Origin of the sequence: Saccharothrix sp. S26, assembly GCF_021390395.1 — a bacterium.
Taxonomy (GTDB): Bacteria; Actinomycetota; Actinomycetes; order Mycobacteriales; family Pseudonocardiaceae; genus Actinosynnema.
This window is the reverse complement of record NZ_JAJUWT010000003.1, coordinates 1-55888: the sequence shown is the minus strand read 5'-3', so window position 1 is coordinate 55888 and position 55888 is coordinate 1. Positions and strand designations below refer to the sequence as shown.

The 55888-nt window shown below is 72.3% G+C and carries 59 protein-coding genes (1 of these 59 cut by a window edge); 22 read left to right on the top strand and 37 right to left on the bottom strand.

Annotated features, from left to right (window positions below):
- Nucleotides 1-269, bottom strand: partial view of a MarR family winged helix-turn-helix transcriptional regulator gene (locus tag LZG04_RS05085; protein WP_233813655.1) — the 5' portion only. It extends 196 nt beyond the left edge of the window; only the first 269 of its 465 coding nucleotides appear in the window; its start codon is at nt 267-269; its stop codon lies beyond the left edge, outside the window.
- A gap of 105 nt (nt 270-374) precedes the next feature.
- Here LZG04_RS05085 and moaA point away from each other — a divergent pair, with 105 nt between their 5' ends.
- From moaA to LZG04_RS05070, 3 genes are all read left to right on the top strand, one after another.
- Nucleotides 375-1433 carry a GTP 3',8-cyclase MoaA gene (moaA, locus tag LZG04_RS05080; RefSeq protein ID WP_233813653.1) on the top strand — a complete coding sequence of 353 codons (1059 nt, stop codon included), beginning with the start codon at nt 375-377 and terminating at the stop codon, nt 1431-1433.
- Between the two features lies 1 nt (nt 1434).
- Complete coding sequence (locus LZG04_RS05075; RefSeq protein ID WP_233813651.1) at nt 1435-1689, top strand: MoaD/ThiS family protein; 255 nt, start codon at nt 1435-1437, stop codon at nt 1687-1689.
- A gap of 380 nt (nt 1690-2069) precedes the next feature.
- Nucleotides 2070-2732, top strand: a complete 663-nt coding sequence (locus LZG04_RS05070) for a transglycosylase family protein (protein WP_233813649.1) — start codon at nt 2070-2072, stop codon at nt 2730-2732.
- A 110-nt stretch (nt 2733-2842) separates the two neighbouring features.
- Here LZG04_RS05070 and LZG04_RS05065 read toward each other — a convergent pair whose 3' ends face one another.
- The 5 genes from LZG04_RS05065 to LZG04_RS05045 all read right to left on the bottom strand — a co-directional run bounded on the left by LZG04_RS05065 (nt 2843) and on the right by LZG04_RS05045 (nt 5892).
- Nucleotides 2843-3268, bottom strand: coding sequence for a molybdenum cofactor biosynthesis protein MoaE (locus LZG04_RS05065; RefSeq protein WP_233813647.1), 426 nt, complete (start codon nt 3266-3268; stop codon nt 2843-2845).
- On the bottom strand, nt 3265-3738 hold the full coding sequence (locus tag LZG04_RS05060) for a molybdenum cofactor biosynthesis protein B (RefSeq protein ID WP_233813645.1): 474 nt from the start codon (nt 3736-3738) through the stop codon (nt 3265-3267). The genes LZG04_RS05065 and LZG04_RS05060 overlap by 4 nt, the downstream gene beginning before the upstream one ends.
- A complete protein-coding gene (moaC, locus tag LZG04_RS05055) occupies nt 3735-4208 on the bottom strand; it encodes a cyclic pyranopterin monophosphate synthase MoaC (protein WP_233813643.1) in 474 nt (157 codons plus the stop codon). The genes LZG04_RS05060 and moaC overlap by 4 nt, the downstream gene beginning before the upstream one ends.
- Before the next feature lie 9 nt (nt 4209-4217).
- Nucleotides 4218-5612 (bottom strand): NAD-dependent malic enzyme, encoded by a 1395-nt coding sequence (locus tag LZG04_RS05050; protein ID WP_233813640.1) that lies wholly within the window; start codon nt 5610-5612, stop codon nt 4218-4220.
- Between the two features lie 94 nt (nt 5613-5706).
- Nucleotides 5707-5892, bottom strand: coding sequence for a hypothetical protein (locus LZG04_RS05045; RefSeq protein WP_233813637.1), 186 nt, complete (start codon nt 5890-5892; stop codon nt 5707-5709).
- Between the two features lie 124 nt (nt 5893-6016).
- On the opposite strand from LZG04_RS05045, the gene LZG04_RS05040 reads away from it, so the two are divergent.
- Complete coding sequence (locus LZG04_RS05040; RefSeq protein ID WP_233813635.1) at nt 6017-6604, top strand: 3'-5' exonuclease; 588 nt, start codon at nt 6017-6019, stop codon at nt 6602-6604.
- A gap of 80 nt (nt 6605-6684) precedes the next feature.
- Nucleotides 6685-8931, top strand: coding sequence for a helicase-associated domain-containing protein (locus LZG04_RS05035; RefSeq protein ID WP_233813633.1), 2247 nt, complete (start codon nt 6685-6687; stop codon nt 8929-8931).
- A 202-nt stretch (nt 8932-9133) separates the two neighbouring features.
- Here the strand turns inward: LZG04_RS05035 and LZG04_RS05030 are convergent, their stop codons facing one another.
- The 4 genes from LZG04_RS05030 to LZG04_RS05015 are packed head-to-tail and all read right to left on the bottom strand — an operon-like array spanning nt 9134 to nt 14194.
- Nucleotides 9134-9739 carry an ATP/GTP-binding protein gene (locus LZG04_RS05030; protein WP_106617122.1) on the bottom strand — a complete coding sequence of 202 codons (606 nt, stop codon included), beginning with the start codon at nt 9737-9739 and terminating at the stop codon, nt 9134-9136.
- Nucleotides 9720-10478 (bottom strand): DUF742 domain-containing protein, encoded by a 759-nt coding sequence (locus tag LZG04_RS05025; RefSeq protein WP_233813631.1) that lies wholly within the window; start codon nt 10476-10478, stop codon nt 9720-9722. Before LZG04_RS05025 ends, LZG04_RS05030 begins: the two co-directional genes overlap by 20 nt.
- Before the next feature lie 30 nt (nt 10479-10508).
- Nucleotides 10509-10928, bottom strand: coding sequence for a roadblock/LC7 domain-containing protein (locus LZG04_RS05020; protein ID WP_033442969.1), 420 nt, complete (start codon nt 10926-10928; stop codon nt 10509-10511).
- Entirely contained in the window at nt 10925-14194 is a 3270-nt protein-coding gene (locus LZG04_RS05015) for a nitrate- and nitrite sensing domain-containing protein (RefSeq protein WP_233813629.1), read from the bottom strand. Before LZG04_RS05015 ends, LZG04_RS05020 begins: the two co-directional genes overlap by 4 nt.
- A gap of 485 nt (nt 14195-14679) precedes the next feature.
- On the opposite strand from LZG04_RS05015, the gene LZG04_RS05010 reads away from it, so the two are divergent.
- Nucleotides 14680-15618 carry an ABC transporter substrate-binding protein gene (locus LZG04_RS05010; RefSeq protein WP_233813627.1) on the top strand — a complete coding sequence of 313 codons (939 nt, stop codon included), beginning with the start codon at nt 14680-14682 and terminating at the stop codon, nt 15616-15618.
- A gap of 133 nt (nt 15619-15751) precedes the next feature.
- Here LZG04_RS05010 and LZG04_RS05005 read toward each other — a convergent pair whose 3' ends face one another.
- The 4 genes from LZG04_RS05005 to LZG04_RS04990 form a co-directional block, all read right to left on the bottom strand.
- The gene (locus tag LZG04_RS05005; RefSeq protein ID WP_233813625.1) at nt 15752-16666 is read right to left on the bottom strand and encodes a hypothetical protein; all 915 of its coding nucleotides are present in this window, start codon (nt 16664-16666) and stop codon (nt 15752-15754) included.
- A gap of 66 nt (nt 16667-16732) precedes the next feature.
- Complete coding sequence (locus LZG04_RS05000; protein ID WP_233813623.1) at nt 16733-17200, bottom strand: hypothetical protein; 468 nt, start codon at nt 17198-17200, stop codon at nt 16733-16735.
- A 76-nt stretch (nt 17201-17276) separates the two neighbouring features.
- Complete coding sequence (locus LZG04_RS04995) at nt 17277-18104, bottom strand: hypothetical protein (protein WP_233813621.1); 828 nt, start codon at nt 18102-18104, stop codon at nt 17277-17279.
- Between the two features lie 100 nt (nt 18105-18204).
- Nucleotides 18205-18852 carry a hypothetical protein gene (locus LZG04_RS04990; RefSeq protein ID WP_233813619.1) on the bottom strand — a complete coding sequence of 216 codons (648 nt, stop codon included), beginning with the start codon at nt 18850-18852 and terminating at the stop codon, nt 18205-18207.
- A gap of 213 nt (nt 18853-19065) precedes the next feature.
- Here LZG04_RS04990 and LZG04_RS04985 point away from each other — a divergent pair, with 213 nt between their 5' ends.
- Entirely contained in the window at nt 19066-20727 is a 1662-nt protein-coding gene (locus LZG04_RS04985; protein WP_233813617.1) for a DNA repair helicase XPB, read from the top strand.
- Here the strand turns inward: LZG04_RS04985 and LZG04_RS04980 are convergent.
- Nucleotides 20695-20925, bottom strand: coding sequence for a hypothetical protein (locus tag LZG04_RS04980; RefSeq protein WP_233813615.1), 231 nt, complete (start codon nt 20923-20925; stop codon nt 20695-20697). The genes LZG04_RS04985 and LZG04_RS04980 overlap by 33 nt on opposite strands.
- A 125-nt stretch (nt 20926-21050) precedes the next feature.
- Between LZG04_RS04980 and LZG04_RS04975 the strand changes: the two genes are divergently transcribed.
- From LZG04_RS04975 to LZG04_RS04960, 4 genes are read left to right on the top strand one after another with little or no spacing between them, the layout of a single operon-like run.
- Nucleotides 21051-21920, top strand: coding sequence for a helix-turn-helix transcriptional regulator (locus tag LZG04_RS04975; RefSeq protein ID WP_233813614.1), 870 nt, complete (start codon nt 21051-21053; stop codon nt 21918-21920).
- Between the two features lie 5 nt (nt 21921-21925).
- On the top strand, nt 21926-22144 hold the full coding sequence (locus LZG04_RS04970) for a DUF397 domain-containing protein (protein ID WP_233813612.1): 219 nt from the start codon (nt 21926-21928) through the stop codon (nt 22142-22144).
- 1 nt (nt 22145) lies between these two features.
- The gene (locus LZG04_RS04965; RefSeq protein ID WP_233813610.1) at nt 22146-22643 is read left to right on the top strand and encodes a hypothetical protein; all 498 of its coding nucleotides are present in this window, start codon (nt 22146-22148) and stop codon (nt 22641-22643) included.
- A gap of 9 nt (nt 22644-22652) precedes the next feature.
- The gene (locus LZG04_RS04960; RefSeq protein ID WP_233813608.1) at nt 22653-23594 is read left to right on the top strand and encodes an o-succinylbenzoate synthase; all 942 of its coding nucleotides are present in this window, start codon (nt 22653-22655) and stop codon (nt 23592-23594) included.
- Nucleotides 23595-23601: 7 nt separating this feature from the next.
- Here the strand turns inward: LZG04_RS04960 and LZG04_RS04955 are convergent, their stop codons facing one another.
- From LZG04_RS04955 to LZG04_RS04910, 10 genes are all read right to left on the bottom strand, one after another.
- Nucleotides 23602-23991 carry a hypothetical protein gene (locus LZG04_RS04955; protein ID WP_233813606.1) on the bottom strand — a complete coding sequence of 130 codons (390 nt, stop codon included), beginning with the start codon at nt 23989-23991 and terminating at the stop codon, nt 23602-23604.
- Nucleotides 23978-24634: a DUF433 domain-containing protein gene (locus tag LZG04_RS42330; protein WP_233813603.1), complete on the bottom strand. Its 657-nt coding sequence runs from the start codon at nt 24632-24634 to the stop codon at nt 23978-23980. The genes LZG04_RS04955 and LZG04_RS42330 overlap by 14 nt, the downstream gene beginning before the upstream one ends.
- Before the next feature lie 262 nt (nt 24635-24896).
- The gene (locus LZG04_RS04945; RefSeq protein WP_233813601.1) at nt 24897-25916 is read right to left on the bottom strand and encodes a serine hydrolase; all 1020 of its coding nucleotides are present in this window, start codon (nt 25914-25916) and stop codon (nt 24897-24899) included.
- Nucleotides 25913-26818, bottom strand: a complete 906-nt coding sequence (locus tag LZG04_RS04940) for a hypothetical protein (RefSeq protein ID WP_233813599.1) — start codon at nt 26816-26818, stop codon at nt 25913-25915. The genes LZG04_RS04945 and LZG04_RS04940 overlap by 4 nt, the downstream gene beginning before the upstream one ends.
- On the bottom strand, nt 26815-27507 hold the full coding sequence (locus LZG04_RS04935; RefSeq protein WP_233813597.1) for a hypothetical protein: 693 nt from the start codon (nt 27505-27507) through the stop codon (nt 26815-26817). Before LZG04_RS04935 ends, LZG04_RS04940 begins: the two co-directional genes overlap by 4 nt.
- 47 nt (nt 27508-27554) lie before the next feature.
- The gene (locus LZG04_RS04930; protein WP_233813595.1) at nt 27555-27737 is read right to left on the bottom strand and encodes a hypothetical protein; all 183 of its coding nucleotides are present in this window, start codon (nt 27735-27737) and stop codon (nt 27555-27557) included.
- Nucleotides 27738-27957: 220 nt separating this feature from the next.
- Nucleotides 27958-29007: a CapA family protein gene (locus LZG04_RS04925; protein WP_233813593.1), complete on the bottom strand. Its 1050-nt coding sequence runs from the start codon at nt 29005-29007 to the stop codon at nt 27958-27960.
- Between the two features lie 47 nt (nt 29008-29054).
- On the bottom strand, nt 29055-29225 hold the full coding sequence (locus tag LZG04_RS04920) for a hypothetical protein (RefSeq protein ID WP_233813591.1): 171 nt from the start codon (nt 29223-29225) through the stop codon (nt 29055-29057).
- Between the two features lie 94 nt (nt 29226-29319).
- Entirely contained in the window at nt 29320-30426 is a 1107-nt protein-coding gene (locus tag LZG04_RS04915) for an XdhC/CoxI family protein (RefSeq protein ID WP_233813589.1), read from the bottom strand.
- 80 nt (nt 30427-30506) lie between these two features.
- Entirely contained in the window at nt 30507-31400 is an 894-nt protein-coding gene (locus LZG04_RS04910) for an AraC family transcriptional regulator (protein ID WP_233813587.1), read from the bottom strand.
- A gap of 72 nt (nt 31401-31472) precedes the next feature.
- On the opposite strand from LZG04_RS04910, the gene LZG04_RS04905 reads away from it, so the two are divergent.
- Both LZG04_RS04905 and LZG04_RS04900 read left to right on the top strand, forming a co-directional pair.
- Nucleotides 31473-32279 carry an NADP-dependent oxidoreductase gene (locus LZG04_RS04905; protein ID WP_233813585.1) on the top strand — a complete coding sequence of 269 codons (807 nt, stop codon included), beginning with the start codon at nt 31473-31475 and terminating at the stop codon, nt 32277-32279.
- Nucleotides 32280-32350: 71 nt separating this feature from the next.
- On the top strand, nt 32351-32572 hold the full coding sequence (locus LZG04_RS04900) for a PspC domain-containing protein (RefSeq protein ID WP_233813583.1): 222 nt from the start codon (nt 32351-32353) through the stop codon (nt 32570-32572).
- On the opposite strand, the gene LZG04_RS04895 is transcribed toward LZG04_RS04900, so the two are convergent.
- From LZG04_RS04895 to LZG04_RS04875, 5 genes are all read right to left on the bottom strand, one after another.
- Nucleotides 32573-33922, bottom strand: a complete 1350-nt coding sequence (locus LZG04_RS04895; RefSeq protein WP_374202790.1) for a beta-N-acetylhexosaminidase — start codon at nt 33920-33922, stop codon at nt 32573-32575.
- The gene (locus LZG04_RS04890) at nt 33919-34764 is read right to left on the bottom strand and encodes a carbohydrate ABC transporter permease (protein ID WP_233813581.1); all 846 of its coding nucleotides are present in this window, start codon (nt 34762-34764) and stop codon (nt 33919-33921) included. Before LZG04_RS04890 ends, LZG04_RS04895 begins: the two co-directional genes overlap by 4 nt.
- A complete protein-coding gene (locus LZG04_RS04885; RefSeq protein WP_233813579.1) occupies nt 34761-35654 on the bottom strand; it encodes a carbohydrate ABC transporter permease in 894 nt (297 codons plus the stop codon). Before LZG04_RS04885 ends, LZG04_RS04890 begins: the two co-directional genes overlap by 4 nt.
- On the bottom strand, nt 35651-36931 hold the full coding sequence (locus LZG04_RS04880; RefSeq protein WP_233813577.1) for an extracellular solute-binding protein: 1281 nt from the start codon (nt 36929-36931) through the stop codon (nt 35651-35653). The genes LZG04_RS04885 and LZG04_RS04880 overlap by 4 nt, the downstream gene beginning before the upstream one ends.
- A 91-nt stretch (nt 36932-37022) precedes the next feature.
- Nucleotides 37023-37676, bottom strand: coding sequence for a copper homeostasis protein CutC (locus tag LZG04_RS04875; protein WP_233813574.1), 654 nt, complete (start codon nt 37674-37676; stop codon nt 37023-37025).
- A gap of 130 nt (nt 37677-37806) precedes the next feature.
- On the opposite strand from LZG04_RS04875, the gene LZG04_RS04870 reads away from it, so the two are divergent.
- From LZG04_RS04870 to LZG04_RS04855, 4 genes are all read left to right on the top strand, one after another.
- The gene (locus LZG04_RS04870) at nt 37807-38004 is read left to right on the top strand and encodes a hypothetical protein (RefSeq protein ID WP_233813572.1); all 198 of its coding nucleotides are present in this window, start codon (nt 37807-37809) and stop codon (nt 38002-38004) included.
- A gap of 185 nt (nt 38005-38189) precedes the next feature.
- Nucleotides 38190-38795, top strand: a complete 606-nt coding sequence (locus tag LZG04_RS04865) for an RNA polymerase sigma factor (RefSeq protein ID WP_233813569.1) — start codon at nt 38190-38192, stop codon at nt 38793-38795.
- 59 nt (nt 38796-38854) lie between these two features.
- Complete coding sequence (locus LZG04_RS04860; protein ID WP_267935248.1) at nt 38855-39277, top strand: carboxypeptidase regulatory-like domain-containing protein; 423 nt, start codon at nt 38855-38857, stop codon at nt 39275-39277.
- A gap of 112 nt (nt 39278-39389) precedes the next feature.
- Nucleotides 39390-42323, top strand: coding sequence for a CHAT domain-containing tetratricopeptide repeat protein (locus LZG04_RS04855; protein ID WP_233813565.1), 2934 nt, complete (start codon nt 39390-39392; stop codon nt 42321-42323).
- A 46-nt stretch (nt 42324-42369) separates the two neighbouring features.
- On the opposite strand, the gene LZG04_RS04850 is transcribed toward LZG04_RS04855, so the two are convergent.
- From LZG04_RS04850 to LZG04_RS04825, 5 genes are all read right to left on the bottom strand, one after another.
- The gene (locus LZG04_RS04850; protein ID WP_233813563.1) at nt 42370-43149 is read right to left on the bottom strand and encodes a phosphodiesterase; all 780 of its coding nucleotides are present in this window, start codon (nt 43147-43149) and stop codon (nt 42370-42372) included.
- Nucleotides 43150-43870: 721 nt separating this feature from the next.
- A complete protein-coding gene (gene groL / locus LZG04_RS04840; RefSeq protein WP_233814394.1) occupies nt 43871-45493 on the bottom strand; it encodes a chaperonin GroEL in 1623 nt (540 codons plus the stop codon).
- A gap of 216 nt (nt 45494-45709) precedes the next feature.
- Nucleotides 45710-46957, bottom strand: a complete 1248-nt coding sequence (locus LZG04_RS04835; protein WP_233813561.1) for a serine/threonine-protein kinase — start codon at nt 46955-46957, stop codon at nt 45710-45712.
- Nucleotides 46958-47065: 108 nt separating this feature from the next.
- On the bottom strand, nt 47066-47272 hold the full coding sequence (locus tag LZG04_RS04830) for a cold-shock protein (RefSeq protein ID WP_233813559.1): 207 nt from the start codon (nt 47270-47272) through the stop codon (nt 47066-47068).
- 80 nt (nt 47273-47352) lie between these two features.
- Complete coding sequence (locus LZG04_RS04825) at nt 47353-47997, bottom strand: AIM24 family protein (RefSeq protein ID WP_233813557.1); 645 nt, start codon at nt 47995-47997, stop codon at nt 47353-47355.
- 54 nt (nt 47998-48051) lie between these two features.
- On the opposite strand from LZG04_RS04825, the gene glp reads away from it, so the two are divergent.
- The 3 genes from glp (at nt 48052) to pssA (ending at nt 51140) form a co-directional block, all read left to right on the top strand.
- Nucleotides 48052-49266 carry a gephyrin-like molybdotransferase Glp gene (gene glp / locus LZG04_RS04820; RefSeq protein WP_233813555.1) on the top strand — a complete coding sequence of 405 codons (1215 nt, stop codon included), beginning with the start codon at nt 48052-48054 and terminating at the stop codon, nt 49264-49266.
- A gap of 175 nt (nt 49267-49441) precedes the next feature.
- Nucleotides 49442-50164 carry a phosphatidylserine decarboxylase gene (locus LZG04_RS04815; protein WP_233813553.1) on the top strand — a complete coding sequence of 241 codons (723 nt, stop codon included), beginning with the start codon at nt 49442-49444 and terminating at the stop codon, nt 50162-50164.
- A 4-nt stretch (nt 50165-50168) separates the two neighbouring features.
- Nucleotides 50169-51140, top strand: coding sequence for a CDP-diacylglycerol--serine O-phosphatidyltransferase (gene pssA / locus LZG04_RS04810; RefSeq protein WP_233813551.1), 972 nt, complete (start codon nt 50169-50171; stop codon nt 51138-51140).
- Between the two features lie 709 nt (nt 51141-51849).
- Here the strand turns inward: pssA and LZG04_RS04805 are convergent.
- Nucleotides 51850-52434: a peptide deformylase gene (locus tag LZG04_RS04805; RefSeq protein ID WP_233813549.1), complete on the bottom strand. Its 585-nt coding sequence runs from the start codon at nt 52432-52434 to the stop codon at nt 51850-51852.
- Nucleotides 52435-52545: 111 nt separating this feature from the next.
- On the opposite strand from LZG04_RS04805, the gene LZG04_RS04800 reads away from it, so the two are divergent.
- Together LZG04_RS04800 and LZG04_RS04795 are read left to right on the top strand one after the other, a co-directional pair.
- A complete protein-coding gene (locus tag LZG04_RS04800; protein WP_073887775.1) occupies nt 52546-52842 on the top strand; it encodes a DUF3263 domain-containing protein in 297 nt (98 codons plus the stop codon).
- Nucleotides 52839-53489, top strand: coding sequence for a LytR C-terminal domain-containing protein (locus LZG04_RS04795; protein WP_233813547.1), 651 nt, complete (start codon nt 52839-52841; stop codon nt 53487-53489). Before LZG04_RS04800 ends, LZG04_RS04795 begins: the two co-directional genes overlap by 4 nt.
- Nucleotides 53490-53492: 3 nt before the next feature.
- Here LZG04_RS04795 and LZG04_RS04790 read toward each other — a convergent pair whose 3' ends face one another.
- Complete coding sequence (locus tag LZG04_RS04790; RefSeq protein WP_233813545.1) at nt 53493-55712, bottom strand: AAA family ATPase; 2220 nt, start codon at nt 55710-55712, stop codon at nt 53493-53495.
- Nucleotides 55713-55888 lie beyond the last annotated feature (176 nt).

The window sequence follows — 55888 nt, the reverse complement described above, 5'->3', positions numbered from 1 at the left end:
CGGACCCGCCGCGCGTACCCGGCGCGCTCCAGCCGGTCGATGACGCCGGTCACCGCGCCGGTGGACAGCCCGGACAGCTCGGCGATCCGACCGGCGGTGATCGGGCCTCGCTCGCGCAGGGCGAGGTCGAGGCACTTCTCGTCGGTGGGTGACAGGCCCATCCGCTCGGCCACCCGATGGTGGAACAGGACGGTGAGCGCGCTGGTCTCCCGCACGTAGCCGCCGAACCGCTCCAGCACGTCCGCGGGCACCTCGTGCTCACTGGTCATGCCCGGCAATTTAGCGTTCCCGCCAACGGGTTCGGCATCCTCGTCCACCCACCGTCCCCCGTTTCCAGCAGCACTCGCCAGTGTCGGCCGATTACCCTGGGATGGGTGACAGCAGTCGAGTTGGGGCTACCCCTCGTGCGCGGCAACCCGGACACCTCCGAACGGCCGGGCTCACCGCTGCTGGTGGACCGGTTCGGCCGGGTCGCCACCGACCTGCGCGTGTCGTTGACCGACCGCTGCAACCTGCGGTGCACCTACTGCATGCCCGCCGAGGGCCTGGACTGGCTGCCCAAGCCGGACCTGCTCTCCGACGACGAGCTCGTGCGGCTCATCGCCATCGCGGTCACCCTGCTCGGCGTGACCGACATCCGGTTCACCGGCGGCGAGCCGCTGCTGCGCCCCGGGCTGGACGACGTGATCGCCCGGACCGCCGCGCTCGACCCCCGGCCCCGCATCTCGATGACCACGAACGGGTTGACCTTGGCCCGGCGCGCGGCCGGGTTGGTCGCCGCGGGACTCGACCGGGTGAACGTCTCGCTGGACACCCTCGACCCGGAGCGCTTCCGGCGCCTCACCCGCCGCGACCGGCTGGGGGACGTGTTCGCGGGCCTGGCCGCCGCCCGCGAGGCCGGGTTGTCGCCGGTCAAGGTGAACACGGTGCTGATGCGGGGCGTGAACGAGGACGAGGCCGTGCCGCTGCTGCGCCACTGCCTGGAGCACGGCTACGAGCTGCGGTTCATCGAGCAGATGCCGCTGGACCCGCAGCACGGCTGGGACCGCGCGGACATGGTGACCGCCGAGGAGATCCTGGCGTCGCTGCGCACGGCGTTCACGCTGACGCCCGAGCCCGGTGAGCGGGGCGGCGCGCCGGCCGAGCGGTGGCTGGTGGACGGCGGTCCGGCGGTGGTCGGCGTGATCGCGTCGGTGACGCGGCCGTTCTGCGCGGCCTGCGACCGGACCCGGCTGACCGCGGACGGCCAGGTGCGGAACTGCCTGTTCAGCCAGGCGGAGACGGACCTGAGGGCGTTGCTGCGCGGTGGGGCGTCGGACGAGGACGTCGCGGCGGCGTGGCGCGGCAACGCGTGGGCGAAGGCGGCCGGGCACGGCATCAACTCGGCCGGGTTCAGCCAGCCCGACCGGCCCATGAGCGCGATCGGGGGCTGACGTGCGGCTGACGGTGCGGTACTTCGCGGGTGCGCGGGCGGCCGTGGGCGTGCCCGACGAGAGCTTCGAGCTGCCCGGCGACGCGGCCACGGTGCGGGCCGCGGTCGAGGCCGTCCGGCGGCGGCACGGCGACAAGGTGGCGCGCGTGCTGCCCGCGTGCAGCTTCCTGTTGGACGGCGTGGCGGTTCGTGATCATGACACGGCAGTGTTGTCCGGGTCACAACTCGACGTGTTGCCGCCCTTCGCCGGTGGCTGAGAGTTCGCCACACTTGCGGGTTAACACGTGAGCTAAACCTCACTTACGGTGATTGATCTCGGCGAATCTCGGAACGGAAACAGACCGATAACGGTGCCCTGAGCAGGCTAAACGGGGCAGTCGGGGAGTCACTCTGTCGCGTTACAGTGACGCGCGTCACATGCCAGATCATTTGGCGAGCGGCTCCCGGTTACGTACCGTCGCTTCTCGGTTGGCCCCGACCGACCAGAGCTAGACCGGGACGCCTCGCACCGAACCTGTCCACCGGCGCCCCGGAACACCCCCCGAGCGAGAGACAACCACCGGACAGGGATCAAGCCGAACGGCGCACCGGGCCCGAACCCGAGCCGATCGCGCAGGTGCGGGTGGACGAGAGGGAAATGGCTTCTTACCGAGGCAAGCACCGCCCGACCACCAGTCCCGCCGCCCGGAGCATCGCGAAGGTCGCCGTCGCCGGCGTCATCGTGGGCGCCCCGCTGGCGATGGCCGCCGGCACCGCCAACGCGCAGGGTTCCGGCGTCAACTGGGACGCGGTCGCCGCGTGCGAGAGTGGCGGCAACTGGAGCATCAACACCGGCAACGGCTACTACGGCGGCCTGCAGTTCCTGCCGTCCACGTGGACCGCGCACGGCGGCTCCGGAATGCCCCACCAGGCTTCCCGCGAGGAGCAGATCCGCGTGGCCGAGAACGTCCTCCAGACCCAGGGCATCGGCGCCTGGCCCGTCTGCGGGCCCAAGGGCCTCGGCGGCGCCCCCGCGCCCGTGAAGGCCAAGCCGGCCCCCGTGCAGCAGGCCGCCCCCAAGCAGTCCGCGCCGGCCCCCGTGCAGTCGGCCCCCGTCGAGCAGGCGCCCGCCCCGGTGACGGTCGCGCTGCCGTCCTCCAACCCGAACGGCGACTACGAGATCAAGCCGGGCGACAGCCTGTCGAAGATCGCGGACGAGCTGAAGATCGAGGGTGGCTGGGCCAAGCTGCACGAGCTCAACAAGCAGTTCATCCCGAACGCCGACCTGATCATGCCCGGGCACAAGATCGCCACCAAGTGATCTGTGGCCGGCGCGAGTCGGTGCACGACGGAACCGGGACCTCGGACCGCCCCCCTCGGCGGTCCGGGGTCCCCAACCCGTTTCCGGGGCAGTTCTGCCCGACGCCCTGATCAGGGCATGTTGACCCACTCGTCGGTGCCGTCGGTGAAGACCTGCCGCTTCCACACGGGCAGCCGCCGCTTCACCTCGTCGACGAGCTCCGAGCACACCGCGAACGCCTCACCCCGGTGCTCGGCGGACACGGCGCACGCCAGCGCCACGTCCCCGATCGCCAGCGGACCGACCCGGTGGGACACGGCGACGGCGCGCACGCCCTCGAACCGGCCCACCACGTCCGCCACCACCTCGGCCACCACCGCGCCGGCCGTCGGGTGCCCGACGTACTCCAGCTCGCGCACCGAACGCCCGTGGTCGTGGTCGCGCACCACCCCGGCGAACGTCACCACCGCGCCCGCCGCCGCGTGCTCCACGAGCTTGGCGTGCTCGTCCACGGACAGCGGCTGATCGCTGACGGTCGCCCGCAGCACCTCGGTCATGCGTGGTCACCTCCGGCCACCTGGTCGACGGCGTGCTCCAGCACGGTCGCGAGCACGTCCAGCCCGTCGCGCACCCCGCCCGTCGAGCCGGGCAGGTTCACCACGAACGTGCGGCCCGCGACCCCCGCCACGCCGCGGGACAGCACGGCGGTCGGCACGCGTGGCCAGCCTGACACGCGGATGGCGTCCGCCACACCCGGCACCTCGAAGTCCAGCACCGACCGGGTCGCCTCGGGCGTGCGGTCGGTGGGGCTGATCCCCGTGCCACCGGTCGTGATGACGACGGACACACCGTCCGCCACGGCCGCGCGCAACGCCTCGGCCACCGGCTCGCCGTCGGGCACGACCACCGGGTCGGGCACGTCGTAGCCGCGGTCGCGCAGCCACTGCACGATGATCGGCCCGCCGCGGTCGGCGTACACGCCGGCGGAGGCCCGGTTCGACGCCGTGACGACCCGGGCGGTCCTCACGGGCGCACCCACAGGCCGGTCTTGCCGCCTTCCTTGCGCTCCACCCGCACCGCGTCCAGCGACGCCGCCGGGTCGACCGCCTTCACCATGTCGTGCAGCGTGAGCCCGGCCACCGACACGGCCGTCAACGCCTCCATCTCCACGCCCGTGCGGTCCGTGGTGCGGACGGTCGCCGTGATGCGGACCTCGGCGTCACCCAAGGTCAGGTCCACCTTGACGCTGGACAACGCGATCGGGTGGCACAGCGGCACGAGCTCCCACGTCCGCTTGGCCGCCATGATCCCGGCGATCCGGGCGGTGGCGAGCGCGTCACCCTTGGGCAGGCCGTCGCGGCCCAGCAACGCCACCACCTCGTGCGTCGTGCGCAGCACACCGGACGCGACCGCCGTGCGCGTGGTCGGCTCCTTCTCGGACACGTCGACCATGCGTGCCGCGCCGGCGGCGTCCAAGTGGGTGAACTGGTTGCTCATGGCCCGATGCTAGGCCGAAGCCGACTCCGTGGCGGCCTTGCGGACGGCTTCGGCGACCGCCGGCGCGACCGAGGTGTCGAACACGCTGGGCACGATGAACGACGCGTTGAGCCGGTCGCCGTCGACCACGTCCGCGACCGCGTTCGCGGCGGCGATGAGCATCGAGTCGGTGATCGTGCGGGCGTGCGCGTCCAGCAGGCCGCGGAACACGCCCGGGAACGCCAGCACGTTGTTGATCTGGTTCGGGAAGTCGCTGCGCCCGGTGGCCACGACGGCGGCGTGCTTCTGCGCCTCCATCGGGTCGATCTCCGGGTCCGGGTTGGCCAGCGCGAACACGATGGCGTCGCGGTTCATCGTGGCGACCTGCTCCGCGCCGAACAGGTTCGGGGCGGACACGCCGATGAACACGTCCGCGCCGACCAGCGCGTCGTGCAGCCGCCCGCTCACGTTGTCCTTGTTCGTCGCCGCCGCGATGGACTTGAGGTTGTCGTCCAACCCCGGCCGGTCGCGGTGCACGATGCCGTCCACGTCGACCGCCACCACGTCGCCGGGCTCCTGCTTGAGCAGCAGCCGGATGATCGCGCTGCCCGCCGCGCCCACCCCGCACACCACGACCTTGCAGTCGGAGATCTTCTTGCCGACCACGCGCAGGGCGTTGCGCAGCGCGCCGACCACGACGATCGCGGTGCCGTGCTGGTCGTCGTGGAAGACGGGGATGTTCAGCTTCTCCCGCAGCCGGGCCTCGATCTCGAAGCAGCGCGGCGCGGCGATGTCCTCGAGGTTGATGCCGCCGTAGACGGGTGCGATCAGCTCGACCGCGCGGATGATCTCCTCGGTGTCCTGGGTGTCCAGGCAGACCGGCCAGGCGTCGACGCCCGCGAACTTCTTGAACAGCGCGGCCTTGCCCTCCATCACCGGCAGCGCGGCGGCGGGGCCGAGGTTGCCCAGGCCCAGCACGGCCGAGCCGTCGGTGACCACGGCCACGGTGTTGCGCTTGATGGTGAGGCGGCGGGCGTCGTCGGGGTTCTCCGCGATCGCCTGGCAGACCCGCGCGACACCGGGGGTGTAGGCGCGGGAGAGGTCGTCGCGGTTGCGCAGCGGCACCTTCGACGAGATCTCGATCTTGCCGCCGAGGTGGACCAGGAACGTCCGGTCGGACACCTTGCGCACCACGATCCCCGGCAGCAGCTCCAGGGTGTCGGTGATGTCCTTGGCGTGGTTGGCCGACAGCGCGTTGCAGGTGAGGTCGATGATCACCCGGTCGGTGTGCGACTCGACGACGTCGAACGCCGTGATCACGCCGCCCGCCCGGCCGACGGCCGAGGTCAGGTCGCCGGCGGCCGACGCCGACGGCGGGGCCTCCAGCCGGACGGTGATCGAGTAACCAGGGCCGGGGACCGGCATCGAACCTCCCAGAACAGCACAGCTCAAGAGGTCTCGAGCGTAGTCCGCGCAGAAATACGGAACGCGCGCGGCTCGACGGCCGCGCGCGTTCGGACTAGCGGTTGATCTCGGTCTGCGGGTGGCGGTAGCCGAGCTCCTCGACCGGCAGCGGGAAGGTGACCTTGCCGAACGGGGACAACGCGCCCTGCACGTCGCTGGCCAGCTCGGACACCGCGTACTTGCCGTCGGCGGGCGGCTCCGGCCAGTGCGGGTCGATGCGCTCGGGGCGGGCCTTGGCCACGGTTCCTCCTCGGTGGTGCCTTCGTCGTGGACAAGTGTGCCTCATCTGCGCTGGTGGCGGTCTGCCGGTGGTCGGCGGGAAAAGCGAGAGCCACGTCACGGGTGTGATCCCTACCCTCGTGGCGGTGAGCGCAGCCGAGCTGGTGAACGTGGTCGACGTCGAGGCGACGTGCTGGGAGGGCCGACCGCCGCCCGGCCAGGTGAGCGAGATCATCGAGATCGGCCTCACCGAGGTCGACCTCGCGTCCGGCGAACGGGTCGCCAAGCACCGGATCCTGGTCCGACCGCGCCGGTCGACCGTCAGCCCGTTCTGCACCGGGCTGACCGGGTTGACGCAGGCCGAGGTCGACACGGGCGTCGACTTCGCCGAGGCGTGCCGGCTGCTCGCGGTCGAGCACAGTGCGGGCACGCGGCCGTGGTCGAGCTGGGGCGACTACGACCGCAAGCAGTTCACCCGGCAGTGCCAGGCGACGGGCGTGGCCTACCCGTTCGGGCGGCGGCACTGGAACGCGAAGCTGGTGTTCACGCGGGCGCACGGGCTGCGCAAGCGCCCGGGCATGGCGCAGGCGTTGGAGATCGCCGGCCTGCCGCTGGAGGGCAGGCACCACAGCGGCGCGGACGACGCGTGGAACATCGCCGCCCTGGTCCTGCACCTGACCGGCCGCGACGCCTGGCCCGCCGACCCGACCACCGGCCCCGACGAGTACCGGTGAGGACTCGCGTCGACCGTGCGCGGTGAGGTTTCGGGGGCTGGTCGGCCCCGTGCCGCCGGTCGGCATATACCGTGGTGAGGATGTCCGGCACGACCCTCGCCGAGTGGCTGCGGGCGCAGGACGACTCCGCGCTCGTGGCGCTGCTGCGCGCCCGGCCGGACCTGGCCACGCCCCCGCCGGCCGACACGACCGTGCTCGCCACCCGCATCGGGTCGCGGGCTTCGGTGGCGCGGGCCTGCGAGGACCTCGACACGTTGACGCTCACGGTGCTCGAAGCGCTGCTCGTGCTGGACGCCGACCTGGCGCCGGTGAGCCGGACGGCGGTGCAGGAGCTGTTCGGCCGGACCGACATCAGCGCGCCCCTGGAGACGCTGCGCGCCCGTGCCCTGCTGTGGGGCGGGGACCACGCGCTGTCCACCCCGCCCGCCACGCGTGACGCGGTCAACCCGTTCCCGTGCGGGCTGGGCCGGTCCGTGCCGCGCCTCGCCGACGCCGACCTGAGCGCGCTCGACCCCGACGAGCACCGCGTGCTGCAAACCCTCGCCGCGGGACCGCCGGTCGGGCAGACGAAGGACGCCGCGCAGGTCGTGTCCCTCGCCAACGCCAGGACGCCGATCCAGAAGCTGCTCGCCCGCGGCCTGCTGGTCCGCCGGGACGCGCAGACCGTGGAGCTGCCCCGCGAGATCGGCCTGAAGGTGCGCGGTGACCGGCCGCTCGGCGCGATCCAGACCACCGAACCGCCGCTGACCACGTTCCGCCGCGACCCGTCCGACGTCGACCACACCGGCGGTGGGGAGGCGTTGGAGCTCTCCCGGCACGTCGAGGCGCTGCTCAAGAGCTGGTCGCAGGAGCCGCCCCCGGTGCTGCGGTCGGGCGGGGTCGGCGTGCGGGAGCTGCGCAAGCTCGCCAAGGACCTCGACGTGGACGAGCGCCGGGCCGCGCTGCTGGTCGAGCTGGTCGTCAACGCGGGCCTGGTCGCCGACACCGAGGGCCTGGAACCGGAGTGGGTGCCGACCACGCAGACCGACGCGTGGCTGGTCGCCGCGCCCGAGCACCGGTGGGCGACGCTGGCCCAGGCGTGGCTCGACCTGCCCCGCCTGCCCGGCCTGATCGGGCAGCGCGACGACCGGGACCGGCTGCTCAACCCGCTCGCGCCCGAGCTGAACCGGCCGGGCGCGCCCCGCGACCGCAGGCGCATCCTCGAAGCCCTGGTGGCGTTGCCGCCGGGCACCGCGGTGACCGACCCGGACGAGCTGGCCGCCGTGCTGGCGTGGCGGGCACCGCGGCGCGGCGGGCGGCTGCGGGACGAGCTGGTGCGGTGGACCGTCGACGAGGGCACGCGGGTCGGCGTGCTCGCGCACAACGCCATCACCGCGCAGGGCCGCACGCTGCTGACCGAGGGGCCGGGCCCGGCGGCGAAGCGGCTCGGCGACGCGTTGCCCGCGCCGGTCGACCACGTGCTGGTGCAGGCGGACCTGACCGTCGTCGCGCCCGGCCGGCTCGACCCGGAGCTGGCCGACGAGATCGCACTGGTCGCGGACGTCGAGTCGGCGGGCAGCGCCACGGTCTACCGGGTGCGCGAGGACTCGGTGCGGCGGGCGTTCGACGCCGGGCGCAGCGCCGCCGACCTGCACGAGCTGTTCCGGGCGCGGTCGCGCACGCCGGTGCCGCAGTCGTTGACGTACCTGATCGACGACGCGGCCCGCCGGTACGGGCGGTTGCGGGGCGGTGCGGCCGGGTCGTTCCTGCGCTGCGACGACCCCGTGCTGGTCACCGAGGTGATGGCGCACGCGGCGGCCGAGCGGTTGGCGCTGCGCAAGATCGCGCCGACCGTGCTGGTCAGCCCGCTGCCGCTGGCGGAGGTGCTGGACGGGCTGCGGGCGGCCGGTTTCGCGCCCGCCGCCGAGGGGCCGGACGGGCACGTGCTGGACCTGCGGGCCGGTGGGCGTCGGATCGCGGGCAAGGGCAGGCGCAGGCCGGTGCAGCCGACCACGCCGTCGGAGGAGCAGCTGGGCGAGCTGGTGCGGCTGGTGCGGGCCGGTGATCGTGCGGCGACGACCACCGGCGGTGCCCGGGTGTCCGTGCCGGGTCACCTGGGCGCGGGACCGTCGGCCACGCTGGCGTTGCTGCAACGGGCCGCGCGGGAGGGCCGCAGCGTGCTGGTCGACTTCGTGGACGGCCACGGCACCGCCGCCCGCCGCGTGATCACGCCGCAGGTCGTGGGCGGTGGCGTGCTGGAGGGCGTGGACGTCAGCTACGGCGAGGTGCGCCGCTTCCCGCTGCACCGCATCACGTCCGCCGCCCTGGTCGAGGGCGACGGAGCGTAACCACCGTTCGGGCCAGATGATCACCTGATCGGCGAAGCCTGCACCACCTACGGTCAAACCGCGGCCACGCGGCCGCACCACCACCTGTGCACCGAAGGGCCGGGCGAACCCCACCTGCTCGGGCACGCCGAAGGGCGGCCTCCTACGAGGAGACCGCCCTTCGGCGCGTGAAACCCTCAGACCACGAAGGCCGAGAACCCGATCAACCCGCCCGGACCGACATCCACTGGCGCATCGCGTGCTCCACCAACGTGATCAACGTCTGCTTCGTCGACTGACGGTTACGAGCGTCACACGTCACTATCGGCACCGACTGGTCGATCGTCAACGCCTCCCGCACGTCCTCGATCCGGTGGTGCAGCAAACCGTCGAAGCAGTTCACCCCCACCACGTACGGCAACTGCCGGTCGTCGAAGAAGTCGATCGACGCGAACGCGTCCGCCAACCGACGCGTGTCCACCAGCACGATCGCACCGATCGCACCCCGCACCAGGTCGTCCCACATGAACCAGAACCGGTGCTGACCGGGTGTGCCGAACAGGTACAGGATCAGGTCCTGGTCCAACGACACGCGGCCGAAGTCCATCGCCACCGTCGTCGTCACCTTGTTCGGCGTCGCCGAGAGGTCGTCCACCCCGGCGCTCGCCTCGGTCATCACCGCCTCGGTGGTCAGCGGGACGATCTCCGACACGGAACCGACGAACGTCGTCTTCCCCACGCCGAAACCACCGGCCACCACGATCTTCGCGGACGTCGTCGGCTTCTTGGCGCCTTCGGCCGCGTTGGGGCTAGAGCCTGCGAAGCCCACTGAGCACCCTCTCAAGGAATTCAATGGACGGCCGGTCCCCCACGACCAAGCCACCCTGGTGAATCAAAACCAAACCCATGCTCGCCATGTCGCCGATCAACACCCGCACCACCCCGAGGGGGAGCCGGAGGTGAGCGGCGACCTCGGCCACCGACCTGGTGTCGGTGCACAACCCGCAGATCGACCGGTGCTCGGGGAGCACCGCGGCGTCGCGTTCGAGCCCGCGTTCGCTGGTCGACACCAGCGCTTCGATCGCGAGGTCGTAGTCGGGCCGGGTGCGGCCACCGGTCCGGGTGTACGGGCGGACCAGGGATCCGGACTCCGCCGCCGGGTTCTCCTCGCGCCGCACGACCGGCTGGGGGCCGGTCGTGTAGGGCACCTGTTCAGGCACGCTGTCGGGCAGGCCGTGGGCACCGAAGAGATCGGCGCCCGGACCTCCGAACAGGCCGCTGCCGTACCCGTCGATGTCGAACCGGTTGGGAACGTCGTCGTAGCCGTACGACGAGTCGTCAACCTCACGCTGAGACATATCGTCTTGCCCCTGCCCTGTGCCTTCGACCCGTGGCCCCGGCGCCTGTTCCGCCCGGCGGCCCGGCCACGAGTTGGGTGCGTCCTCGGCTTCCTCGTCCTGTGCGGGGTCGGCATCCGGCTCAGCGAATTGGAAGCCCCCGACCGCCCACTCCTGGTAGTTGAAGTTCCTACCGAAGCGTCGGCCGCCGGCGCCAGATCGTTCAGCCATTTACCTTCACCCCCACGATCTCATGAGGATCTACCGCCGAACCACGCCCTGGAGCTGCGCGCGCAGCTCCGGGGTGAGCTGTTGGCCCACGCGCTCGACCAGCAACGTCATCTCGTACGCGACGAGGCCGATGTCGCAGTTCGGGGCGGCGAGCACGGCGAGGCACGAGCCGTCGCTGATCGACATCAGGAACAGGTAGCCCCGTTCCATCTCGACCACGGTCTGGTTGACCGTGCCCGCCTCGAAGCACCGCGCCGCGCCCGCCGTGAGGCTGACGAGGCCGGATGCCACGGCGGACAGCTGTTCGGCGCGGTCGCGGGGCAGGCCCTGCGAGCCGGCGAGCAACAGCCCGTCCGCCGACACGACCACGGAATGTGCCACACCGGGAACCCGGCGCACGAAGTCGGTGATAAGCCAACCAAAGCTGCCTGGCTGAGCTGCGGTCGTCACTCCTGCTCCTCGTCTTGCCGGCTCGACATGTCACCAGCGTAAGCGTCGATCAAAGCGTGTCGCCCTCGACGGACGCCCTGCTGAAGACTCGACATGCGTCCACGGATCGCGTCAGCCGATCGTGGTGGCAGCGGGGGCCGCTGCGGTTGCCGCTCCGAGGCCGTCTGCTTCGGTGCGGCTGATCCCGGCACAAGCTGAGCCTTGGGCACCCGCTTGGGCAACCCCGCCTGTGTCGTGGTCTCTGGTGCCTTGTTCAGCAAGGCCTGTGCCGCCTGCCAACCCTCGTCGGCGGGGGACTCCCACACCGACTCGGCGGCGAGCGCGGCCGGCTCGGGTTCGGCGACCGGTTCGGGCTCGGTCACGCGGGACACCTCCGCGGCGCGCTTGGGCAGGTTGGTGGGCGAACCGGGCTGCCGCTTGGGCAGCCCGCCCTCGGTCAGACTAGTGCCCTCGGCGCGACCGGACGTCGCCTCGCCCCGCTGGGGCAGCGAATCGGCGTCCGCCTCGCGCCGCGGCACGGCGTTCTGGCCCGAGTCGAGCAGACCGCGCTGCGGCAGCGGGTCGTCGGACGTGGTGGGCGCGACCGGCGGGACCGGGCGCGGCTTGCGGGTCGGCAGGCCCGGCTCGGCGGGTGCGGGCGGCACCGCCTGGGCGGTCGCCGCGGACGTCTCGCTGCCCACGGCCTGGAACCACTGCGAGAGGACCGCCTCGTAGATCGGCAGCCGCTCGGTCGGGGCGTCCAAGTCGTGCTCGACCTCCCTGGCCGGCGGCGCGGCCTGCGGCTCCGGTTCGGGCTCCGGGTCGATCAGGAAGCCGCTGTCGACCGGTGCGAACTGGGTCGTCTCGAAGCCGTGACCGTGATCGGTGTCGTGCTCGGTGCGGTCCTCGTAGGCGGTGAACAGCGTCGGCTCGCCGAACGAGCCCTCGGGCTCGCGGTCGACGTCGCGCTCCTCCGCGCCGGCGAGCCACGGCTGCGACACCTCGGCGGGCGTCTCCGCGGGCGCCTGCCCGAACGTCGGCACCTCGCCGAAGGCGGGCACGCGGGCCGCGTCCTGCTCGCCCGTGCCCTGCACGAAGCTCACCGGGAACGCCGGCTCGTCCTCGATGCGCGGCATGCTCGGGAAGCTGGTGTCCTCGTCCAGGCGGGACATCGTGCCGGTGCCGAACGCGCCGGCGATGCCGGACGCGCGCTGCGCCGTCGACCCGAACGCCGAGTCGCCGAAGCCACCGGGCTCGCCGAACACCGACGCGGGCTCCGCGCCCACCGGGGAGCCCATCGAGCCGGGCGAGGCGACCAGCGTGTCCGGCACGAGCACGAGCGCGGTGGTGCCGCCCTCGATGTCCTCGTTGGACCGCAGCCGCACCTTGATGTCGTGCCGCTTGGCCAGCCGCGCGACCACGTACAGGCCCATGCGGCGGGACACCGCGACGTCCACGTCCGGCGGGTCGGCCAGGCGCTGGTTGGCGTCGGCGAGCTCCTGCTCGCCCATGCCCACGCCGCGGTCCTGGATCTCGATCGCCAGCTCGCCCTTGCGGGTGCGGGCGGTGCGCACGGTGACCTTGGTCACCGGGTCGGAGAACGCGGTGGCGTTGTCCAGCAGCTCCGCGATCAGGTGCACGAGGTCGTTGACCGCGCGGCCCTGGACGGTGAGCTCCGGGGTCTGGCCGACCTGCACGCGGGCGTACTGCTCGACCTCGGACACCGCGGCGCCGAGCACCTCGGCCGCCGGCACCGGTCGGGTCAGCCGCCGCGACAGGTCCGTGCCGGACAGGACCAGCAGGTTCTCGCTGTTGCGCCGCATGCGGGTGGCGAGGTGGTCCAGCTCGAACAGGCTGGCGAGCTGGTCGGGGTCCTGCTCGTCCTGCTCCAGCCGGTCGATCAGGTTCAACTGGCGCTCGACCAGGGCCTGCGAGCGGCGGGACAGGTTGACGAACATCGAGTTGACGTTGTCGCGCAGCAGGGCCTGCTCGGCGGCCAGCCGCACCGCCTCGCCGTGCACCGCGTCGAACGCCCGCGCCACCTGGCCGACCTCTTCGCGGGTGGTGATCGGCACCGGCGCGATGGCCGTCTTCGCCGCTTCCTGCGGGTTCGGGTCGGCGAGGATCCGGCCGACCGCCTCGGGCAGGCCGTGGTCGGCGACCTCCAGCGCGGTGCGGCGCAGCGTGCGCAGCGGGTTGAGGATCGAGCGGGCCACGAACAGCGCCATGACCAGGGCCAGCAGCAACGCGCCCAGCACGATGCCGGAGTCGCGGAACGCCGCGCCGCGGGCCTCGCCGGTCAGCTCGTCGGTCCGGTTCTGCAACTGCTCCAGCAGCAGGTTCTCCACGTCACGGGTGAGGTTCACCGTCAGCGTGGACGCGATGTCCCACTTCTCCGGGCGCAGCGACGTCATGGGCTGCCTGGCCGCGGCCAGGTTCAGCGCCGTCTCCTGCATGTCGTTCGCGGTGTCGACGATCAGGCCGGTGACGGTGTCGTCGTAGATCTTGGCCTGGTCGGGGGTCGCGGACTTGCGGAAGTCGTTGCGCGCCGCGTCGAGCTCGGCGTTGGCGGCCAGCAACTGCCGTTCCTGGCCGGGGCCGAAGCCGCCGCGCTGGAAGACGTCGAGCATGATGCCGCGCTTGCGCGACTCCTGCTCCTTGATGCGGGCGATCGCGTTGGTGGCCAGGTGCAGCCGCACCAGCTCGGGCTCGTTGATGCCCGCGATGGCCTGCTCACCGAGGTCGAGCAGGCTCTCCACCGACTCGGAGTAGGTGCGCAGCACGGCGTCGGAGGGGTACTTCGTCTCGCGGACGGCGTTGCGCAGGCTGTTGAGCCGGTCGAGCTGGCTGGACGCCCGGCGGAACCGGGTGACCACGTCGTCGTCGAGGTCGGCGCTGAGGTCCGCGATCTTGGCGTTGAGCGCCTGCACGGTGTCCTCGACGCGGCGCAGCTGGCGGTCGAGCACGACGCGGTCGAGCTCGCGGCCGGACGCGACGTGGCTCGCGCTCAGGTCCCGCTCGCGCTGCAACTGCTGCACCAGGTCGGCGACGGCCGACTCGAGCTGGATCTGGTTCGCCAGCCGGTTCAGCTCGGCGGCGTTGGCGAGGTCGGAGTTGACCCGCAGTCCGCCGAGGGCCACCGCGGCGATGGTGGGGATCAGCAGCACGGCGGTCAGCTTGGTCGGCAGCCGCCAGTTGCGCAGCCGCCAGGCGGCCGTGCGGGCCGACTGGCCCCGCCCGGTCGCGGTCGAACCAGCCTTCGTCCCGGCACCCGTTGACTCGGTCACAGTTCCATCACTCAGCGCAGCCAGTCCGTCACCCGTTCCGGGCCTTTCGGAGCGCGGTGGAATCCCCACGCCTGACTGGCTGGGACCTCTCTCTCGACGGGCCACCCTGGGCTTCCTCTTCCGGCAGCAGTGTTCCCCGGCCTCTCCCCCGCGGACCGAAGCATGGACACGAAATCGGGCCGAATTGCAGCACAGGAGCGGTGGTGCCGGCTAGTCACCGCGCTCCGCGCTCGGGACACGACGGTCTGCTACGACCTGTGCCACCAGGCGGGGAGCGTAGTGCTCATGCCCAGCCCCGGGGAAGACTCCGGAAGCACTCACCGTATCGGAGCAGGGCTGTCGTTTCATACCTCTGGGTGGTTACCATCCCGGGCATCGACAAGTGCGTCGAGAATTTCGTTGATCAAAAAGACCCGCCTGTAGAGGTCATCCCGGCGAGAGGTGCCATGCCTACCCCAGCGCGTGTTCTGCGACGTGCGGCAGCGTTGTTCGCGTGTGCCGCCACCTTGACGGCGTGCGGCCTGATCCCCGGCACCGACGGGAACGACCGCCCCGACGTGGAACGCAGCACGTTGCGCATCGGTGTGCTGCCCGTCGTGGACGTGGCACCACTGCGCCTGGCGTACAACAACAAGCTGTTCGAGAAGGCCGGGCTCCAGGTGCAGCTCGTGCCGCTCAACAGCGAGGACGAGGGCATCAAGCAGCTCGACACCACGCTGGACATCACCTGGGCGACGCACGTCACGCTGTTCCGCAGCTTCGCCGGCGGCACCCAGCTCCAGCTCCAGGGCGAGGCCTACCAGGCGGGCACGAACACGATGGCCCTGGTCACGCTCGACCCGAACTACGACAGCCCGGGCAAGCTGTCCAGCCCGCGCATCGCCGTGCCGTCGACCGGTGACGTCGGCGCGCTGACCACGAAGGCCGTGCTCAAGACGGCGGGCGTGGAGAAGCAGCGGATCAGGCCGTCGGAGATGCCGTTCGACCAGATGGTGACCGCCATGGAGGCCAAGCAGGTCGACGCGGCGTGGATGACCGAGCCCTACATCACGCAGGCCCAGGCCGGGGCCGGCGCGCGCATCCTGACCGACACCGCCGTGGGCCCGACCAAGGACTTCCCCATGTCGGGGTACGCGTCGAGCAAGAAGTTCGCCGACGCCAACCCGCGCACGCTGGCGCTGTTCCGGCAGGTCCTGCGGGACGCGCAGGAGGCGGCGTCCAACGACAAGCTGTCGGTGCAGAACGCGCTGACCGGCTACATGGACGTGGACCAGCGGACCGCGGCGCTGGTGTCGGTGGGCACGTTCCCGCTGTCGCTCAACCCCGTCCGGTTGCAGCGGGTCGCCGACATGATGGACACCGAAGAGGTGCTGCCGGAGCGGTTGGACGTCGGCGGGTTGTTGCCGCCTGGAACCACGAACTGACTCACTGTTAGCGAGAACGCGTGCGATAGGGGGCCTTCCCATTGCGGGAAGGCCCCCTATTTTTTCGATTTCCGGCTCGGTTGGAACTCGATCCGGCGACGAGCGCGTGACGTCCGGTGGTCGCCGGATGCGTTCAGGCTTCCGTCAAGCAGATCGTGGTTGCGGGCTGTGAGTAAACGGACACGGTCTCGCCGCTCTCGCACTCGTTCTCGTCCGCCCGGCCCGCGATGACCTTGGCCACCTTGTAGGTCGCGCTCGAATCGCAGGTCACCTTGGTGGTTTTGGCCGCGACAATCGAGCCCTCCTGCTTGAAGCACTCGCCCTCGGCGGCGTTGAGCATCAGGCACAGCTTGAAGCCGTCGCTGCGCCGGCCGCCGCTGTCGGAGTACTCGGCGTAGTCGCCGTCCGGGCAGGCGTCGGTGCTGCTGTCGAGGTTGGCGGCCACCTTGAAGGCCGCTTCCGGCGACGAGCAGTCGATCTTCTCCACGTCGGCGTCGTTCACGCTGGCCGAGACCACCTTGATGCAGTCACCCGCCTCCGCGCCCGACGGCCCGGTGATGCCGGCGATGACGCCCGCGACCACGATGCCCACGATCCCCAACGCCACCACCGCGACCAGTGCTTTCGCACCGCGGGACGTGCCCTTGGCGGGCGGGGGCGGGAACTGCTGGGGGTAACCGGGTGGGGCGAACTGGCCGGGCTGCCCCGGGTACCCCTGCGCGCCGGGCTGGCCGGGGAACTGGGCCTGGCCGGGGTAACCCGCCTGGGTGGGATCGCCGGGGTACGGGGGCTGACCCGGGTAGCCGGCCTGATTCGGGTAGCCGGCCTGACCCGGGTACTGGGTGCCGCCGGGGTACTGGGCTTGGCCGTGCGGCGGCTGCGGGTGGCCCGCCTGGTCCGGGTACTGGGGCGGTTGGCCCTGGTGGCCGGGCGGCGGTTGGTGGCCGCCGTCCTGGGCCGGGAAGCCCTGCGGCGACGACGGTGGGCCCCAGCCGGGCTGCTGGGGTGGCGGGAAGCCGTGGGGTGGCTGGTGGGGAGGCGTGGTCACCTGGCGTTCCTCTCGACATTTCGGCGAGCGGAACGTACCCCCGTGCGCCCGGCGGGCGCACCGGTTTCAGCGCATCTCCGACGCGCGGACCAGGCAGAACGTGACGGCGGGCTCGGGGTAGGTCAACTTTTGGCCGTTCGCGCACTCCACCGGCTCACGGGCGACGCTAGCCACCCGGATCGCCCGGGCCGTGGCGCAGTCCACCTTGCGCATCCCCACCGCGCGGTCGCCCTGGTAGCACGCGCCCTGCACGAAGTTCGGCATCAGGCACAACGTGGTCGTGCGGTGGAAGACGGTGTACGGCGCACCGCCCGTGGGGCACTGCGAGGCGTCGTCCACGACCTTGGCCACGCGCACGTTGGCGTCGTCGGCCGCGCAGTCCAGCGCCCGGTACGCGGCACCTTCCTCGACGCGCTCGATGTGCGCGCACCCACCCTGCTCGGGACCGGACGGACCGGTGCCGAGCAGCGTCACCGCGAACGCGCCCGCCACCACGACCGCGACCGCGCCGACGCCCAACCCGATCTTCCGCATGGAACAGGGCATCGGCACGGCCGCACGCCGGGTTGAGCGGTTTCACCCGCCCGTGGCGCCCGTGCTGCGGCGGACGTCACATCTCGGCGGGTGCCAGGCAGTAGGTGACGGGAGGCTCGGGGTAGGCCATGCCCGCGCCGTCGGGGCAGGCTTCGAGGTCGGCGACGCCCTGCATGACCTTGATCACCTTGATCGTCTCCGGGCCGACGCAGTCGGTCTTGACGAACCCGCTGCCGTCGTCGGGCTTGTAGCAGGAACCCTCGGCCATGTTCGGCAGCAGGCACAGCTTGTAGCCGTCGCCGACACCGCTGGTCGGGACGATCTCGGTGTAGAGGCCGTCCTCGGGGCACGTGGCGTCGGCCTGGTCGAGGACCTTGCCCACCTTGTACGACGCCCGGTCGGCCGAGCAGTCGAGGGTGTCGACGTCGGCGCGGTTGTCGCTCTCGGCGCTCACGCTGACGCAGTCGCCGACCTCGGCGTTGGCGGCGTCGCTGGTCAGGTAGCGCACGCCGTAGGCGACGAGGCCGATCAGCAGCACGACCAGCACGCCGATGAGCACCTTCCGGCCGCCGCCACCGGTCCGGCCGGTCTCGGCGGCGGGTGCCGGGCGCGCGCCGGGCACGGCCGTCGGCCCGGCGGGCGTCACGGGCTCGTTGCCCGACACCGGGACGTCCCGCGCGCCGGCACCCGGCTCGGGGGTCGCGTCGGGTTCGCCGACGCCGGAGCCCAGGCCGGTCGACGCGGGGGTGGACAGCGGCTTCTCCTGGGCCGAGGCCGACGCGGCGGCGTCCTGCGAGGCCGCGATGCGCTCGGCGTCGGCGGGCGGCACGACGGGACGGGCGGCGGGATCGCCCGCGCCCGGGTTCGGCGCGTCGTCGGCGGGTCGACTCGGCTCGTTGCTCATGATCATCCTCGCTGGACGGGTGCGCGTGACGCCACAGAAGGTAACGCCACGCGCCCCCGCGAGGTGGATCAGCCGGTCGCGGCCCCGCGCGCCGGGTCGGTCAGGCGTTCTCGGTCGGCGCGAAGCAGAACGTCGTCTTCGGCTCCGGGTAGACCAGGGGCAGGCTGTCGGTGCACAGCGTCTCGTCCGCCGTGCCCTTCTCCAGCTTGACCAGCTTGTGCACGCCGGACTTGCCGCAGTCGACGGGCGGGTAGCCCATGGTCGTGGTGCTGCCCTCGATGTCGTAGCACTTGCCCTCGGCGAGGTTCGGCACCAGGCACAGCTTCGAGTCGGGGCCGCGGCGGGCGGTCTCGGTGTACTCGTCGTAGAACTCGGCGGGGCAGGACTCGGCGGTGGAGCCCAGCACCTTGCCGACGGTGTAGTTGGCCTCGGCCGAGCCGCAGTCCACGGTCTTGTAGTCCGGCTTGGTGTTGGTGCCGGTCAGGCTGGCGCAGTCACCGGCCTTCGTCTGGGCGGCGTCGCTGGTGAAGTAGTTGATGCCGTAGACCACCACGCCGGCCACCACGATGCCGATGATCGCGGTCAGGATGCGCGCGACGATGCCCTTCTTCTTCGGCGCAGGCGGAATCTGCTGGGGCTGCGGCGCGTTGTGGTACTGCGGGGCCGCGCCCATCGGCTGCTGCGGAGCGCCCTGGTACTGGGGACCGTTCTGGTACTGCGGGGCGGACGGGGGCATGTCCGTGCTCATGATGACCTTCGTTTTCATCCGGGAGGGCCCCTGTGCGTCCGCGCGCGTTCACGCGGGTGGGGCGCAGGGACGCTATCGGCTGCGCCACGCGGGCGTACGCGGCTTTATCGAACCGAGTCCGTAAGCGTTCAGTGCCCGTCCGCGTACTGTCCGCTTCGGACTTGCACGCGGTATGCACACTTGAAGGACACCAAGCGACAGGAGCACGCACCCGTGACCGACGGCCCGCTGATCGTCCAGTCGGACAAGACCCTGCTGCTTGAAGTCGAGCACCCGCTGTCGGACGACGCGCGCACCGCCATCGCGCCGTTCGCCGAGCTCGAACGCGCCCCCGAGCACGTGCACACCTACCGGATCACACCCCTGGCGCTGTGGAACGCGCGTGCCGCGGGCCACGACGCCGAGCAGGTGGTCGACGCGCTGGTCCGCTACTCCCGGTACCCCGTGCCGCAGCCGTTGCTGGTGGACGTGGTCGACACGATGGGCCGGTTCGGCCGGCTCCAGCTCGCCAACCACCCCGCGCACGGCCTGGTGCTGAACTCGCTGGACCGCGCGGTGCTGGAGGAGGTGCTCCGGCACAAGAAGGTCAAGCCGATGCTCGGCGCGCGGGTCGACGACGACACGGTGGTCGTGCACCCGAGCGAACGCGGCCGGCTCAAGCAACTGCTGCTCAAGATCGGCTGGCCGGCCGAGGACCTGGCCGGGTACGTCGACGGCGAGGCCCACCCGATCGACCTGGTCGAGGACGGCTGGCAGTTGCGCGACTACCAGCGGCGGGCCGCGCAGGCGTTCTGGGCGGGCGGCTCGGGCGTGGTCGTGCTGCCGTGCGGCGCGGGCAAGACGCTGGTCGGCGCGGCCGCGATGGCCGAGGCGGGCGCGACCACGTTGATCCTGGTCACCAACACCGTGGCCGGTCGGCAGTGGAAGCGGGAGCTGGTCGCGCGCACGTCGTTGACCGAGGACGAGATCGGCGAGTACTCCGGCGAGCGCAAGGAGATCCGGCCGGTCACCATCGCGACCTACCAGGTGATCACGCGCAAGTCGAAGGGCGAGTACAAGCACCTGGAGCTGTTCGACTCGCGGGACTGGGGCCTGATCGTCTACGACGAGGTGCACCTGCTGCCCGCGCCGGTGTTCCGGATGACGGCCGACCTCCAGTCGCGCCGCCGGCTGGGGCTGACCGCGACGCTGGTGCGCGAGGACGGCCAGGAGGGCGACGTGTTCTCGCTCATCGGGCCGAAGCGGTACGACGTGCCGTGGCGCGACATCGAGGCGCAGGGCTGGATCGCGCCCGCCGAGTGCGTCGAGGTGCGGGTGACGTTGACCGACAACGAGCGGCTGGAGTACGCCACGGCCGAGCCGGAGGAGCGCTACAAGCTGTGCTCCACGGCCCGGACGAAGCTGCCGGTGGTGCGGGCCATCCTGGACCGGCACCCCGACGAGCCGACGTTGGTCATCGGGGCGTACCTGGACCAGTTGGAGTCGCTGGGCGAGGCGCTGGACGCGCCGGTCATCCAGGGGTCGACCAAGAACAAGGAGCGCGAGGCCCTGTTCGACCGGTTCCGCAACGGCGAGCTGCGGACGTTGGTGGTGTCGAAGGTGGCGAACTTCTCCATCGACCTGCCCGAGGCGTCGGTGGCCGTGCAGGTGTCGGGCACGTTCGGGTCGCGGCAGGAGGAGGCGCAGCGGCTGGGTCGGTTGTTGCGGCCCAAGGGCGACGGGCGGCAGGCGCACTTCTACTCGGTCGTGTCGCGGGACACGTTGGACACCGACTACGCGGCGCACCGGCAGCGGTTCCTGGCCGAGCAGGGCTACGCGTACCGGATCGTGGACGCCGACGACCTACTCGGTCCCAAGCTCCCCGACGTCGGCTGACCTGATCTCGGCCAGCGCCTGCTGGAAGTGCTCGACCACCTTCTCCAGGCCGGCTTCGGTGACGACCAGGCTCAGCTCGCCACCGCGCCGGCCGCTGAAGGTGAACTGGGCCTCGTCGCCGACCACCTCGGTCTCGATCGAGCAGTGCGCCTCGACCCGGACCCACGAGTCGACCGCGATTCCACCATTCGTGAACACGCTCAATCCCCTTCCCGCGACGGCGGCTGGAGTACGTTGCTGGCTTGGATTTGGATGACCAGTTTGGAGCACACTACAAGGGAGTGGACTCCAACGGCATCGCTCAACGGAGTGAAAGGTGCACCGTGGTCGCGTCCTCCACCAGCCCGACCGTGCTCAAGCGCTGGGTCGCGTTCGAACTGCGCAAGCTCCGCGAGGACGCCGGCGTCAGCCGGGACGAGGCGGCGAAGGCGATCAAGGGCAGCGTGCAGAACATCGGGCACATCGAGACCGCGCGGTCGCTGCCCAAGCCGTTGGAGCTGGAACGGCTGCTGGAGCTGTACGGCGTGCCGGAGCGGTCGGAGTTCTTCCTGGAGCTGCGGACGCGGGCCAAGAAGGGCCGCGACTGGTGGATCGGGTTCGACGAGTCCACCGTGCCCGAGTACTTCAAGCTGTTCCTCGGGTTGGAGTCGTCGGCGGTGAAGATCGAGAGCTGGGACGCCATCGTCGTACCCGGCCTGTTCCAGACCCCCGACTACGCCCGCGCCATCATCCGCGACGGCGATCCCAGCCTGTCGAACACCGAGGTGGCGCGCCGGGTCGAGCTGCGCATCGCGCGCCAGGAGGAAGTGCTGGACCAGGAGGACGCGCCGCAGGTGTGGGCGGTGATCTCCGAGGCCGCGCTGCGCCTCCAGGTCGGCGGTCCCGGCGTCTTGAAGGCCCAGTTGGCGCACCTGGTGGAGCGGCGGGAAGATCCGAACATCGAGATGCAGGTACTGCCCGCCTCCGCCGGTGCGCATACTGGAACCGAAGGCCCGTTCACCGTGCTGACCTTTCCCTCGGAGGTGGCACATGACCCCGGCTGCGTCTACACCGAGACCCGTGTCAAGGGCATCTACTACGAGGAGCCCGCGCAGGTGTCGGTCTACCGCGATGTATTGACCCGGTTGCAGGTCCGCGCGGACAAGCCGGAAGACTTCCCCGGCTGGGTCAGGAAGACTATGAAGGATTTGTGATCTGCATGAGGTTCCGGTGGCACAAGTCGTCCTACAGCCAAGCGCAGAACGGGTGCGTCGAAGTCGGCTGGCGCAAGTCGTCTTACAGCGAGTCGGCGAACGGGTGTGTCGAAGTCGGTTCCAGCGTTGCTGCGGTCGGTGTGCGGGACTCGAAGCTCGGTGACCGGAGCCCGGTGCTGACCTTCTCCCGGCGGGCGTTCGCCGCGTTCCTCGCGGCCCGCTGACGTGGCCCGGGTCGCACCGTTACCCCGCTGGTGGCTGTGGCGGCCGGGGGTCGACCTCGACGTGATCCGCCGTGCCGCGAAGCGGAAGCGGTTCTGGGGGCGGTTGACCGAGTGGGACGTGGTCCGGTCCGCCGACGCGCGGGACGTGGTGCACTGCGAGCAGTTCACCGATCCCGTCCAACGCCGCCGCGCCGGTCGCCTGTGCGGGCACTTCGACGCCGTGCGCGACCTCGACCCGAGCCGCACCGCGCAGGTCGAACGGCTGCTGTGGCGGGCGCTGGTGGCCCTGCGGGACAGCCAGGCGTTGCGGGAGGCGTTGCGGCGCACCGAGAACCGGCCCGGCCTGATCGCCGCGATCGCCGAGCCGACCCGGGAGCTGGCCGAGCTGGACCGTCGCCTCGACCAGTTCGAGGACGCGTTGCGGATCGTGGTGGAGGAGCTGGACCCGGAACTGGCCGGCAGCGCGCTGCGCCGGGTCGCCGCGTTGGACCCCCTCTAAGCTCGTCCGGTGCTGGTCTACTCGATCCCGATGCGCAACCGGTTCCGCGGCATCACGGTGCGCGAGGGCGTGCTGCTGGAAGGGCCCGCCGGGTGGGGTGAGTTCTGCGCGTTCCTCGACTACTCCGACGAGGAGTGCGTGCCCTGGCTGGCGTGCGCGCTGGAAGCCGCCGAACAGGGCTGGCCCGCGCCGGTCCGCTCGCGGATCCCGGTCAACTGCACGGTTCCCGTCGTCTCCCCGGAACGCGCGCACGAGATCGTCGCCCGCTCCGGCTGCACCACCGCCAAGGTGAAGGTGGCCGATCCGGGGACGGCGTTGGCCGACGACCTGGCCCGCGTCGAGGCTGTGCGGGACGCGCTCGGGCCGTCCGGTGCGATCCGGGTCGACGCGAACATGGCGTGGGACGTCGACACGGCCGTCACGGCGATCCGCGAGCTGGACCGCGCGGCGGGCGGCCTGGAGTACGTCGAGCAGCCGTGCCCGTCGATCGAGGAGCTGGCGGCCGTGCGGCGGCGGGTGGACGTGCGGATCGCGGCGGACGAGTCGATCCGGCGCGCCGAGGACCCGTTGAAGGTGGCGGTGGCGGGTGCGGCGGACGTGGCCGTGATCAAGGTCGCGCCACTGGGCGGCGTGCGGCGGGCGTTGGCCGTGGCGGAGGCGTGCGGCCTGCCGTGCGTGGTGTCGTCGGCGGTGGAGACCTCCGTCGGCATGGCGGCGGGCCTGGCCCTGGCCGCCGCCCTGCCGGAGCTGGACTTCGCGTGCGGCCTGGGCACCCTGCCCCTGCTGGACGGTGACGTCACCACCGACTCGCTGGTGCCGGTGGACGGACACCTGACCGTGCCCGCGCGAGCCCCGAAGCCGGACCGGTTCACCGGGTTCGCCGCCGGCGACGCGACCACCGCCCGTTGGCTGGCCCGCCTGGACCGGGTCCGAGCCGTGCTGGAACGGTGACCGGCGCTCAGGGCCAGGTTCGCCGGATTCCGGACTCCCCGATCGCGTAGATCGCCGGCCCACCCCTTTCCACCGCGTGGTCGGTCGCCGACCGCACTCGCTGAAGGCGAACGACCATCTCCTCGCGGCGCAGCTGCTGATTGTTCAGGTAGAAAAGAACAGCGGAGTGGACGACCAGGGGTTCGCGCTCGTGGTGCCGCCCTTTGATCCGGCCGTCTTTGCAGAGCGGCACCCAACCGCGTGCCAGCCCGTAGCCGAGCCATTCCTCGTCCGCGACGCTTTGGGCGTCGTCGGGGAAGTGATCAGCGATGCGGTGCACCAGCCAACCGGCCGCACGCAGGCCGTCCGCCACACCTCGGCCCAGACCGCGGTCGAGGAAGAACTCAAGCGGCGACACGCTGTGCGGCCCGACAAATCGCCTCCACCTGCTCGGGGTGCAGGTCGTACTCGTACGCGACGTCCTTCAGCGAGTCCCCCGCCAGCCACATCTCCACGATCGCGTCGACCGGAACCCGATTCTCCTCAATGACCGGAGCGCCCCACCCGAATCTCGGATCTATGACCACCGGCGCGATGTCCGGGTACTGGCGCAACCTCAGCGATGAGGCGAACTCGTCGTCGGCGTCCCAGGATATGTACCGGAGATAGCCGTCGAGCACCTCTCTGATCGGACGCTGCTGGTCCCCGACCCGGGCAAGGTCGCCGTCGGCGTAATCCAAGAAGATGTCGACACCGTCGGTGACGATCTTCTTCGTGGCCAGCCCGTAAGCGGTGCCGAATTCCTGGCGCACCGCCGTCGCCGCGTCCCTGATCTTCCGTTTGGTGAGGCCGAGATCGCGAAGCGACCGGAGAACGTACGCCTCGACCACGGCCACGAACGGCACGGTGGGCCACCCTCGGCGCTCGGGCGGCACCCGGTGCACGAGAGGAGCGCCGCCTGCTTCCTCGGCCAACCAGTGGTTCAGCGTCCGCTGCGGGATGAGGAGGTGCCGGGCGGTCTCCTTGGCGGTTAACACCGGGTCGCGGAACCTGTCGAGCACCACATCACCCCCTCGTCGACCTCCAGTGATCCGATCCTACGACCGCCCCACCGGGGCATGTCCCACGGACTCGCCACCCGGAAGGGTGCTCGGTCCCGGCCGGGTCGGCGGGACGAGGGTGGGACCGCGAGGCGGGCGATGCCGGTCCGGGTGCGGCCAGGTCGCCCTAGCTCTCATGGTCCATTGGCCGCCCGTTGAGCCGGTCCACGTCCACCGCTCGTACAGCGCCCGCACGGTCGGGCGTTCGACCTGAGCGTCGAACTCAAGGCTCCCGGGTGTTCGAGACGCGGGGCTGAAAGGTTCGACACGCCAGTGACCAGGCGGCTTCGTAGGAGCGTTGCACGAACGACGCGTCCACCGTCGGGCCGGCGTTGGCCAGGGCGACGAAAGCGGTCGAGGTGGTGGGGCTGAAGGCGGCGAACGTCGTGCAGCCCCGCGTGCCGCCGGAGTGGAACAGCAGGTCATGGCCCTCCCGGCGGCGCAGGTTCCACACCAGGCACACCTCGTGGTCACGGGCCGACGCCCGCGGCCGGGTGACCTCCGCGGCGGCCCGGCCCAGCGGCCCGGTGAACGGGGCCAGGTGGGCGGTCAGGTAGCGCAGCAGGTCCAGCGCCGACGAGCGCAACGCCCCGGCGGCGGGCAGGCCGGGTATCTCCCACGGTGGTCGGGGACGCCCGCGCAGGTGACCCGTGACCTGCGGGGACGTGGAGCAGTCGGTGTCGTCCAGGCCCAACGGGCGCAGCACGCGGTCGGCCAGCAGTTCGGGGTAGGGCCGGCCCGCCGCACCGGCCAACGCCTCGCCCAGCAGCGCGACGCCGACGTTCGAGTAGCGGTACCGGCCGGGTGCCCGAGCCCGGGTGCGGCGCAGCGCGGCGGTGAAGTCGTCGGCGTCGAAGTCGCGGTACGGGTTGGTGCGCCAACGGGGCACGGCCCGCGCCAACATCCCCGGCGGCAGGCGCGGGAGGCCGGCGGTGTGGGTGGCCAGGCGTTCCAGGGTGACCTCGCGGCCCAGGTGCGGCACCGCGCCCACCGGCAGGTGACGGCGGACGGGGTCGGACAGCTCCACCTCGCCCCGGTCGGCCATCTCGGCGAGCAGCAGGCCGGTGAACGTCTTGGTCAGCGACCCCAGCTCGAAGCGGGTGCGCCCGGTGACGGGACGCGGATCGCGGCGACCGGTCGTGCCGCCGACCAGGACCAGCTCGTCATCGCCCCGCCGGAACGCGACCGCGACGCCCGTCGCACCGGGCGCGGCGGCCGGCAGGTCCGCGACGAGGTCCTTCACCGGCCCCCGCCGAGCAGCCGGGACACGGTCAGCGTGCCGGCGATGGTGGCCACCACGGCGGTGTGCTGGTGGTCGAGGAAGCGTTGCCGCGGGTCGTCGTCGACGGGTTCGGCGTCCCTGGGCACGAGCCCGTCGGCGTGCTGGGCGCGGGCGAACGCCTCCCAGGTCGCGCGGTCGCACCACGGCTCGGGCAGGCACGCGCCCACGACCAGCAGCTCGCCGAGCAGGTCCCACTGGCCGGCCTCGGCCCACACCTCGCACCACACCGGCAGCCAGTTCCCCACGTACTCGACCACGTCGGGCGGCAGTCCCCCCGGCAACGCGCTCCAGTCGGTGACGTGGAAGACGGTGTGCGTCATGCAGTAGGCGGTGTACCAGTCGATCGCCCACGGTTGGGTCGTGCGGCCCAGCCACGTCTGCCGGAGCATGGCCGGGAAGTCGTCGTCACGCCGGGTGCCCACGACCCGGTGGGCGTTGGCCACGGCCAACCGGCGGTTGGGCAGCACCTCGGTCAGGGAGTCCGCCGCCGACGACCGGTCGATGAGCTGCTCCAGCGCCTCGTGGCGCAAGCCACTGCGGGCGTAGGGGGCGTAGGTCTCCAACGGGTCGGTGAGCACGGCGTGCCGCAGTTGGCGCTCGTAGAGCAGGTCGCCTTCGCGCAACTGCGCCCAGGCGTAGGCCAACAGCTCGCGCGCCGACCGCAGCTCCGCCGTCCCGGCCACGCCCTCGCGCAGCACCAGCGACGCGGCCAGCGCCAACTCGGCCACCGGCTTGTAGACGCTGTCGGGGTCGTCCAGGTCGGCGGTGGCGTCGTCGTCGAACCCGCCCAGGCGGTGGTTGGCGTGCAGCCAGCCCAGGGCGCCCGCCGAGACGTCGTGGGCAAGGCGGACCACGGCGTTCACGCCGCCTCCACGAGGTGACGGGCGACGGCCAGGTCCAGCAGCCGACGCGGTTCCGCGCCGACCCGCGGTTCGACGTGCTCGACCAGCAGCACCGGGTCGACCGGCGGCCGGGCACCCCTGGCGTGCGCCAGGGCGACCCAGCGGGCCATCCGGCTCGCGGTGCCGAAGTCCCGGCGCAGCACGGTCCGGACGGCCCCACGGCACAGCGCCAACGGCTGCGCCACGACCGCGTCCACCACCGGGCCGGTCGCACCGGGCTGGGCCAGGGCCGAGAGCTGCGCCACCGCCCCCGCCCAGCGCACCCAGTCGTGCGCCGGGCCGAGCACGGCGTCCGGGTCCGCGGGCGAGGTGACCGGCACGTCTCCGGTGAGCCTGGCCAGCACCGACACCGTGGACCAGTCGTGCCAGGCCATCACCCACTGCTCCGGCGCGACCGGCTCGGTGACCGGTGGGAAGACCTCGAACGACGCGGCGACCACTTCGGCGTCCTGGGGCGGCAAGGGGTGGTTGAGCACCACGTGCGGCAGGAAGACGTCCGCGCCCACCAGCCGGACCGCGCCGAGCCCGGCGGTCGGGTCGGCGCACGAGTCGAGGAAGTCGGCCAAACCCGCTCCACCGCTTCCCCGCAGTGCGCCGAGCACCCGACCGGCCAGGTTCGCGGCGTCGCTCGCGCAGGACGACGCGTCCACAGTCCCTCCTCGCCGATTCGCCGTGCGGCCTCCGCCGAACCGGGTGCCTACTTCCGGGACTCCTTCGGCGTCCCAGAGGAGAGGAGGAGCAGCGCGAGGAGCACGCCGGCCGCGTTCGGCACGTGCAGCGGCGGGTCGGTCAGCGCGCACTCCGGCTCGGCCACCAGGGCGCCGAGCTGCTCGATCTCCGCCGGTGTGGCGACCGTGCGGGTGGTGGTCTGAACAGGCATGGGAGCCTCCCTCCACAGTGGGCGTCACCACGTTGGTCGTAGTGGCTGCCCTTGCGTGTCCGCCCTTCGAGTGCAGCACACACGGGCGGTCCCCATCCCCTTTCGAGGGCCGATCCCGGCCGGTAATACCTGTCCGGGTGACAAGTGGTTTTCCGTTTCGCCCCAACGGTTCCGGAGCGTCACGACCTTCCGAGGGACCGCACGCCCCCGGCCGCTCGGGTCAGGGGTGGGTGATGGCCGCGCCGAGGCTGCGCACGACGCCGTCCGTGCGGGTGAGGGCTTCCGTGCGGCGCGGGTTGGCGGGCACGCGGGTCAGGTCGACCACGCGGATCGGCGGGCCGAACTCGACCAGGGTCGGGACGTAGGACGCCTCGGCCACCGCCCAGCCGGACGGTCCCTTCACGAACTTGAACCGGGTGACGATGCCCTCCTCGGTGATGCCGCGCGGCTCGGAGTGGCGGGCCACCTCGTTGCCCATGCCGTAGACGACCCACTTGCCGTTGACCTGCTCGATCGGCTGCACGGCGTGCACGTGCGTGCCGATGATCAGGTCGACCGCCGGGTCGGCCAGCAGCGCCCGCGCCATCTCCTTCTGCTGCGGCGTCGCCTCGTGCTGGTACTCGTTGCCCCAGTGCAGGCTCGCCACCACGACCTCCGCGCCGGCCGCCTTCGCCGCGCGTGCCGCCGCCAGCACGCCCTCGGTGGAGAGCTGGTTCGCCATCCACGGCTGCGGCAGCGGGATGCCGTTGAACCCGTAGGTGAACGCGATGTGCCCGACCTTCACCCCGCCCACGTCCAGCAGCAACGGCGTCGCGGACTCCGCGGGCGAGCGGAACGAGCCGGTGTGCTCGAGCCCGGCCGCGTCCAGCACGTCCAACGTCGTCTTGATCGCGGGCGCACCCCGGTCGAGGGTGTGGTTGGAGGAGGTGGAGCAGCTGTCGTAGCCGATCTCCTTCAACGCCGACGCGACCTCGGGCGGCGCGCTGAACGCCGGGTAGCCGTAGGTCGGCGCGCCCGGCGCGGACAGCGGCGTCTCCAGGTGGCAGATCGACACGTCGGCCGCGATCGCTTCGCGCAGCCCCTCCAGCAGCGGCACGAAGTTGCGCGCGCCGTCGGCGTCGGCCTGCTCGGTCAGCGCCGGGTGGATCAGGATGTCGCCACCCGCGGCCAGCGTGAACGACGGCGGCTCCGGCGCGGCCGACGACGTGGTCGTCGCGGGCGCGCGCGGCGAGGTGATCACGACCGGCGACCCGGTGCACGCCACCAGCACGACGAGGCAGGCGACCAGCCCGAGGACCGGCCGCCCACCGCGCGCGTTCAGCGGTGCCGCCCGCGGAACCCGCGCACCAGCAGCGCCACCACCACCAGCCCGGCCAGGACCGGCAGCACGCGCTTGAGGACGGGCGCGCCCGCCGGGTCGACCGGGTCGAGCGGCTCGTCCGGCACGGCTCGCAGGTGCGGCCTGGCGGCGGTCTGGGGTCCAGTCACCTCCTCAGCTTCCGCCGGCGCGGGCCGGCTCGCCAGGCATTGCGCGAACTCGTCCACGATCCGAGCGGTCCGGTCGCCGGGGCCGACGACCCCCTCACCTGTGGATGGAGCCGTCGGTGCGGGTCAGGCGCTCACCTCCACCGCCCCAGCGCAGCGCGATGATCTCGGCGGCGATCGACACCGCCGTCTCCTCCGGCGTGCGGGCGCCCAGGTCCAGGCCGATCGGGGACGCGAGCCCGGCCAGCTCTCCCTCGGTCACGCCCGCTTCGCGCAGCCTCCGCAGCCGGTCGTCGTGCGTGCGGCGGGACCCCATCGCGCCCACGTAGCCGAGCTTGAGGCGCAAGGCGACCTCCAGCAGCGGCACGTCGAACTTCGGGTCGTGGGTCAGCACGGCGACCACCGTGCGCTCGTCCACCCGGCCCGCCTCGGCCTGCGCGGCGAGGTAGCGGTGCGGCCAGTCGACGACCACCTCGTCGGCTTCGGGGAACCGGCTCGCCGTGGCGAACACCGGGCGCGCGTCGCACACCGTGACGCGGTAGCCGAGGAACGCGCCCAGCCTGGCCACGGCGGCGGCGAAGTCGATCGCGCCGAACACCAGCATCCGGGGCGGCGGCTCGAACGAGTTCACGAACACGGCCAGGCCCTCGCCGCGCCGCTGCCCGTCCGGCCCGTAGTGCAGGGTGCCGCTGCGGCCGGTGGCGAGCAGGCCGCGCGCGTCGTCGGTGATCGCGTCCCGCGCCCGGGCGGACGGCACGTCGCCCGCGGCGCGGTCGGGCCAGACGACCACGCGGCGGCCGACCCACTCGGGGTGCTCCACCACCGTGGCCACCGCGACCGGCTCCTGCGCCCGGACCGTGTCGAGGACTTCGGGCAGTTCGGGGAACGAGCCCTTGTCCACCCGCTCCACGTAGACGTCGATGATCCCGCCGCACGTCAACCCGACCGCGAACGCGTCGTCGTCGCTGACCCCGTAGCGCTGGAGCACCGGCCGCCCGTCCCGGACCACCTCCTGGGCCAACTCGTACACCGCGCCTTCCACGCAGCCGCCGGAGACGCTGCCGACGACCGCGCCGTCCGCACCGACCAGCATCGCCGCGCCGGGCGGGCGTGGCGCGGAGCTGAACGTGGCCACCACCGTGCCGACGCCGACCGTCTCGCCCCGGTCGACGCGACGGGCCAGTTCGGCGAGGACATCACGCACGTCGGACCTCCTCCAGCGGGGTGCCCCGATTGTGCTCCCGGTCGTGCGGCCGGGCACACCCCGACGGTGGCGAGCCGGCGTCACGTGGTCGGGTGTGCGCGCCGGTACCGGCCCGGCGCGGTGCCGTGGGCGCGCTTGAACGCGGCGGCGAACGCGAACTCCGAGCTGTAGCCGACGCGGCCGGCGATGGTGGCCAGCGGAGCGTCCGTCTCGCGCAGCAGCCGGGCGGCGGTGGTCATGCGCCACCACGTCAGGTAGGTCAGCGGTGGTCGGCCGACCAGGGCGGTGAAGCGCTTGGCGAACGGCGCGCGCGACAGGCCGGACGCGGCGGCCAGGCCCGCGACCGTCCACGGGTGCGCGGGGTCGCGGTGGATGTGGTGCAACGCGGTGGCGGTGACGGGGTCGTTGAGCGCGGCGGCCCAGCCGGTGGCGTGCTCACGCCCGGTGAACCAGGTGCGCAGCAGGTAGAGCAGCAGCGCGTCGAGCAGGGCGGGGACGAGGGCGTCGGAGCCCAGGCGCGGGTGCTCCAGCTCGGCGGCGAGCAGCGCCACGGCGGCGCGCGGTTCCGGGCCGGACACGAGCACGGTGTCCGGCAGGTCGCGCAGCAACGGGTGGACGTGGGCCAGCTCGTACGCGCCGCACAGCGTGACGGTGGTCGGGTGCGCGGGCGCGGGGTGCTCGGCGGCGAAGTCCGGGGCGTTCGGGTCGCACGCCTCGCCGGCCACCGGGGTGGTGGGGCTGTCCGCGAGCACGTGCCCGCGGCCGTCGGGCAGGAACACGACGTCGCCCGGGTGCAGCTCGACCGGTTCGGCGTGGTCGCGCAGCAGCCAGCACGAACCCTCCAGCACGACCTGGAACCCGGACGCGCCCGGCACCGGTGCGAACCGCTGCGCCCACGGTTCCTCCCACGCCACCCGGGCGACGACGGGCCGTCCGGTGCGCATCACCGCGATCACGTCGCTGAGCACGTCCACGAAGACGATTACACATGAAGATGGGATTCGGGAGCATGGATCGTCTTCCACGCGCTGCCTACCGTCGACCGCATGAAGATCGCACGGATCCACGAGTTCGGCGGCCCGCGGGTGATCGTGGTCGACGACGTCCCGCGGCCCGAGCCCGGACCCGGCCAGGTGCTGGTGCGGGTGGCCGCGACCTCGTTCAACCCGACGGAGGTCGCGGTCCGGGCGGGCCGGTTCGACCTGCCGCTGCCGCACGCGCTGGGCTGGGACGTGGCCGGCACGGTGGCCGGCGCGCCGGTGGTCGGCTGGATCGACGGCGCGGCGGCCGAGTACGCCGTGACCACGCCCGACCGGCTCGTCCCCGCGCCGACCACCATCCCGTTGGCCGACGCCGCCGCCCTGCCCCTGGCCGGCCTGAGCGCGTGGCAGATGGTGTTCGAGCACGGCGACGTGCGGCCGGGCCACCGGGTGCTGGTCAACGGCGCGGGCGGCGGCATCGGCGGGTTCGCGGTGCAGTTGGCCAAGCACGCGGGCGCGCACGTCACCGCCACCGCGTCCCCGCGCAGCGCCGCCACCGTGCGCGGGCTGGGTGCGGACGAGGTCGTCGGTTACGGGCCGCGAGGGCGGTTCGACGTCGTGCTCAACCTCGTCGCCGACGCGGAAGTGGCACGGTTGGGCGCAGTCGTCGTCTCCGCGACCCTGAGCGACGCCCCGGACGCCCATTTCGTCACCCGTTTCGACGCCGACCAGCTCACGCGGCTGGTGGACCTGGTGGACCGGGGCGTGGTGGTGGTCGACGTGTCCGAGCGGCACGGCCTGCCCGACCTGCCCGAGCTGCACCGGCGGGCCGAGGCGGGCGACCTCAGGGGCAAGGTCCTGGTGACACCCTGAGCGAGGGGGTCCGGGGGAAGTCAGGGTGCGTCCCCGATGTCCCGCGAGCCGGGGCGGAGCACTCTTGAGCCATGACGAACGACGTGTTGGACCAAGCCACCGCCAAGGTCAAGAAGCTCCGCCGCAGCCGGACCGACAAGATGGTCGCGGGTGTGTGCGGCGGTGCGGCCGAGATGCTCGGGGTGGACGCGGCGCTGCTGCGCATCCTCCTCGTCGCCGCCACCCTGTTCGGCGTCGGCGCCGGCGCGGTGCTCTACCTCGCCGCCTGGATCCTCGTGCCCGAGGCGGACTGATCAGCGGGGGTGGCCGGGCACTCCCGGGAGCGCCTGCCACGGCCGGGGGCCGTCGAGGGGGCGGTACTCGACGCCGAGCGCGTCCAGGCGCGGCAGGTGGTGCTCGGCCAGCCGGGTCAGGAACTCCGCCTCGTCACGTCCGGCGGGGCTCCACACGACCTCGGCGAACGCGCTCAGCCGGGGGAAGGCTGCGTAGTCGAGCCGCCGCGGCGAGTCGAGGTGCTCGGTCCACAGGTTCGCCTGCGCGCCCAGCACCCGGTCCGCCGCCGCCGGCTCGTACCGGTAGACGTCCTCCAGCGTGGTGACGGTGCCGACGGGGATCGGCTCGTCGGGGTGGTCGGACTGCCGGTAGTCCAGGTACAGGTGCTCTTCGGGGCACATCACGACGTCGTGGCCGCGGTCCAACGCGGTCAGGCTGTGCTCCTCGCCGCGCCACGACGCGACGATCGTGCGGGTCGGCAGCGGCCCGACGCCGAGCACCTCGTCCCACCCGAACGGCCGCCGCCCGCGCTGGTGCAGGTGCTGGGCGATGCGGCGGACGAACCGGCCGTCGCCGCCCTCGGCCTCGTCACCGCCCAGCCCGATCACCTCGGACGGGAAGACCTCCAGCAGCTCGTCGAACACCTGCCGGTAGAAGTCCACCGCGGACTCGTCGGGGCGCAGCACGTTCGGGTTGACGCCCCAGTCGGTCCACACCCCGCCGCCGGACGCGCCGAGCTCCGGGTACGCCGCGATCGCCGCCTGGCTGTGCCCCGGCACGTCGATCTCCGGCACCACGGTGATCTGCCGCTGCGCCGCGTACGCGACGACCTCCCGCAGGTCGTCCTGGGTGTAGTAGCCGCCGTGGGGCCGCCCGGCCATGCCGCCGGAGCGCCGGTCGCCGAACCGCGAGTCGGGCCGCCACCCGCCGACCTCGTGCAGCCGGGGGAAGCGCCGCGACTCGAACCGCCAGCCCTGGTCGTCGGTCAGGTGCAGGTGCAGCACGTTCAGCTTGTGCACGGCCAGCAGGTCCACGTACCGCAGCAGGTCGTGCTTGGGCAGGAAGTGCCGCGCCACGTCGAGCATCACGCCCCGCCACGCGAACCGCGGGTGGTCCTCCACCTCGCACACCGGCAGCGCCACCACGCCCGGCGGCACCACCCGGAACGCCTGCGGGCCGCTGAGCTGCCGCAACGTCTGCCGCGCGTAGAACTCGCCCGCGTCGTCGGACGCCTGGACCCGCACGCCGCCCGCCGACACCGACAGCCGGTAGCCCTCGGCGGGCCCGGCCACGCGCTCGACCTGGAACGTGCCGTCGAACGGCACCTCGCCGTCACCCCGGGTGAACGACACCGGACGCGGCAGGATCACGACTTCACCGCCCCGGCCAGGCCGGAGACCAGCCGCCGCTGCACGAGGATGAAGAACACCAGCACCGGAATCGTCATCAACGTCGATCCTGCCATGATCGCACCCCAGTCGTTCTGGTCCGGTTTGACGAACACCTGCAACGCCAGCGGCAGGGTCTGGTTCTCCGCCGCCGAGATGATGAACGTCTTGGCGAACAGGAAGTCGTTCCAGGCGTGGATGAACGACAGCACGCTGGTGGCCACCAGACCGGGCGCGACCAGCGGGAACAGCACCTGCCACAGGAACCGGAACCGGGACGCGCCGTCGAGCGTCGCCGCCTCCTCCAGCTCCGCCGGCACGGCGGCGACGAACCCGCGCAGCATCCAGATCGCGAACGGCAGGCTGAACGCCAGGTGCACGAGCACCAGCGAGCCCAGGTGGTTCAGCCCGAACACCGGCGCCACGTCCCGCACCGACCGCATGACGAAGAACAGCGGGATGGTCAACGCCTCGACCGGCACCATCTGCACCACCAGCAGCATGACCAGCAGCGTGGTGCGGCCGCGGAAGCGGAACCGGGTCAGCGCGGTGGCCGCCAGGAACGACAGCAGCAGGCCCAGCAGCACCACCGCGACCGCCACCACGAGGCTGTTGAGCAGGTAGCGGCCGAAGCTCTGCACGGTCAGCGCGCGCACGAAGCTGTCCAGCGTCGGCGCGAGCGTCCACGGCCGCGGGTCGGCCGAGATCACCTCCGCGCCGGGCTTGAGCGCGGTCAGCACCATCCAGTACAGCGGGAACGCCACCACGGCCGCGACGACGACCGCCGCCGCTTCCGCGAAACCCCGCGACGCGCGCCGGTTCACAGCGCCTCCCCGCTGCGGCGCAACGCCCGCAGGTAGCCGAGGGTGACCAGCAGCAGCAACACCGTCATCACCACGCCGATGCTCGCGCCGAGCCCGTACTCGGAGGCGGCGAACGCTTGCTGGTAGGCGTAGACGTTGAGCACCAGGTTGCGGCCGGCGATGCCGCCGCCGTTGGTCATGATGTAGATCTGCGTGAACACCTTGAAGTCCCAGATGATCGACTGGATCGTCACCACGATCAGCAGCGGCCGCAGCAGCGGCAGGATCACCTTGGTCGCCGTCCCGGCCGTGCTCGCGCCGTCCAGCGCGGCGGCCTCCAGCACCTCGCCCGGGATCGCCTTGATCCCCGCGTACAGGGTGACCATGACGAACGGGAACGAGCACCAGATCACCTGGGCCGCGACCAGCCCGAACGCCGTCCACTTGTCGTAGGTCCAGGACAGCCCGGTGGTGCCCAGCACCTCGTTGACGAACCCGAAGTTGGCGTCGAACAGGAACAGCCAGATCGTGGACCCGGCCACCGCCGGCGTCGCCCACGCGCCCAGCGCGGCCAGGAACAACGTGGTGCGCGCCCACGTGCGGACCCTGGTGGCCAGCACCGCCAGCACGGCGCCGACCAGCAGGGTGCCCGCCACGCAGACCGCCGCGAACCCGACGGTCTGCGCGAGCACGTCCCAGAACCGCGCGTCCGACAGCAGGGTCGTGTAGTTGCCCAGGCCCAGGAAGGTCAGCGGCGCGCCACCGCTGACCTGCTCCTGGCCGTAGTCGAACAGGGAGATCAGCACGAGCTGGTAGATCGGGTAGCCCATCAGGCCGACCAGCACCAGCAGCGCGGGGGCGAGGTAGGCGGACGCGACCCGCCCGTCGCCCTTGCGAGCGGTCGTCGTCATGAACCGAAGGCGGCGTTCATCTGCTCGGCCGCCTGTGCCGCCGCCTTGTCGAGGTCTTCGCCACCGGCGGCGACCTGCTGCAACAGCGTCGGCAGCACGGCCTGGGCGTCGATCTTGGCCCAGTTCGGCGTGACCGGCACGAACCGCGTGCCCGCGTCGAGGGTCTTGATGAACGGCTCCAGCACGGGGTTGGCCTTGGCCACCTCGGCCTGCACGTCGCCGAACGTGGGCAGGTTGCCCATGGCGTCGAACATCTTGCGCTGGTACTGCTTGCCCGCCAGCAGCTGCACGAACTGGGTGGCCAGCGTCTTGCGCTCACTGCCCTTCATGACGCCGAGCAGGTTGCCGCCGGCGAACGCGGGCGCGATCTCGCCCGCCTTCTTGCCCGGCAGCGGCACGACCGCGTACTTGCCGGCGGCGGCGGAGTCGTCGACGGACTTGCGGTTGAAGTCGCCGCCGACGACCATCGCCGCCTTGCCCGCGCGGAACGCCTCGACGCTGGCGTCGCCGCCGTTGCCCGCGCACTGGGCGGGCGGGCAGATGTCGTCCGCGATCAGCTCGGTGTACTGGCGCAGGCCCGCCTTCGACTCGGGGCTGTCGATGGCGGCCACGTACTTGTCGCCGTCCTTGCGGGCGATGTCGCCGCCGTTGGCCCACACGAACGGCATCGCGCCGTAGGTGTACTTGCCGCCGGCGGAGATGCCGAGCAGGTCCGGCTTGGCCGCGCGGATGCGGCGGGCCAGCGGCGCGATCTCGTCCAGCGTGGCGGGCGGTTGGAGGTTGAGCTCCGCGAACACGTCGGTGCGGTAGTAGAGCGCGCGCACGCCGACGAACCACGGCACGCCGTAGAGCTTGCCGTCGACCTTGGCGGTGTCGAGCACGGTCGGCAGCAGGTCCTTGGCCTCGTCCCACGTGCCGAGGTCGAGGTCGGTGAACCCGCCGCCCGCGACGTAGCCCGCCAGGTCGGTGTTGCCGAACTCGGCGACGTCGGGTGCGCTGCGGGGGTCGCTGAACGCGGCCTTGAACCGCTCGGCGCGGGTCTGCACCTGGATGTACTGGACCTCCACGGTGACGCCGTCGTGCGCGTTCTGGAACTCGGTGATCGCTTCCTGGACCACGGCCTCCTTCGGGCCGTGGTTGACCTCGTCGAACAGCCACACCCGGAGGTGGCCCGTCTGCTCGTCCGTGCCGGTGCTCGTGACGGGGCCGGACTGGACCGGGGTGCACCCGGCCAGCACGGCGACGCCCACGGCGGCAGCTGTCAGTGCGAACCGCATCCTCGCCACCTCTTCTCGCAACGTTGCGCAATGTGCAACAGCTATTTCAAGGGAAGCAACGGCGATGCTAATGTCCGCATCGGCAAGCGGTCTAGACCAGATTCGCCCAGGTCCGGACCGCGTCGGCGGACACCGGGGCGCCCCACCCGCCTGGCCGCACGGCGCTGCCCACGTGGAACCCCGTGACGCCGACGGCCTTCAGCGCCGGCACGTGCTCGGCCTTCAGCCCGCCGCCGACCAGGAGGCGCACCGCACCCTGCCGCGCGGCCAACCGTTCCAGCACCGCGAACCCGTCGGCAACCCCGCGCGGGCTGCCGGCCGCCAGCACTGTGTCGCAGCCCAGTCCCCCGACGGCGCTCCACGCCACCTCCGGGTCCGCCGAGTGGTCCAGCGCGCGGTGGAACGTCCACGCGCACCCGTCCAACTCCGCGACCAGCGCCGCGCACGCCGCCTCGTCCACCCGCCCGTCGGCGTCGAGGAAGCCGAGCACGAACTCCGCCGCGCCCGCCTCGCGCAGCGCCGCCGCGTCGCGCCGCAGCGCGTCCAGGTCGCCGGGCGCGAAGCCGGGCGCGTCGCGGAGCATGACCCGGACCGGCAGGTCGGTCGCGGAGAGCACGTCCCGCAGCACGGTGACCGGTGGGGTCAGCCCGTCCGCGGCCATGTCGACGGTGAGTTCCAGCCGGTGCGCGCCGCCGTCCTGCGCGTTCTCGGCGTCGGTGGCGTCCAGTGCGATGACCTCGAGCATGGTCTAGACCATAGCCGTAGCGGTGGCCGCCGAAGTCGGAGTGAACTGTTAAAGCGCGCCGATGTATCTCGCGTAGAACTACTCACTCCTTACTTGATGACCGGTCCTCAACCCCGACTGAGGAGGCCGAATGAGCGCCAATCCGCCTGGCGTCGACGAGCTGGACCCCGAGGAGCTGGAGAAGCAGTTCTCCGGCGACGGGGAGCCGGTCGCCGAGCTGGACCCGAAGGAAGCACTGAGCGACGTGCCGCCCGTGACGCCGATGGGGCACCACCAGACGCACAGCGTCCCGGTGGACGCCGACACGACGTCGGTGGCGCGCAACTGAATGCCGCTGGGGGGAGGGAGGTGGCCGTCGGTCGGCTTCGAGGGGTGTCGATCGGGGGTCGCCTGCCGTGGGGGGAGGGCGGTCCGCGGTGCGAGGGGGGCACCGCGGACCGCCGCCGCGCCGGTGGTGACGAACGTGTGTGACGATCAGCTTCGGCTGGGGGATGCCGAGAAGGAGGTGACGACGTGGGAGAACTGCGCACAGCCGGTGAGCGCCCACCGTGGGAGGGTCTCGACGGGACGGACCGGCACGCGGCTTGCGTCGTCGCCGCGCGCGACGGCGACCGCAGGGCGTTGGACGTGCTGGTAGCCGACCTGACGCCGCTGGTGTGGCACGTCGCCCGAGGTCACGGGCTGGACCGCAACACCGCCGAGGACGTGGTGCAGACGGTCTGGCTCGCGCTGCTGCGCCACCTCGACCGGCTGGTCGAGCCGCGCGCGCTGGCCGGGTGGCTCGTCGTCGCGACCCGCCGCGAGGCCCAACGGACCTGGACACCGGCTCGCCGTGAAGCGGCGCTGAGCGACGAGCTGGCGGAACAACTGGAAAGCGAGGACGGCCTGCCCGAGGACGCCGCCCTGGTCACCGACCGGGACCACCGGCTGTGGCGGGCCTTCGGCCGTTTGTCGCAGAAGTGCCAGGAGCTTCTGCGGCTCACCGTGCTGGCCGGCCGGGCGGAGTACCGCGCGGTCGCCGAAGCACTGTCCATGCCGCGCGGCAGCATCGGCCCCACCCGGGGTCGGTGCCTGACCATGTTGCGCACACATCTCGACGCGGAAGGAGGATCGCGGTGAACGACATCGACCCGCGCGATGACCGCAGAGGCCAAGAGGACACCGCTGTCCTCACTGAACTGAACCGCCTGGTGTACGAGTTGGACGCGCCCCCGCCGGGGCTCGTCGAACGCATCCAGTTCGCGGTGGCGCTGGAGAACCTGGACGTCGAGGTGGCCCGGTGGGAACGCGCCGGCTCCTTCGCGGGGGTGCGCGGCGGCAGCCCCGGCACCATCACGTTCACGGTGGACAACCTGACGTTGATGGTGAACTTCACGTCCATCGGCGCACGGCACCGCATCGACGGCTGGCTCGTGCCCGCCGGTGAGCACACCGTCGAGGTGAGGGTCGCCGAGCACGAGTCGAGCACCACCAAGGCCGACGACGGCGGCCGGTTCGTGCTGTCCGACGTGCCCGCGGGCACCACGCAGATCGTCGTGCACCTGGTGAACTCCCGGGGCGAGCCGGGGCGGACGGTCGTGACGCCGACCATCGTGTTGTGACGGTGAGTCGACCGATCGTGCACTCACGGACAGTAACCCGTTCGGCGCACAGATAGCAGCCACAAGACGGCTTCTCGGACACGTTCTGTGTGCTGGCATTAAGGACGTGTCCGTGCCCCGCTCCGCCCTCCCGGTCTCCCAGCCCACCTCAGACGGCCTCGAAGTGGCGACCGACCTGCACAAACAGGCTTACCGGGCGGCGTCGCGCGGCCGTCCGGCCGATGCGGTGACGCTGCTGCGGCGCGCCTTGCGTGCACTGCCGGTGATTTCGCCCGGCGTCGAAGCGACCACGGTCCGCATCCGGATCCTGATCACCCTGTCCTACGGCGAGGCCGAGACGGACTCGGTCGAGGACGGCCTGGCGCGCCTGCGGACGGCGGCGGAGCTGATCGCCGGCCTGCCCGAGGGACCGGACGCGGTCGGCCTGCGCGCCATCGTGAAGGACCAGGAGGCCCTGATCCTGCACCGGGCGGGCCGCACCGCCGAGGCCATCGCCCTGTACGACGAGTCGGTGCGCCAGTTGGAGGCCGGGTGGGCGTCCGGCGCGGTCGGCGCGGCCACGCTGGCGACGGCGTTGATGAACCGGGGGCTGACCACCATCGCGTTCGGCCTGCCGGAGGCGGCGGAGCGGGACATGCACCGCGCGATCGAGCTGGCCGAGGCCGCGGACCTGCCGCTGCTCAAGGCGAAGGCGCTGGGCAACCTCGGCGACATCGCCCACCTGACCGGTGACATCCCCCGGTCGCTGTCCTACCACGAGCAGGCCGAACGCGTGTTCCGCCTGCTCGCGCCGGACCTGGTGCCGCGGACGAGGATCGACCGGGCCCGCGTGATGCTGGCCGCGGGCCTGGCGGACGAGGCGGCCAAGCACCTGGACGAGGCCCTGGTCGTGCTGCGCCGCCGCCGCGTCGGCCAGGACCTGGCGGAAGCCGAACTGGCCCGCGCCGCCGCCGCCCTCCTGCAAGGCGACCCGACCACCGCCCACCACCTGTCCAACCAAGCCCAACGCCGCTTCCGCCGCCGCGGCAGCCGCTCGTGGGCCGAACTGGCCGCCCTGATGCGCCTGCGCGCCGAATTCGCCACCACCACTGCAACGGCCTCCGCGCCCGCCACCACCACACCCGCCACCAGCCCCTCCACAACCGCGCTCGCCGCCACCACCCCATCCCCAACCGCCGAAGACCCCGCCGCCCGCACCTCCTCCGCGCCCACCTCCGACCCCGCCGCTCCCACCCCCTCCGCGCCCGCCCCCTCCACCTCCAGCCCCTCCGCTCCCGACCCCTCCGCCACCAGCGCTCCGTCCGCCGCTCCCGCCCCTCCCCCGCCCACCCCGGACACCGTCGCCCTCACCGCGGCCTCCACCACCTCGGCGGCCGTCGAGGCGTTCTTGCCTGCTCAGGGGCGTTCGGTGGCGTCAGCGACCACTTCGGCGCGTGCCTCGGCGCGGCTGGGTCCGGCGCGGCTCAGCCCGGCTCGGGCGACCCGCCTGGCGGAGCGGTTGCAGGCGGTCGGGCTGACCGATGAGGCGGCCGTGGCCAGGTTGCTCGCGGTGCGGATGGCGATCCGGCGCGGCGACCTCGCGACCGCCCGCGCGCTGCTCGACCAGGTCCCGCCGCCGGGCCCCATCACGCCGATCGACCACCGGATGCTGCTGCGGCTGTGCCGTGCCGAGCTGGCCGTGGCCGGTGGCGAGCCGGGGGCGGCGTTGCGCGAAGCGGAGGAGGGCCTGACCGAGCTGGGCCGCGTCCGCGATCGGATGGGTGGTCTGGACCTGCTGTGCGGCACCGCCGTGCACGGCCGTGAGCTGGGCGAACTGGCCGTCGGGCTGGTGCTGGACCACGAGGCCGACGCCGAGGTCGCGTTCGACTGGCTGGAGCGGACGCGGGCGCAGGTGTACCGGTACGAGCCGTTGCCGGCGATCGACGACCCGGTGCTGGCGCGGCGGGTGGCGCAGTCGCGGTCGTTGTCGCGGGCGGTGCAGCAGGCGCGGTTGGACGGCCGGCCGGTGGCTGAGCTGGAGGAACGGCTGGACGAGTTGCAGCGCGAGGTGGCTCGGCTCGGGTGGCACACGAGCGTCTGGGGCCGGCCGCGGCCGGTGTGCGCCGTGGCCGACGTAGCGCCCGTGTTGGGTGATCGCGCGATGGTGAGCTTCGTGACGCACGGTGGCGTGCTGTCGGCGGTCGTGCTGGTGGCCGGTGAGGCGACGCTGGTGCGGCTGGGCGGCGCGGCGCGGGTGTTCGAGTCGGCGCGGGAGCTGCACGCCGATGTCGACGCGCTCGGGCCCGATCACCTGTCGCCGGTGCTCGCGGCGGCCGTGACGGCGTCGGCGGCGCGGCGGGCGGAGCGGTTGGACGAGGCGTTGATCGGGCCGTTGGCCGGGCTGATCGGGCCGCGTGAGCTGGTCGTCGTGCCGACCGGTGACTTGTACGCGGTGCCGTGGAACGCCCTGCCGTCCTTGCACGGTCGCCCGATCGTGGTAGCTCCTTCGGCGACCGCGTGGCTGAACGCGATCACGGCGAAGACGTCGGCGCGGCGGGTGCTGCTGGTGGCGGGCCCGGACCTGCCGGAGGCGGTCGGCGAGGTGAGCGACCTCCGTGCGACGTACCCCGATTCAGTGATGGCGGAAGCGGTGAGTGACGTGCTGGCGTCGTTGAACGGGGCCCGGTTGGCGCACATCGCGGCGCACGGCGAGCACGTCGCCGACAACGCCCTGTTCTCGCGCCTGGAGCTGGTCGACGGCCCCCTGTTCGCCCACGAAGCCGCCCGCCTACCGACCGCACCCGAACAAGTGATCTTGGCGGCGTGCTCGTTGGCGCTGAGTCACATCCGGCCGGGCGACGAGGCGCTGGGGTTCGCCGGCGCTCTGCTGGCCAGCGGCTCGCGCACCGTCGTGGCCGCCGTCAACGAGGTCGGCGACCGTGCCGCCGCGGCGACCATGGGGACGTTCCACAAACTCCTGGCGGACGGCAAACCGGTGTCCCACGCCCTCGCCGAAGCGACCGCCGCCGAGCCTTTGCGTCGCCCATTCGTGTGTTTTGGGGCGTGAACTTTCCGCAACGTCCACCAATCACCTTCGAATGAATTCCTCCACGTCAGAAGGCACCGATCAACCCACCCGCCGCACTCACCGCAACCGTGTGCGTGGCGAATCCGGACTCGGTCGCGACGTGCAGCAAAAAGCCGGTCGGCTCGGCCAGGTACCCGGTCTGCTGGTCGGCGCGAAGCGTCAACGACGTCTGCCGATACGTGCTGGGCGCCACGGTCACCACCGTTCCCGCGAACGGCACGCTGATCGCCCGGTGCACGTGGCCGGCCAGGACGCGGGCGACGTTGCCGTGGCGCCCGAGCACCTCCCCCAACGCCGGCCCGTCCTCCAGCCGCATGCCGTCGAGCAACGGAATGCCGACCGCGACGGGCGGGTGGTGCAGGCACACGAACGCCGGCACCTCCGGCCGCTGCCCGAGCACGTCGTCGAGCCACGACAGCTGCTCCTCGCCGACCAGCCCAGCCGGCCCATCGGCCCGCCACGAGTCCAACGCGACCACCGTGAACCCCGGATGATCCACCGCATAATGCGCCGACCGACCACCGCCGACGAACGACGTCCCCGCGAACACCTCCAACATCGCCTCGGGGTCGTCGTGGTTCCCGGTCGTCAAGTGCACCGGCAACGGAAACCGCCCAACCACCTCCCGCAACTGCGCGTAGGCGTCCACATGCCCGTACTCCGCGAGATCACCGGTGATCACCACGCAATCGGGCCGCGGGTCCAACGCCAACACCCGACCCAACGCCAGGCGCAGCAACGCGGCCGGCTCGGCAGCCAACGCATCGGTCCGCAGGTGCGGGTCGCTCAGGTGCGCGATGAGCACGTGGTCAACTCCAGTCCTCAAGTCCAGCCGGATGCCCGGCGAGCGGTGTCACGCGGTCCACGACGCGGCTCGGCGCACGGCGACCGGTCGTCGCGGCACCGATCACCCCTGGATCCCCTGCCGACCCGCGGTCGGCATCCGGGATGGCTGGGTCGTCGGTGGCTGGATCGGTGGCCGGGTCGTCGGTGGCCGCGTCGTCAGTGGCCGCGTCGTCGGTGGCCGGGTCGTCGGTGGGTGGTCGCTGTGGGCGGGTGTCTGGGTGGTGTCCGAGGCAGGCGGGTCGGTGGTGGGTGCGGTGATGGCGGGTGGTGGTGGTGGTGGGTCGGCAGCGGGCGGTGGCTCGCGGGTGCGAGTGGTCGGGTGGGGGTAAGCAGGCGGGTGTGGTGAGTGGGTGGCGGGTGTGGTGAGTGGGTGGCGGGTGTGGTGAGTGGGTGGCGAGGGACGAGTCGTGGCGAGCGGGTGGTGGTGGCGGGTCGGGCGGGTGGGTGGTGGCGGGTCGGGTGGGTCGGGCGGGTGGTGGTGGTTGAGGGGGGCTGTCTCGTTTTAACCGAGGGGCGGTAACGGTGTTTCCGTACACTTTGGCGCGGATCTCACCCGATCGTGTTCGGTTGGGCCATTTCACCGCAGGTCGGGACGGCGAAGGGCCCGGTTCGCCAGGGGCGAACCGGGCCCTTCGTGAACTTCGGCCGATCGGGCCTCGGTCAGTGAGACCGGGGGTCGATCAGAAGTCCATGCCGCCGGCGTCCGGGACGGCCGGGGCGTTGGAGGCCTTCTCCGGCTTGTCCGCGACCACGGCCTCCGTGGTCAGGAACAGGGCGGCGATCGACGCGGCGTTCTGCAGCGCCGAGCGGGTGACCTTGGTCGGGTCCGGCACGCCGGCCGCCAGCAGGTCCTCGTAGACGCCGGTCGCGGCGTTGAGGCCGTGGCCAACGGGCAGGCCCTTGACCTTCTCCACCACGACGCCGCCCTCGAGGCCGGCGTTGACGGCGATCTGCTTCAACGGCGCCTCGACGGCGACCTTGACGATGTTCGCACCGGTCGCCTCGTCACCCTCGAGGTTCAGGCCCGCGAACGCGATCTCGGCGGCCTGGAGCAGCGCGACGCCACCACCGGCGACGATGCCCTCCTCGACGGCGGCCTTCGCGTTGCGCACGGCGTCCTCGATGCGGTGCTTGCGCTCCTTGAGCTCCACCTCGGTGGCGGCGCCGGCCTTGATCACCGCGACACCGCCGGCGAGCTTCGCCAGGCGCTCCTGCAGCTTCTCGCGGTCGTAGTCGGAGTCCGACTTCTCGATCTCGGCGCGGATCTGGTTGACGCGACCCTGGATCTGCTCGGGGTCACCCGCACCCTCGACGACCGTGGTCTCGTCCTTGGTCACGACGACCTTGCGCGCCTTGCCCAGCAGCGACAGGTCGGCGTTCTCCAGCTTGAGGCCGACGTCCTCGGTGATGACCTGGCCGCCGGTGAGGATCGCGATGTCCTGCAGGATCGCCTTGCGGCGGTCGCCGAAGCCGGGCGCCTTGACGGCGACGGACTTGAACGTGCCGCGGATCTTGTTGACGACCAGCGTGGCCAGGGCCTCGCCCTCGACGTCCTCGGAGATGATCAGCAGCGGCTTGCCGCCCTGCATGACCTTCTCCAGCAGCGGGAGCAGGTCCTTCACCGACGAGATCTTCGAGCCGTAGAGCAGGATGTACGGGTCCTCGAGGACCGCTTCCTGGCGCTCGGGGTCGGTCACGAAGTAACCGGAGATGTAGCCCTTGTCGAAGCGCATGCCCTCGGTGAGCTCGAGCTCGAGCCCGAGAGCGTTGCTCTCCTCGACGGTGATGACGCCTTCCTTGCCGACCTTGTCCATGGCCTCGGCGATGAGCTCGCCGATGGTCGAGTCGCCCGCGGAGATGGACGCCGTGGCGGCGATCTGCTCCTTGGTCTCGACCTCCTTGGCGGTCTTGAGCAGCTGCTCGGTCACGGCCTCGACGGCCTTCTCGATGCCGCGCTTGAGGCCGAGCGGGTTGGCGCCCGCGGCCACGTTGCGCAGGCCCTCGCGGACCAGAGCCTGGGCGAGCACGGTGGCAGTCGTGGTGCCGTCACCCGCGACGTCGTCCGTCTTCTTCGCCACTTCCTTGACGAGCTCGGCCCCGATCTTCTCCCACGGGTCCTCGAGCTCGATCTCCTTGGCGATGGAGACGCCGTCGTTGGTGATGGTCGGCGCGCCCCACTTCTTCTCGAGCACGACGTTGCGACCCTTGGGGCCGAGCGTCACCTTGACGGCGTCGGCGAGAATGTTCATGCCACGCTCGAGACCGCGGCGGGCATCCTCGTCGAACGCGATCATCTTGGCCATTGCGGTGTGTTCCTCCGCCTGATTACGAATGGGGCCACTACGGGCGCGCGCCCGCAGCGGAACACGGTGCTTCGGCCAGGCTCGGTGCCCGCGACGGACGACCAGCCCCCTGGAGGGGACGGGCCTCACCGTCCCAGCCTGCGTGTTGGCACTCAGGTGTTCCGAGTGCCAACACCGTGTTTAGCACTCGACGCAGGAGAGTGCAAGAAGAGCAGGTCAGCGGGACGTCCGGACGGGCACGCTGGTGGGCAGCGGTTTGCCGCTGGTCGTGCCCCCGACCTCGATGGACTGGCTCGTGCCGCCGCTGCCGCCCTGGCGCGGAGGTTCATCCTTCGGCGTGAGGATCACCACGAGGATGACGATGAGCACGATCGCCACCGCGCCGGCGACGACGGGCGCGAACCACGCAGGCCGCGTCTTGCCGGTGTTGGTGAACGCGCTCGCGCCGACCTGGGCGGGCGGGCGCAGCCGCACGGGATCCTGCAGGAAACCCGGCTGCTGCGGTTGCTGCTGGTAGGGCGGCCGGTACTGGCCCGGCTGCGGCTGTTGCTGCGGCACGGGCACGCCACCGGTCTGCGGCCCCATCGGCACCGCGCCGGAATCGGTGCGGCGCGGCGGCGGCGAGCCCTGCACCGCGCCCGACAGCGCGGCCCGCGCCGCGGCGATCAGCTCGACGCACGAGCCGTACCGCTGGTTGGGGTCCTTGGCGGTGCCCTTGCGCAGCACGTCGTCGATGGCGGGTGGCAGCGACACCATCGAGGTCAACGACGGGATCTCCGCGCCGAGGTGTCCCTGGATGACGTCCTGCACGCTGCCCTGGAACGGCGGCCGCCCGGTCAGGCACGCGAACACCATGCACGCGAGCGCGTACTGGTCGGTGCGGCCGTCGAGCGGTTCGCCGCGCAGGTGCTCGGGCGCGGCGTAGGTGGGTGAGCCGAGGAAGTCGCCGGTGCGGGTGCGGTGGCCGGTCGCGCCGCGCCGGGTGAGGCCGAAGTCGGCCAGGTAGACGTGCTCACCCGCGGCTTCCTTGGTGGTGACCAGCACGTTGGCCGGTTTCACGTCGAGGTGGACCAGGCCCTTGCCGTGCAGCATGTCGAGCGCCTCGGCGACCTGGCCGAGCAGCGCGAGCGTGCGGGCGGGCGAGAGGGGGCCGTCCTTGATGTGGCTGGCGAGGTCCTGGCCGTCGACCAGCCGCATGGCGATGTAGAGCAGCCCGTCGACCTCGTCGAAGTCGTAGAGCGGCACGATGTTGGCGTGGTCGATCGCCGAGGTGTTGCGGGCCTCGTCGACGAACCGCTCGCGGAACTCGGCGTCCGCGGTGAGGTGCTCGCCGATCACCTTCAGGGCGACCTTGCGACCGAGCCTGACGTCCGTGGCCTTGTAGGTCACGCTCATGCCACCGCGGCCGAGCACCCCGTCGATCCGGTAGTGGCCCAGCCGTCGCCCGCTCAGGTCCTCCGACACGCGACGGAGCCTAACGTCCGCGTACAGGGCCTTACACGGGGTTCCCGCCAAACGGACCAGGAGCGGGGGGAGGCGGCCCGACCCGCCGCGGGGCGGGTCGGGCGGAGGTCACTGCGCCTTCCGCACGTCCGATGCCTGGCTGCGGCCGTCGCGCCCCGCCTGGATCTCGAACTCCACGCGGTCGCCCTCGGCCAGCGTCCGGAAGCCTTCCATCTGGATCGCCGAGTAGTGCACGAACACATCCGGCCCGCCGTCGGCCGCGATGAATCCGTAGCCCTTCTCCGAGTTGAACCACTTGACCGTGCCGACAGCCAAGACGTCCTCCTTCGAGAAATACCTTGAGCAAACCGCCACGCTAGAGGTACGAGGGGGTTCCCCGATACCTCCTTATGGAGTCATGAGCGGACGCTGAATCCGTTGTCGCGCAACCAACTGACGAGTCCGCGCGGGCTGCGGGTGCGGGTGAGCACGAGGCCGGGTCCGGCGAAGTCCAGGACCAGCCCTTCGCCATTCCGCACCGATTGGGGCGCGTCGGGGGAAACGGCGCGCAGGCGGCACTGCACGGTGTCGGCGAACGCCACCACGTGGCTGCTCGCGACGGTGACCAGCTCGCCGGGTTCGAGGGTGACCACGTCGAGCGTGCCGTAGCAGCTGAGCACGACGGAGCCGACGCCGAACGCGTAGGCGAGGAAGCCGTGGTCGCCGCCGTGCAGGGCGCGCACGGGCGGCGCGGACGGGTCGAGGTGGGCGGTGGCGGCGCAGGCGAGCCAGCTGTCGCGGGCGACGCACCAGCCGGTGGTGGCGTCGAGCTCGAGCACGTGCAGGTCGCCGGGCAGGGGCGGGGCGACGTCCACCCAGCCGCCTTCCGGCCCCGCGGTGCACAGGGCGGCGGTGACGCCGGGCGACTTGGCGCGGCTGTCGACGGCGACGCCGTAGCTGGTCGCGAGCACGCTGGAGCGCTCGACCACCACCGGTTCACCGGGTGCCAGGACGAGTCGTGCCACCCCGAAGGTGGGGGTGTGGCGGGTCCGGACCTGCAACTTTCCCCCTGTCGTGATCAGCCGGTTGGGGCAGTCTGCCACGGGCGCGGCAGGATGGGGCGCGTGTCGAACACGCTGACCCGAGTCGCTGATCACAAGGCCCGCGTCGCCGGGCTGGTCGGGCTGATGCCGGTGGTGGAGCTGCCGGTGGCCGACTGCCCGGGGCTGGTGCTGGCGGACGACGTGGTGGCGGGCGTGCCGCTGCCGCCGTTCGACAACTCGGCGATGGACGGTTACGCGGTGCGCGCGGCCGACGTGGCGTCGCCGCCGGTGCGGTTGCCGGTGGTGGAGGACATCCCGGCGGGTCGTGCGGCGTCCGCGCCGCTGGAGCCGGGCACGGCGCACCGGATCATGACGGGCGCGCCGGTGCCGGCCGGTGCGGACGCCGTGGTGCAGGTGGAGTGGACCGACGGCGGCACGTCCGCGGTGGGGGTCGACCGGTCGGTGGTGGTGGGCCAGAACGTGCGGCGGATGGCGGACGACGTGGCCGTGGGCACGACGGTGCTGCGCGCGGGCGTGGTGCTGGGTGCGGCGCAGCTGGGGTTGGCGGCGGCGTTGGGTTTCGGGTCGTTGCCGGTGCGGCGCAGGCCGCGGGTGCTGGTGCTGTCGACGGGGTCGGAGCTGGTGGGGCCGGGTGTGCCGCTGGGGCCGGGTCAGATCTACGAGTCGAACGGCGTGATGCTGGCCGCGGCGGTGCGCGAGGCGGGCGGTGAGGCGGAGCTGCTGCGGTTCGTGCCGGACGACGTCGAGCGGTTCCACGCGGCGATCGCGCCCCGGTTGGCGTCGGTGGACCTGCTGCTGACCTCCGGTGGGGTGAGCGCGGGGGCGTACGAGGTGGTGAAGGACGCGTTCACGGGGCGTGGCGTGGAGTTCACGAAGGTCGCGATGCAGCCGGGCGGGCCGCAGGGCGCGGGGCGCTACCAGGGGGTGGCGGTGGCGACGCTGCCCGGCAACCCGGTGAGCGCGCAGGTGTCGTTCGAGGTGTTCATCCGGCCGGCGTTGCGGGCGGCGATGGGGTTCTCGCGGGTGGAGCGGCCGACGGCGGTGGCCCGGTTGAGCTCGCCGATCACGTCGCCGGCGGGGCGCACGCAGTTCCGGCGCGGCGCGTATGACCCGGAGTCGGGCCGGGTGGTGACGCCGGTCGGCGGGCCGGGGTCGCACCTGTTGTCGGCGTTGGCGCTGAGCAACTGCCTGATCGAGGTGCCGGAGGACGTCACGGAGCTGGCGGCGGGCGCGGAGGTCGCCGTCCGGCTGCTGCACGGAGAGTGACCCCGGGTTGACCGTCCGACGTTGATCACGGGTGTGACCCGGCTTACACTGGGGATGATCGGAGCTCCGGCCGGTCCGTGCGTTCGTCGGGGGACGCACGGGCGGGCCGGACGCGGGCCGGCGGAGCCGCGTAGCGTGTGGCGGGCCGGAAGCACTGCCCTGACACGGAAGAGCCATGACCGTCGATCGCGACAAGCACAGTGGTGCCGTCTCCCACTTCCTCGAGCTCGCCAAGGGGATCGTCCCCCCGATGCACCCCGCGGGCCGCCCCTTCGTGGCGGGCGCTGCCGTCCTCACGTTGCTGCTGCGCAGGTACTCCAAGCGCGCCGGTGTCGTCGGCGGCCTGCTGACCGCGTGGGTGGCGTGGTTCTTCCGCGAACCCCAGCGCACCACGCCGACCCGTCCCGACGTCGCGGTCGCGCCGGCCGACGGCACCGTGTCGCACGTGGTCGAAGCCGTGCCGCCCGCCGAGCTGGGCCTCGGCTCCGCGCCGATGACGCGGATCAGCGTGTTCCTGTCGGTGTTCGACGTGCACGTGCAGCGCGTGCCGGTGCCGGGCCTGGTGCGCCAGGTGTCGTACCGGCCGGGCAAGTTCCTGTCCGCCGACCTGGACAAGGCCAGCGAGGACAACGAGCGCAACACGGTGTGGCTGACCACGCCGTCCGGGCACGACGTGGTGGTCGTGCAGATCGCGGGCCTGGTGGCGCGGCGGATCGTGTGCCACGTCGCCGAGGGCGACAAGGTGGCGGTCGGGCAGACCTACGGCCTGATCCGGTTCGGCTCGCGGGTCGACCTGTACGTGCCGACCGGCAGCCGGGTGCTGGTGGAGGCCGGGCAGCGCACGATCGGCGGCGAGACCGTGCTGGCCGAGCTGCCGTCGTCCCCGTCGGAGGGCTGAGCCGATGGCTCCCAGCGGGCCGGGGATCAGGCTGCTGCCGAACGCCATCACGGTCCTGGCGATGTGCGCGGGGCTGTCGGCCGTGCACTTCGCGATCATCGGGATGTACGGGGCGGCGATCGCCTCGATCGCGGCGGCGGCCGTGTTCGACGGGTTGGACGGGCGGATCGCCCGGCTGCTCGACGCGACCAGCAAGATGGGCGCGGAGCTGGACTCGCTGGCCGACGCGATCTCGTTCGGCGTCGCGCCCGCGCTGGTGATCTACGTGTGGCGGTTCGACCCGGGTCGCGAGGGCTGGGTCGTCGCGTTGATCTTCGCGGTGTGCATGGTGCTGCGGTTGGCGCGGTTCAACACGTTGCTGGAGGTCGAGCAGCCGCCGTTCGCGAAGGAGTTCTTCGTCGGCGTGCCGGCTCCGGCGGGCGGGTTGCTGTTGCTGCTGCCGTTGATCCTGGACGAGCAGCTGAACCGGTCCGGGTGGTGGTCCAGCTCGCCGGTGGTGGCCGTGTGGACCGTCGGGATCGCCCTGCTGCTGGTGAGCCGGATCCCGACCCTGTCGGTGAAGACGATCAAGGTGCCGCCGAGCTACGTCGCGCCGCTGCTCGTGCTGGTGGCCCTGCTGGCCGCCGCGGTGATCACGTTCCCGCTGGTGGCGTTGATCGCGGCAATGCTGGCGTACCTCGCGCACCTGCCGTACTCCGTGCGCCGGTACCGGTGGTTGGCCAAGCACCCGGAGGCGTGGTCGGTGCCGGCGGCCGATCGGCGGGCGATCAAGCGGGCGCACGGCGTGGCGGCGCGGCGGTTGGGGTTGCGGCAGCCGTTGGGCGGTCGGGTGGCGGGCGCGGCGATGCGTGCCGTCCGGCGGCCGCGGCGGACCGTCGACCCGACGCAGGTGGCGGCGGAGACGAACGGCCAGGCGCGGCCGGGCAAGCGCCGGGGTTGGCGGCAGATCGGCTTGCGCCGGCATGATCGGCCGTAGGTCGGTAGACTGGGCTTGAGCTGCTGTTTCAGGCGGTGACTCCGTTCACGATCGGGTGATCTTCACTCCGACTGTGAACGGAAACACCGTTATCCGGCGTCTCGAACGTCGGTTGAAACAACGAGGACCGCCCGACCAACCCTCCCCTCGCGCCGGCCGCAGCCGGCCGCCTCACGGCCCCGGGGTACGACCGAGGGCCGCGCGTTCGGAGTCACCGGGCCCGGGGGTCACCGCCGAGGTCGCACGCTCGGGGATCACGGTGGCGGCCACGGTCGCCACCACCCCGCCGAGCCGCACGGACCGCGAGCGCACCCGCCGACCGTCGCCAGCCGATCCCAGCCGTCCGCACCCGCCGACCGCCGGTCCCAGCCGTCCGCCGCCGCCAGCCGGCACAGCCGTCCGCCGCCGTCCGCGCCTGCCGCCGCCCGGGCCCACCGCCGGTCGCGAGCGCCAGCCGCAGCCGTCCGCCCCCGCAGCCGCCGCCGGACGCAGCCGCCGCCGGACGCAGCCGTCCGCCGCAGCGCTCTGCCCGCAGCACGCCGATGCCGCCCGCGCAGCTTGCCGACGCCCCCGAGCGGTGTCCCGCGGGGTGCGCCGCGGTGCGGTGGAACCGTTTGCGGCCCTGCCCGCAGCCGCCTCGGCCTGGCGTCGCGGGCCCGGCGTTCGGGCCCGGCGTTCGGGCCCGGCGCAAACGCGCCGGCGTCGCGCGTTAGTCGTCCTCGTCGTCGGCGAACGGGTCTTCCGAGGTCGCCGGATCCCAGGACAGGCCCGGCACGCCCCAGCCGTTGGCCTTGAGCATCTTCTTCGCGGCCCGCTTGTGCCGTCCCACCAACCGGTCCAGGTAGATCACGCCGTCGAGGTGGTCGGTCTCGTGCTGGAGGCACCGCGCGAAGAACCCCGTGCCCTCGACCTCGATCGGCTTGCCGTCGCCGTCGAAGCCGGTCACCTTCGCCCACGTCGCCCGACCCGTCGGGTAGGACTCGCCCGGGGCCGACAGGCAGCCCTCGAAGTCGTCGTCCGGGTCCGGCATCCCCAGCGGGACCTCGGAGGTCTCCAGGGTCGGGTTCACCACGACGCCCCGGTGTCGCACGCCCTCGTCGTCCGGGCAGTCGTAGACGAACAACCGCAGGTCGATCCCGATCTGGTTGGCCGCGAGGCCGACGCCGTTCGCCGCCGCCATCGTCTCGTACATGTCGTCGATCAACGTGCGCAGCGCCTCGTCGAACACCTCGACCGGGCGGGTCGGGTGGTGGAGCACGGGATCTCCGGCGATCCGGATCGGGTGAACTGCCATGGCGTGCAGCCTAACGGCGCGTCGAAGGGGACGCGCCGACCGATGAGCCGACCCACACCAAGATCACGTGATGTAATGGCACCCACGCACGGGACACGGCTGAGGAGCCAGATGGACGCCGCAGAGGCACTGGCGCCGGCGGAGGGGCCGGACGACGGTTTGAACGACCGGGAGCGCGAGATCCTGGCCTTCGAACGCCAGTGGTGGAAGTACGCGGGTGCGAAGGAACAGGCCGTCCGGGAGCTGTTCGACATGTCCGCGACGCGCTACTACCAGCTGCTCAACGCGTTGATCGAGAAGGAAGAGGCGTTGGCCGCCGACCCGATGTTGATCAAGAGACTGCGCAGGTCCCGCTCCGGCAGGCAACGCGCCCGCGCGGCGAAGCGGCTAGGCGTCGAGCGCCGATGACGAACCCGGAACAGCCGACGGGCCCCGCGCACCCGGCCCGCGCCGCGGGCTACGGCCTGCTCGGCGTCGCCGTCATCGCCCTGGTGATCGGCCTGGTGAGCCTGTTCACCGGCGGCGCGGACGACAACCCGCCCGCCGCGCAGCCGACCCCGCCGTCGACCACCACCGCGGGCACGTCGGACAGCTCGCAGACCTCGACGGCCGAGCCGACCACACCGTCGTCCCCGTCCGCCTCGACGTCACCGCCCACCACCACGGCCGGACCCACCACGACCGGGCCCGAGGCGTCGGCGCAGGCCGGTGGCACGACGGCGCAACCGCCGCCCCCGCCGGTGACCACGACGCCCAAGGTGCCGGTGCGCGTCTACAACAACAGCACCACCCAGGGCCTGGCCGCCCGCGCGGCGAACGACGTCGTCAGCGCCGGGTGGGAGGTCGCCGAGAAGGGCAACTACTCGCAGGGCACGATCTGGACCACCACGGTCTACTTCCGCCCCGGCACGGACGAGGAACCGTCGGCGCGCGAGCTGGCCCGGATCCTCAACGCCCGGGTGGAGCCCCGGTTCGACGGCATCCAGAGCGCCCACCCGGGGATCATCGTGATCGTCACCAACGACTACAAGGGCCCGTCCGGCAAGGTTTCGTAGCCCTCACCGCTCGCGCGACCTGGCGTAGGCGGCGAGGGCTTCGAGCTGGGCCGGGTCCAGCGACGGTCGGACCGCCTCACGCGCCGACGCGAGGTGGGCGCCCGTCACCTCCGCCGCGGCCAGCGACTCGCGCATGGCGGTCAGCGCGGCCTCGCGGATCAACGCCGCGCAGTCCGCCGCCGAGTAGCCGTCCAGCTCCTCGGCCAACGCGCGCAGGTCGACGTCGGGGGCCAGCGGCGTGTTCCGCGACGAGGCCCGCAGGATCTCGGCGCGCGCGTCGGCGTCCGGCGGCGGCACGTACACCAGCCGCTCCAGCCGACCAGGTCGGAGCAGCGCGGGGTCGACCAGCTCGGGCCGGTTCGTCGCGCCGAGCACGATGACGTCCCGCAACGGTTCGACGCCGTCCAGCTCGGTGAGCAGCGCCGCGACCACCCGGTCGGACACGCCGGAGTCGGACGACTGGCCGCGCCGGGGCGCCAGTGCGTCCACCTCGTCCAGGAACACCATCGCGGGAGCGGCCTCGGCCGCGCGGCGGAACAGCTCGCGCACCGCGCGTTCGGACTCGCCGACGAACTTGTCCATCAGCTCCGCGCCCTTGACCGACAGCACGTTCAGCCGTCCGCTGCCCGCGAGCGCACGCACGAGGAACGTCTTGCCGCACCCCGGCGGCCCGTAGAGCAGGAGGCCACGCGGTGGTGCGACGCCCAGTCGGGCGAAGGAGTCCGGGTACTGCAACGGCCACAGCGCGGCTTCGGTGAGGGCTTGCTTGACCTCGGTCATGTCGCCGACGTCGTCCAACGTGAGCCCGCCGGTCCGCAGGGTGTCCGAAGTGGACATGGAGATCGGGCGGACGATCTCCAGCGCTCCCACCAGGTCCGCCTGCGCGACGCGCGGTTCGTCCACGTCCCGTTGCCGCAACGCCGCCCGCAGCGCCGCCTCGCGCCGCAACGCCACCAGGTCCGCCGCGACGAAGCCGGGCGTGCGGTCCGCGATGGCACCGAGGTCCACATCGGACTCCACGGGCACGTCTCGCAGCAGGACGCGCAGCAGCTCGGTGCGGGCCTTGCCGTCGGGCAGCGGCAGCACGATCTCGCGGTCCACCAGTTCGGGGACCCTCAGCCGGGGGTCGACGGCCTCCGGGTGCGCGCTGGTGACGACCAACGCGACCCCGTCGGGGCGTCCGCGCAGCGCGTCCAGCACGACGGTCGCCACCGGCGGCGCGGAGGCCGCGGGCAGGAGCGCTTCGACGTCGGTCAGCACCAACACGGCCGGGGACTGCCGCTGGGCCCGCGCGAGGGCGTCGGCCACCCGCTGGGCCGCGGCGTTGGCTTCCAGCACCGCGATGCTGGGCGCGGCGACCTCGACCACGGCGGCGTCGGCGCTGTGGGCGACGGCACGCACGAACGTCGACTTGCCGACACCCTCGGGTCCGCTCACCAGGGCCGCCAGCCGCGGCGCGGCACCGAGGCGTGCCAGCAGCTCGGGGTGGCTGAACGTCAGGTCGAACCACTCGGCCAGCCGCTTCGCGGCCTCCTGTTGCCCGACTAGGTCCGCCACCGGCACCGGGGGCACCACGACCTCCGGCTCGGTTGCGGTGACCGTGCCGGCGGGCGTGCTGGGCGCCGTGGCGCTCGCCGCCACCTCCGCCGGCGCGTCACCGGTGCGCGCGCCGTCACGCCAGCCGACGACCGTCGAGGGCTGCACGGCCACGGGGCGGTCGGCGGGGTCGGTGGAGGTGATGGTGAGCAGTTCGTTGGTCCACGTCATGCCGATGGCGTTGGACAGCTTGCGCCGCGTGGCGCTCACGTCCGTACCGGGCGGCGGGGCGAGGTCCTGCGGGAGCAGCGAGACCGCGTCGCCGACGGTCAGCACCTTGCCGGTGAGCGCCATGCGCAGCGTCTCGGGGGTGAGTGACGTGCTGGCCAGCCGCGACCCGGCCACGACGACCGTGCGTGCGGCGGCGACGTCCACGGGGGCGACCACGACCTCCGCGCCCTCGACCACGCCGAGGTTCGACAGCGTGACGTCGTCCACGAAGACCACGCCGGGAGGGCCGTCGCCGGCGGTGGCGGCGGCGAGGGCGGCGCTCACCCGGGCACCGGTCAGGCGCACGGCGTCCCACGCGCGCAGCCCCAGCGCGTCCAGCACCTCGGGGTGCAGGCGCACCACGCCGCGACGGGTGTCCAGGGCGGACGGGGACAGGCGGGCGGTCAACGTGATCACGGGGTGAGCGTAGTTGGGGTGCGCGGCCGGTGGGGCGTGGTCGGGGGCACGGGGGCACGGTTCGGGGGGCGCGGTTGGGCAGGGTCATGTCGGTGGTCGGCGGGAGGCGCGGGGCGGGAGCACGCGGGCGGACGGGGCTCGGCGGGCGCGGGGTCCGGGGGCTCGGGGTCCGGGGG

Bases quoted from the DNA above. Each gene is read 5' to 3' on its own strand.
- LZG04_RS05070 (WP_233813649.1), top strand. From the start codon at position 2,070: ATGGCTTCTTACCGAGGCAAGCACCGCCCGACCACCAGTCCCGCCGCC.
- LZG04_RS05065 (WP_233813647.1), bottom strand. From the start codon at position 3,268: ATGACCGAGGTGCTGCGGGCGACCGTCAGCGATCAGCCGCTGTCCGTG.
- moaC (WP_233813643.1), bottom strand. From the start codon at position 4,208: ATGAGCAACCAGTTCACCCACTTGGACGCCGCCGGCGCGGCACGCATG.
- LZG04_RS05050 (WP_233813640.1), bottom strand. From the start codon at position 5,612: ATGCCGGTCCCCGGCCCTGGTTACTCGATCACCGTCCGGCTGGAGGCC.
- LZG04_RS05035 (WP_233813633.1), top strand. From the start codon at position 6,685: ATGTCCGGCACGACCCTCGCCGAGTGGCTGCGGGCGCAGGACGACTCC.
- LZG04_RS05025 (WP_233813631.1), bottom strand. From the start codon at position 10,478: ATGGCTGAACGATCTGGCGCCGGCGGCCGACGCTTCGGTAGGAACTTC.
- LZG04_RS05000 (WP_233813623.1), bottom strand. From the start codon at position 17,200: ATGCGGAAGATCGGGTTGGGCGTCGGCGCGGTCGCGGTCGTGGTGGCG.
- LZG04_RS04995 (WP_233813621.1), bottom strand. From the start codon at position 18,104: ATGAGCAACGAGCCGAGTCGACCCGCCGACGACGCGCCGAACCCGGGC.
- LZG04_RS04990 (WP_233813619.1), bottom strand. From the start codon at position 18,852: ATGAGCACGGACATGCCCCCGTCCGCCCCGCAGTACCAGAACGGTCCC.
- LZG04_RS04970 (WP_233813612.1), top strand. From the start codon at position 21,926: ATGAGGTTCCGGTGGCACAAGTCGTCCTACAGCCAAGCGCAGAACGGG.
- LZG04_RS04930 (WP_233813595.1), bottom strand. From the start codon at position 27,737: ATGCCTGTTCAGACCACCACCCGCACGGTCGCCACACCGGCGGAGATC.
- LZG04_RS04905 (WP_233813585.1), top strand. From the start codon at position 31,473: ATGAAGATCGCACGGATCCACGAGTTCGGCGGCCCGCGGGTGATCGTG.
- LZG04_RS04900 (WP_233813583.1), top strand. From the start codon at position 32,351: ATGACGAACGACGTGTTGGACCAAGCCACCGCCAAGGTCAAGAAGCTC.
- LZG04_RS04885 (WP_233813579.1), bottom strand. From the start codon at position 35,654: ATGACGACGACCGCTCGCAAGGGCGACGGGCGGGTCGCGTCCGCCTAC.
- LZG04_RS04880 (WP_233813577.1), bottom strand. From the start codon at position 36,931: ATGCGGTTCGCACTGACAGCTGCCGCCGTGGGCGTCGCCGTGCTGGCC.
- LZG04_RS04875 (WP_233813574.1), bottom strand. From the start codon at position 37,676: ATGCTCGAGGTCATCGCACTGGACGCCACCGACGCCGAGAACGCGCAG.
- LZG04_RS04870 (WP_233813572.1), top strand. From the start codon at position 37,807: ATGAGCGCCAATCCGCCTGGCGTCGACGAGCTGGACCCCGAGGAGCTG.
- groL (WP_233814394.1), bottom strand. From the start codon at position 45,493: ATGGCCAAGATGATCGCGTTCGACGAGGATGCCCGCCGCGGTCTCGAG.
- glp (WP_233813555.1), top strand. From the start codon at position 48,052: ATGGGGCGCGTGTCGAACACGCTGACCCGAGTCGCTGATCACAAGGCC.
- LZG04_RS04815 (WP_233813553.1), top strand. From the start codon at position 49,442: ATGACCGTCGATCGCGACAAGCACAGTGGTGCCGTCTCCCACTTCCTC.
- pssA (WP_233813551.1), top strand. From the start codon at position 50,169: ATGGCTCCCAGCGGGCCGGGGATCAGGCTGCTGCCGAACGCCATCACG.
- LZG04_RS04805 (WP_233813549.1), bottom strand. From the start codon at position 52,434: ATGGCAGTTCACCCGATCCGGATCGCCGGAGATCCCGTGCTCCACCAC.
- LZG04_RS04800 (WP_073887775.1), top strand. From the start codon at position 52,546: ATGGACGCCGCAGAGGCACTGGCGCCGGCGGAGGGGCCGGACGACGGT.
- LZG04_RS04795 (WP_233813547.1), top strand. From the start codon at position 52,839: ATGACGAACCCGGAACAGCCGACGGGCCCCGCGCACCCGGCCCGCGCC.